Consider the following 56,504-nt stretch of genomic DNA (forward strand, 5'->3'; position numbering starts at 1 on the left):
AGAATTCGGCGAAGATCGCGTATTCGATACACCGCTTGCTGAATCAGGCATTGGCGGATTATCTATTGGCCTTGCACTTCAAGGCTTCCGGCCGGTACCGGAAATCCAATTCTTTGGTTTTGTTTTTGAAGTAATGGATTCCATCGTCGGCCAAATGGCACGTTTGCGCTATCGTTCAGGCGGACGTTACAATGCTCCAATTACCGTACGTTCTCCATTCGGAGGAGGAGTACATACACCGGAACTTCACTCAGACAGTTTGGAAGGCCTTATGGCTCAATCACCTGGTCTTAAAGTTGTCGTTCCGTCAACTCCTTATGATGCAAAAGGATTGCTGATTTCTGCCATTCGCGATAACGATCCGGTCATTTTCCTTGAGCACTTGAAACTGTATCGTGCCTTCCGTGAAGAAGTTCCTGAAGAAGAATACACGATTGAAATCGGTAAGGCTGATGTGAAGCGGGAAGGAACAAATTTATCGATCATTACTTACGGAGCAATGGTACATGAATCTTTAAAAGCTGCTGAAGAACTTGAAAAAGAAGGACATTCAGTCGAAGTGGTAGATCTTCGGACAATCCAGCCGCTGGACATTGATACAATTATTGCATCTGTTGAAAAGACCGGCCGTGCAATTGTTGTACAAGAAGCTCAAAAGCAGGCAGGAGTAGCCGCACAAGTGGTGGCTGAAATCAATGAACGTGCAATTTTAAGTCTGGAAGCTCCTGTATTGCGTGTTACTGCCGCCGATACGATTTATCCATTCTCACAAGCAGAAGGAATTTGGCTGCCAAATTTTAAGGATATAATCGAAACGGCGAAAAAAGTATTGAACTTCTAATCTTGTATAAACTATCTGCTTGAAGGTCGCTAATGTTCCTTTAAGCAGATCGCTTGTATGGATATAGAAACTCATGACATGATTGAATAATAGGAGGTTGAATCCAGTGGCATTCCAATTTAGACTCCCTGATATCGGTGAAGGTATTCACGAGGGCGAAATAGTAAAATGGTTTATAAAACCAGGCGATAAAGTTCAAGAGGATGATGTGCTTTGTGAGGTTCAAAACGACAAAGCCGTTGTCGAAATTCCGTCACCTGTTGAAGGAACTGTTGAAGAAATTCTAGTTGAAGAAGGCACTGTGGCAACAGTCGGAGATGTTCTGGTCACTTTTGACGCTCCTGGATATGAAAACTTACAGTTCAAAGGCGACCATGAAGAGGAAGCCAAAGATGAAAGCAAGACAGAAGGACAAGTCCAGTCTACTGCTGAAGCAGGCCAGGATGTAAAGAAAGAAGAAGCCCCCGAACAAGAGGCAGACGGTGAAACCGGAGCAGGTGCACAGCCGCAAGCTGAAGTGGATCCGAACCGCCGCATCATTGCAATGCCTTCCGTCCGTAAATACGCGCGCGAAAAAGGCGTCGAAATCAGCCAGGTATCCGGTTCAGGTGACAACGGCCGCATTATGAAAGATGATATCGATGCGTTCCAAAATGGAGGGGCTAAAGGAGCTAAGCCTGAGGAAGCCCAGACTTCCCAAGCTGAAGAAAAAGCAGCAGAGAAAACGGCTGCTGTGGTTCCTGAAGGACAATATCCAGAAACCCGTGAGAAGATGAGCGGCATTAGAAAAGCGATTGCAAAAGCAATGGTTAATTCTAAGCACACAGCACCTCACGTTACATTAATGGATGAAATCGACGTGACAAAATTGGTTGCCCACCGCAAGAAATTCAAAGAAATTGCGGCCCAAAAAGAAATCAAGCTTACCTTCCTTCCGTATGTTGTTAAAGCATTGACAAGTGCATTGCGTGAATTCCCGGCATTGAACACTTCTGTTGATGATGAGGCTGGCGAGATCATCCATAAACATTATTACAACATCGGTATCGCTGCAGATACTGATCGAGGGCTTCTTGTTCCTGTAGTAAAGGATGCTGATCGTAAATCAACCTTTGCTATCTCAAACGAAATCAATGAACTTGCCGGCAAGGCACGAGATGGAAAGTTGGCTCCGGATGAAATGAAAGGTGCTTCTTGCACTATCACAAATATCGGTTCCGCAGGCGGACAATGGTTCACACCAGTCATCAATCATCCTGAAGTGGCCATCCTTGGAATTGGCCGCATCGCTGAGAAGCCAATCGTCCGTGACGGTGAAATAGTTGCAGCGCAAGTATTGGCTTTGTCACTAAGCTTTGACCACCGTATCATTGATGGTGCCACAGCCCAAAATGCATTAAACCACATCAAGAGATTGCTTAATGATCCAGAACTATTGTTAATGGAGGCGTAATAAAAATGGTAGTAGGAGATTTCCCAATTGAAACAGATACTATAGTCATCGGTGCAGGTCCTGGCGGTTATGTAGCCGCTATCCGGGCCGCACAGCTTGGACAAAAAGTAACAATCATAGAAAAAGGCACAATTGGCGGGGTTTGCTTAAACGTTGGCTGCATTCCTTCCAAAGCATTGATTTCTGCTGGACATCGCTTCCATGAAGCGCAGCATTCAGAAGATTTGGGGATCACAGCTGAGAATGTCAAAGTGGACTTTTCTAAGGTACAAGCATGGAAAGGCTCTGTCGTTGACAAACTAACCGGCGGTGTAGCTGGTCTGTTAAAAGGAAACAAGGTTGAAAGCGTCAGCGGAGAAGCGTATTTTGTCGATGCGAACAATATCCGTGTCATGACAGAATCTTCTGCACAAACGTATACTTTCAAAAATGCTATCATTGCAACAGGTTCATCTCCAATTGAGCTGCCTGCATTTAAATATTCTAAGCGCGTCATCAATTCTACCGGTGCCCTGGCTCTTGAAGAAATTCCAGCTTCTTTAGTCGTAATCGGCGGCGGGTATATCGGAACGGAACTCAGCGGTGCTTTCGCTAACTTCGGAACCAAGGTTACGATTTTGGAAGGCATGGATGATATCCTCATGGGCTTTGAAAAGCAAATGTCTTCACTTGTTAAGCGCAACCTTAAGAAAAAGGGTGCTGAAATCGTTACAAAAGCTACTGCAAAAGGCGTGGAAGAAACAGAAAACGGCGTTGTTGTAACATATGAAGCAAAAGGCGAAGAGCAAAAAGTCGAAGCGGATTATGTATTAGTCACAGTCGGACGCCGTCCAAACACAGAAGAATTAGGACTTGAGCAGGTTGGCATCAAAAAGACAGAAAAAGGCTTAATTGAAATTGACAAGCAATGCCGTACAAATGTCAGCAATATTTTCGCAATTGGTGATATTGTTCAGGGACCGCCGCTCGCTCACAAAGCTTCGTATGAAGGCAAAATTGCTGCAGAAGCGATTGCGGGAGAAGCTTCCGAAATCGATTATCTGGCCATTCCAGCTGTCGTATTCTCTGAGCCTGAACTTGCTTCAGTAGGTTATACGGAGAAGCAGGCAAAGGAAGAAGGCATTGAAGCAAATGGGGCTAAATTCCCATTCGCTGCCAATGGCCGCGCTCTTTCCTTAAACAATAGCGATGGATTCATGAAACTCGTAACACGCAAGGAAGACGGACTGGTAATCGGTGCTCAAATCGCGGGCCCGGGAGCAAGCGACATGATCGCTGAACTGGGACTGGCTATTGAAGCAGGCATGACTGCGGAAGATATCGCCATGACCATCCATGCTCACCCGACATTGGGAGAAATCACTATGGAAGCTGCTGAAGTAGCACTAGGCAGCCCAATTCATATCATGAAATAATTAAATAAAAAAAAGGCCCACTTACCCTGTTTGGGAAGTGGGCTTTTCTTATTAATCATACTATTCATAATCGGACATATAATTGGATTTAATAAACAAGTTTACAACCTGCAAATGTTGTAGCAAGTTAATAATCACGCAGGTTGATTACACAAAAAGGATCATTATAAAGTGAGGCTGAATACTTTGAAAAACTACATTGTATTCCTCTTTCAAATTATCGTCTGGAGCGGTTATACCGTAGTTGAATGGTTGTCGGCTCATGACCGTTTATTATTCAAGGTTTTGATGTTTTTGATTTTTTGTTATCTTGCCGTGTTTATTGGAAAATCGATCCTGAAGTCAAATAAAAGAACCGTTCTTGTCACTTGCACAAGTTTGATGAGCTATGCAGTCATAGAGCTTTTTCTAAATACGTTTTTACCACATTGACTAAAATTTAGCTTTTTTGTACCTCCAATTCCCATCATTAAGTTATAATGGAAGATGGAAAGCTGGTTTTTCAACTTCGGTATCTATAATAATTGTTATATTCCATTCTTTCAAATCAGAAAAATTCATTGTAGCAGCGGGAGGACCATCATTGAAAAAACTACTAATGGTTACAGCTTTATTTAGCTTATTTTTGGCGGGGTGCGGTGGGGAGCTGGTCACGCCGAAAGACGAAAGCAAGGGTGAACAGGAGGAAGCAACCGAAACAAAGACTGAAACGAAGAAAACTGAGGAAAAGATAAAAGAACGATCTGAGGTTCATAACCAAGCAGAAAGCAAGACGGAAGCCAGCGAGACGGAGCCGGCAGTTAAAAATAGTACACCACAATATCGTCTAAATCCGGCCAATTGGTCTTTTAAACCGATTTCCAATGCTAATCCAAAAGTCGTCCTGTTGACTTTCGATGATGCACCTGATAAACATGCCTTGCAAATTGCAAAAACGTTAAAAGAGCATGGAGTCAAGGCGATTTTCTTCGTAAATGGACATTTTCTCGAAAGTGAAGCTGAAAAGGCGGTTCTGAAACAGATCTATGATATGGGCTTTCCGATTGGAAATCATACCTATAGCCATGCTGCATTAAAGGATCTTACTGAAAAGGAACAATATAACGAAATAGTAAAACTAAATGATATGGTTGAATCGATAACGGGAGAGCGGCCCAAGTTTTTCCGGGCGCCGTTCGGAATGAATACCGAGTTTTCAAAAAAGCTGGTTGCCCAGGAAAAGATGCTGCTAATGAATTGGACATACGGCTATGACTGGGAAAACGAATATCAAAACAAAGAGGCGCTAACGAAAATTATGCTCAACTCGCCTTACCTCTCAAACGGAGCCAATTTACTCATGCATGACCGGGCGTGGACGAGCGCAGCTCTATCTGACATTATAACGGGGCTTCAGGACAAAGGTTTTAAAATGTTGGATCCTTTCTTAATCGAAACCCCTTAAAAAAAGACATCCGGACATTATAGTCCGGATGTCTTTTTTACTAAGTAAGTCTGACTTCCCCCACATATATAAGTTTCAAGATAAAAGGTATACGAAGTACCTGTGACAGTAAATACATAATGATGTAGCTGTCTTGGTTTTAGTTGTCCAATGGCTGGCACATTTCATTTTCTGGGATAATAATACATAACTCGTTTATTAAATAAGTGCAGCTCGGCTTTCAACTTTTTGGCGAGGAACTTGCAAAATTCATTCGCCTTTCCCTTATCGCCGTATGTCGATGACTCGGGAAGGGTAATCTGTACGTACGATTGGATTCTTTCATTCTCGGAATCATCAACAACTTTTTCCTGGCCAATACCCAATAGAATAACTCGATAACGGTCGAAAACAGATTGCAGATACATCCATTCCCCATTTGAATCAGCGGCTTCTTTCATTTCATACGGAAACGCCTGGCTTTCATAACCCCAATCAACCTGTGTGCCGGTCTTTGTTGTAATTTCCTGATAGTACTTAAATAATTCCTTAACCTCATCAAGTGAAATCGTTTCTTTCCCCGAACCAGGAACCAGTTTAATATAAGCGTTTTCTGCCATGGATTCGCCTCCTTGCAAATTCCTGTGTATCCGTTTTCATTTTAGCATTGATTTGCAGAAACTAACAATATGGGTGTTAGATGCAATTCTTAATCTCAACTTATATAGTTTTAAAGAAACAATGCCGGAAGGTCCCGAAACTAAGCGATTCCGGACTTCATAAGCATTCCATCCAAAGGACGGTCCATATGTTGTTCCATCCATTTGGCAATTTCCAGGAGCTGGTTTAGGTCTGTTTCTGTTTCAAGTCCCATTTCGTGAAACATATTCACCATGTCCTCTGTACAAACGTTCCCGACAGCCTTAGGGGCGAATGGACACCCTCCGAGACCAGCAATCGAGGAATCGAATCTTCTGACACCGGTTTGATAACCTGCTAGTGTATTGGCAAGCCCTAGTCCACGGGTATTATGGAAATGCAGGCCTAATGATAATTGATTCCCAAAAGTATCTTTGAATGTTTTAATGACATTTTGTACTTGGACTGGATTAGCCATTCCTGTTGTATCGGCAAGAATAATTTCGGTACAACCTGCAGTTAAAAATTCTTCAGCGACTATTAAAACTCGAGATAATGCGACTTCTCCTTCAAACGGACACCCAAAAGCAGTACCAAGTACTCCTGCTACTCCTTTTTTTGCCTCTACTCCTTCCCGAATGACCTTTGTTAGTTCATCAACGGCTTGATCCACTGTCCTTTTAGCATTTCTCAAGTTAAATTGATCGCTCGTTGCGGTTACAACATGCAAGAAATCCACATCTGTTTTCAATGCACGCTCCAGACCCGAGCGGCTTAACACAAGTCCGCCATAACGGACATCTTGTCTTTTCGGAAGAAGTCGCAGTACTTCCTCGGCATCCGCCATTTGAGGTACGACTTTCGGATTGACGAAGGAAACAGCTTCAATATGTCGAATTCCCGCGTCGATTAGCCGCTTAATCAATTCGACCTTTGTCTCTACAGAAATGATTTTGCTTTCATTTTGCAATCCATCACGGGGACCTACTTCACAAATTTCTATCATCAAACTTCCTCCTTTAATAGATGGCTGTTTTTTATTTGTCCAAGATGCCTTAAAACGTGGTCGCGCCCCTGATAAATATGTTCATGCATTGCAATTCGTGCACGCTCAGGCTCCTTATTTCTGACAGCGTTATGAATAATTTTATGAACCTCGAGAGATTGTTTAAGTTGATAAGGGTTATACCAATTGAAAGAGCGAAACACGAGCGGTACAACGACAACTTTTGAGATATGAAATTGTATATGTGAGTTTTTTGAAGCATTGACAATCGCATCGTGGAATTCCTGGTTCATGTCTACAATTTCTTTAATACTATTCATATCTGATTCTAAATATTTATCAATGGCTTTCTCGTATAAGGCGTTGGCCGCCTCCATTCTTTTTAAATCTTCCCCTGTCCTATGAATGGCAGCCTGACTAGCTCCATAACCTTCTAGCAGGGTTCTTAAATCGTATATTTGTCTAATGTCTTCTTTTGAAAAGTGTCTTACACTTACTCCCCGCTTTAATGGAACAACCAGTCCTTCCGCTTCAAGCTGTTTAATTGCTTCCCTTACTGGTGTTCGGCTCAAGTTCAATTCCTTGGCAAGTGATTCCTCACCAAGCCTCATTCCGGGCTCGAATTTTCCTTGAATTATCGAGTCTTTTATAAATTCGTATGCATACATAAAAACACCTCACGATCATTGTATACAAAGTGCGAAACAATATCAATAATATTCTGAAAACGGTTAATAAAGCCGGCTAAAAAGACTTATTTTTGTCTAAATAAATATTTTTTTAAATTTTTGTTGACTAATTGTATACAAACATTTAAATTTGTATAGAAGATTAGCAAAATTCAGAATCTGTATATGGAATCGAATACATACAATATGCGTGGACAGGAGGAAAATCATAATGACTAAAAACCGACTGCCTTTAGAAGATTTGCGAGTCATCGAACTTGGGACACTCTTGGCTGGACCCTTTTCAGGAAGACTGCTGGCAGACTTTGGTGCAGAAGTGATCAAGGTAGAACCACCAGGTAAATCAGACCCGATGAGAAATTGGGGGAAGTCCAAAGATGGAGTAGGTCTTTGGTGGCCGATTCAATCGAGAAATAAAAAATCGATCACACTTAATCTACGTGGAGAAGAAGGGCAAAGCATATTAAGAGAACTGGTGAAGGAAACGGATATTTTAGTGGAAAATTTTCGGCCGGGAACGATGGAAAAATGGAATCTTTCATATGAAGAGTTATCAGAAATCAACCCGAAATTGATCATGGTTCGAACGTCAGGCTATGGGCAAACCGGTCCTTATAAACATCGTGCCGGATTTGGCAGTGTTGGAGAAGCAATGGGAGGTCTTCGTTATGTGACTGGTTTCCCGGATCGTCCGCCTTCAAGGATTGGTATCTCGGTCGGAGATACTTTGTCAGCTTTATTTGCGACAATAGGGTGCCTGGTAGCGGTCCATGAAAGAGAGCATTCCGGGATAGGACAGGTGGTGGATACCGCCCTGTATGAATCGGTATTTTCCATTATGGAAAGCATCATTCCAGATTACTTACTCGCAGGTTATGTAAGGGAACGGATGGGAAATATCCTTCCCGGTGTTGCACCATCGAACATTTATTTTACAAAAGACAAAACTTACATCGTCATTGGTGCTAATGCAGACGGTGTTTTCCGGAGACTCTGTGAAGCAATGGAGAAGCGAGAATTAGCAGATGACCCCAGGTTCGCTACCCACAATGCCAGGGGAGAAAATATGAAACTTCTTGATTCATTGATAGAAGAATGGACAAAATCCTTGCCTGCTAAAGAAGCTCTCCAAGTTCTTGAGGAAAAAGGAGTACCATCCGGACTTATCTATTCAGCAAAAGAAATCTTAGAAGATCCACATTATAAAGAACGAGAAATGATCATTAATGTTGAACATCCTCAATTAGGAGAATTTTCAATGCCAGGCGTTGTGCCGAAATTAAGTCGGACTCCTGGGAAGGTAAAGTTTGCCGGTTCGGAAACGATGGGAAAAGACAACCATGAAGTATACGGAAAAATACTCGGCTACACTGAAAATAAAATAGAAGAATTAAACAAGGCAAAAATCATATAAAAAGGGGGGATGTAAAGAAAAAATGAAAGCGGTGACACTTTGCTTTTTCTGTTTTTAATTCTGGTAAAAACGAGGGGGATTTTTATGGTTGGGAAAGAAATATGGATGTTTAAAACGTCTACGGTGATGATTCTGTTACTCATGTTAATCCTTGCAGGCTGCGGAGGAAAAGATTCAGCAAGCAGTACAGTTGAAAGTGAAAAGAAGGGCAAGGGAAAAATGGATGAGATTGAAATATCAGTGACCCATTATCCGACTGGGTTGTATGGTGTTCCTTATAATGTAGGGATAGATAAAGGTTTTTTTGAAGAAGAGGGAATCAAAATTAAAAAGATTGTCGGCAGTTCCGGTGGAGGAACAACGGTCCGCAATGTACTGTCTGGGGATCTTCCATTTGGTGATGTGTCCACTTCAGCCGTGCTACAATCGTACCTTGCTGGTGCTCCATTAAAAATTGTTGGCGGGGGAGTACAAAGTGTTAGTGATCTGGTTTATGTGACAAGGAAGGACGACAAAATTGAAAAAGTCGAAGATCTTAAAGGGAAAACATGGGCGTTTACAAACCCTGGTTCTGTTTCAGAAACCACTTCTCAATTAGTTTTGGACGCTGCCGGCATTGATCCGAAATCGTTAAAGCTTGTGGCTTCTGGAGGAGTCAGCGAAGGGTTGACGTTATTAAAAGAAGGGGAAGTAGACGCTACACTAATGCTGGAACCTGCATATTCGGTTCAGAAAAATGATTGGAAAGCTTTATTCCGTGTTTCTGATCACGTCAGTGCCTACCAGCAAAGCGTAATCATAACTAGTCCACAGGTGATTAAGCAAAATCCTGGTCTTGTGAAACGCTTTCTTGCTGCTTATCAAAAGTCGGTAGAATGGACTTATGCAAACCCTGACGAGGCAGGAAAAATTTTTGCGAAGTATGCGGAAATCGATGAGGCTGCCTCGGTAGCTGCACTTAAGGACTTGGAGGAACATTGGAACAGCAAAATAGAAGTTGATTCTATGAACAATGTAACTAAAGGAATGCAGCTAGCAAATACATTGAAGAAGGGAGAGGAAATAGTCTGGGAAGAGGTTCTGGATATGAGCTTTTTGCCTGAAGAACAAAGGCTAGACCCTTCTAAACTCGACAGTAATAAATAAGAGTGATAAAAAATGCCATTGCCGGGGATGAATTTCTTTTTCCAACTTCTCCGGCAGCGGTTTTTCCAATAAATCGATAGCAAAGGGGCAAACACAAATGGCTGAACCACTAATGAAAGTGGAAAATTTGACAAAAGTCTATAATAGCGATGCCAAAGAAGTTGTTGCTTTAAAAAATATTGAGTTCACCGTCCAGAAAGGGGAATTCATCTCAATTGTTGGCCCCAGCGGGTGTGGTAAAACAACATTGTTGGAGATTTTATCCGGGCTAAGGCTGCCCACAACAGGTTCGGTTAAAATTAAAGGGAAAGCCGTTACAGGACCGCAACGTTCGATTGGCATTGTATTTCAAGAAGAATCTACTTTTCCTTGGAGGACTGTGTTGGAAAATGTTGAGTTTGGGCTTCAGATGCAGGGTATGCCAAAGGCGGAGTATAGAGATAAAGCACACAAGATGGTTGAGCTCGTAGGGTTAAAAGGATTTGAAAACTCTTACCCTTTTGAACTATCAGGAGGGATGCGACAGAGAGTAGCTATTGCACGGACTTTAGTTACCCAGCCGGAAATTGTCGTAATGGATGAACCGTTTGGGGCATTGGATGAGCAAACCCGACTGATTTTAGGGGGAGAGCTTCTAAAAATTGTTGAACAAACGAAAGCAACAGTGGTTCTCGTAACACACAGCATACAGGAGGCTGCCCTGCTATCCGATAAAATTGTCGTGTTATCAGCCAGACCGGGAAAAGTCAAATATCTTATTAAAAGTACGCTGCCTAAACCCCGGGATGCAACTGCACTGACGACGCCGGAATTTGCTGAAATTACACAAAAGCTCTGGTCTAGCCTTGAAGAAGAATCTTTAACGAAGAGACATGATGTGGATAATGATAGCAGCCGGGTAGTAGGACAATGAAAATGCATCGGCTTATCCAAACCCTCATCGTTGTCTGCTTGTTAGTTTTATATGAGTTAGCGACCCGTATGAATTGGCTTGATTCGTTTACGTTTATTCCCTTTTCTACTATGTTCGTGAATATGATTGAAAACTTAACCGATCCTGAATATGTCACCAATCATTTTGGTGTAACTGCCCTGGAAATTCTCGCTAGTTTTATGGGTGCTATAATATTTGGGATCATTTTTGGGATTATCTTATGGCGTTCCGATTTTGCCCATCACGTCCTTCAACCTTACCTTATGCTTTTTTATGCCATTCCCTTTTTTGCTTTATACCCTATTTTTATCAGCATATTTGGCATCGGGCCCCTGCCTGTGATCATGATCGGGTTGTTCTTTGCCCTACCTGCTGTAATAACTAACACAGCCATTGGCTTTCGAGAAATTAGAAAAGTACTTGTAAAAGTTGGGCAATCCTGTAATCTTTCATTTCGTCAAATGATTGTACACATTTATTTTCCAGCAGCCTGGCCGTTTATTTTTACAGGTATCAAACTGGCAGCTGCCTATTCGATCATTGGGGTAATAGCGACAGAGTTTATCTTATCAGCACGTGGATTGGGCTATACCATTTCGTACGCATACAATAATTTTGACATAAACGGCATGTACGGTTCGGTTCTCCTTGTCATAATGATTGCGCTGACAGTTAATATAGTTCTCGGTTTTATTGAAGCCAGGGCTTATAGGAAAAATTCATAAGTTCAGGTTGCAGTTAGGTCGAAATACGTTACATTGAAATGGGGGAGCACATTGTGAAAATAAAGACTTCGCAACAAAAGTGGTATGCGTTTGGTAGATATATGGTTCCCGTGGCGATAATCATCCTGTGGGAGATCATTTATTTAATGTTGGGAGAACCTGCTATGGCATCTCCTTGGCAAAGTGTAGTTGAACTGAAAGAAAATGCAAATAGGTGGCTGGGTGACATGGGGAACACAGTGTTTACTTTGCTCATATCATTCATTATCGCATCAATATCGGGCGTTATACTTGGCTTTTTCATTGGATTGAGTGCTTTTTGGACGAAAACGTTATCGCCTTTATTACTTGGACTTTATTCCATTCCGAAAGTAACTCTATATCCGATTTTTCTTTTAATATTTGGGTTAACCCTTCAGGGAAGAGTTGCTTTTTCTGTTTTTCACGGGATTTTTCCCATCATGATCATCTGTATGGAAGCAACCCGGACGGTACCTGACATTTATCTTAAACTGGCAAAATCGTATCGAATGTCCTTTATGCAAAAAGCAAGGCAGATATTAATTCCAGCAATCATGCCCCAATTAGTGGTCGGTCTTCGGATGAGTTTCAGCCTTTGTTTCCTGGGACTGATTTTGGCAGAAATGTTTGCTTCTTATGAAGGATTAGGTCATCGCTTAGTTCATTATATGTCACTTAACCAACCCTCATCTATTCTTGCTATTATAATCTTTATTGTGTTTATTGCGTTTTTCTTCACCTTTTTATTCCTCATCTGGCAGGAGAAGAACGAGCAAAAGATCGGCAAGCGGCAGATTAACTTGTCATAAAGTGATCATGGAATAATTGGAAAAATAAAATCATATTGTGGTTAATCCTCACTAGCTGCAAAAAAATATTTAATGTGACATACAATTTAAGCTTGAAAAATTAATTGTGTTATATTATTATAGATATATAGAAGTTAAAGCGTTTTCAATTTGCGTTTCTAATAATTATAAATCATTAGGAAGGAGATTAGAAAATGGGAACCATTGTATGTCAACACTGCAACAACACTATTGAACACTTTGAGGATGAAAAAGTAAGCGTACTTTATTCACAATGCGGAAGCTGTCCGGAAGATGTCACAGAGGAATAAAGGGTAATCAATATATGTAAAAGGCCGGCTTATGAAAAGGCGGCCTTTTACTTAAAGAAAAAAAGTATACCTTTTCAATGTCCACAGGACGTGTGTCGGATCTTGGTCGACGACGTTCCTTATTTAAGTGCAAGGCGCTTCCGTTTTTCGATGCTATTTAATCGCTTTAAATTCTTTGATGACCCTCAGGAATTTAAGTTCGCTGTCCTCTGGACCCTGAACGGGCAATCCGACTTCGATATTTTTGTTAATGTAGTCGATATTTTCCTGTGTGATGATCTCACCGGGAATAAAAATCGGGATTCCCGGGGGATAGACCATGATAAATTCGGCGATGATGCGTCCCACTGATTCTTCGATAGGCACGATTTCTGTATCGGCGTAAAAAGCATCCCTCGGTGTTATCGCAAGCGAAGGAATGCTTGGCAGCAGCACTTCTATTTCAGTTCTTTCTTCTTCGCCGATATATTTATGGAACCCCTCGGATAAATTCTCTAAGGCTTCGATTAATAAATCGGCCTCCTTCTTTGTATCCCCTGGGGTCACAATGCAAAGGATGTTATATAAATCGGACAGTTCCACTTCAATATTATACTTTTCACGAAGCCACTTCTCTACATCATATCCGGTAATGCCCAAACCCTTCACTGAAATGGTCAGCTTGGTAGGGTCCAGATCAAAGGTTGCCTTGCTGCCGAGAATTTCCTTGCCCACACAATGCAAATAGTGAATATTGTTGATTTCCTTTCGCATATAGTCTGCAAGGGATAGGGTTTGTGAAGCCAATTCTCTGCCCTCTGTAGCGAGCCGCTTTCTGGCTACATCAAGAGAAGCCAATAACAGATATGAAGTTGATGTAGTGGTTAGCATGCTCAATATGGATTGTACGCGATTAGCGGAAACAAGTCCTTCGCGGACATTCAGGATCGAGCTTTGCGTCATAGAGCCACCGAGCTTATGAACACTTGTCGCTGCCATATCGGCGCCGGCCTGCATCGCTGACAATGGCAGTTCTTCGTGAAAATGGATATGAACACCATGGGCTTCATCCACCAGCACAGGTACGTCGTAAGAGTGTGCTATTTCCACGATTCTTTTTAAATCAGCTGAAATGCCGAAGTACGTTGGGTTAATAACAAGCAGGCCTTTCGCGTCAGGATGCTGCTCAAGAGCATGTTCTACCGATTCAGTCGTAATTCCGTGTGAAATCCCGAGGTTTTTATCAACTTCTGGATGGATGAAAATGGGTACAGCCCCGGAAAAGACAATTGCAGACATTACCGATTTATGAACGTTCCGAGGAACGATAATTTTATCCCCGGGTCCGCAAACAGCCATCACCATGGTCATGATCGCCCCGCTTGTACCTTGTACGGAAAAAAAGGTATGATCAGCCCCAAAGGCTTCCGCTGCAAGATCCTGTGCTTGCTTTATGATGCCTCTTGGTTGATGGAGGTCATCGAGTGGAGCAATATTGATCAAGTCGATTGATAAAGCATTATCTCCTATGAATTCACGAAATTCAGGATCGATGCCGTTCCCTTTTTTATGGCCAGGTATATGGAATTGGACCGGATTTTTTTTAGCATGCTGTAATAAACCTGTGAATAAGGGTGTATCATATTGTGACAATTCTTCGTAACACCTCTTCTGTAAAATGTTTTTTTCGCTTCTTGGAATATAAGAAATGCTTCTTTAACAAATATGAATGTATAGCTTCAATGCGCTTTTCTAAAAGATTAGAAAGTATAGCTTTTTCAATGTGTACTGGTGTCTAGCTTCAGCGCCCAGCCCCTCGAGGTCATAAGCTAGATCCCTACAGAAGGCAAAAAGCGCCTTCCTTCGGGATCTAGCTTATGCTTGTCAGGGCTGAACAGGGCGCTTACGCTTTTCCGATACAAAACAAATGAATTATAGCATCTATGCTAGTGTTTGCAAAGGAAATAATTTATACAATGGAAAGGTATTTTAAGGGATTGTTTTTCTTAGGTGTTCTGAAAAATAATTCTAGTTTTCTCAACAAGATTTCTTTACACTATATAGAAAGGAATGGGAAAACAAGGGGGAAGTATAATGATTTGGAATACTAGAGTAACCGAATTGCTTGGTGTTGAATTTCCGATTATCCAGGGAGGGCTGGCGCATCTTGCGTATGCAGATCTCGCCGCTGCTGTTTCGAATGCAGGAGGCCTTGGCCAAGTGACTGCGATGAGCCTTCAGACACCTGAACAGCTTCGCGCGGAAATCCGCAAAACGAAGAGCATGACCGATAAACCGTTTGGTGTCAATTTCGCGATCGGCCAGCATGGCAGGACATTCGAGCATTTCCTGAAAGCGGCACTGGAAGAGGATGTTTCGATAGTCTCTGTTACAGGCGGGAACCCTGCCCCTTTTTTTGATTTATTGAAAGGGACAGATGTTAAGAAACTTGTTCTCGTTGCAGCGAGAAGGCAGGCTGTCAAAGCGGAGGAACTAGGGGCAGATGCGGTCATGGTGGTCGGGCAAGAAGGCGGCGGTCATTTAGGCAGAGATGATATTGGCACGACTGTGCTGATTCCGCAGGTTGTTGATTCAGTGTCGATACCAGTTATTGCGTCTGGTGGATTCGGCGACGGCCGTGGACTGATGGCAGGCCTTGCCCTGGGAGCGGAAGGGATTGAGATGGGAACGAGGTTTATCGCTACTAAAGAATGCGTTCACGCACATGAAGTTTATAAAACAGCTCTTGTAAACGGGAATGAAAATGATACGGATGTTATCAAACGGTCAATAGGTGCGCCTGCCAGGGTCATTTCCAATAGCTGGACCGATAAGATTCTTGAGATTGAAAAAGAAAACGGAGTCTATGAAGCGTTAAAGGATTACATAAGCGGAGAAGCGAATAAACGGTACATCCATAATGGAAAAACTGATGATGGATTCGCATGGGCAGGGCAGGTAATGGGATTGATCCATGATGTACCGGCTGTAGCTGAACTTTTTGACAGAGTGATAAATGAGGCGGAAGCAATCCGGCAAAAATGGACAAAGTAAGGATAAACGGTAAGCAGGTGATCATTGATGGATTATCAATATCCGATGGATATGGACTGGACAACTGAAGAAATCGTCGATGTTATTCATTTTTTTGAAGCGGTGGAAAAAGCATACGAGAACAAAATTCAAAAAGAGGAATTAATGTCAACATATCGAAGATTCAAGGAAATAATTCCTGGCAAAGCTGATGAAAAAAAATATACGGACGAATTCCAAGAAAGCAGCGGCTACTCCTCATATTTGGTCATGAAGAAGGCGAAAGAGACGGAAAGCGCTGCATGGATCTCGATGAAATAAACGAAAATGTTGTCGCTTCTGCTTTTCTTTTAAAGCTAAGAAAGTATAACTTTTTGAACGTAGACCTGGTGTCTAACCTTACACCTGCCACCCTCGGGTCATAAGCCAATCAGCTGATGGGGAGAAAACCGCTCCCCATACATCTGTTCGTCTTATGCCTGTCGGGCGTCTCCTTGGCTAATCAATGCTCTAACTGAAGAACAATGTTCGTAAGCCAAGGACCGGTGACGGTTTTTCTTATAAAATTCAAAATCTTTGGAGATAACTCTTGACTTCATATGCGTAAACGATTTAATATGTTAAATAAGATTTAGTAATAAAAGGTGCTGACGAAGAAGAGTAGCTTTACGGATACATTAAAGAGAGCCGGTGGTTGGTGAAAATCGGTATGTATCGTTTAGTGAATGGCCTTCCGAGCCCCAAACCGAAACCATTATGGCAGTAGGCTTTGGCGAACCAGTCTCCTCGTTACAAGAGACAGGCATTTTTCAAATAGATGCCGTAAAGTGAGCTTTTTTAGCTAATAAAGGTGGTACCACGGGTTCCTCGTCCTTTTGGATGGGGGCCCTTTTTGTATTTTTTTAAAACTTTATATTGTAAATTGTTAAAGTAAGGGTAAGTAGCCGTTTTAGATTCGCTACAGAGAGCCGGGGAAGCTGGAAACCGGTACGATATAAAAAGGTGAATGGACTTACGAGAGGCCTCCTGAATGAACAGTAGGGAAGCCCGGATTCCCCCGTTAAAAAGGATAGGGTATTGACAACACAAGACATTTTTAACTAATGTTCCAGTGTGTGATTCCGGTACCTGAAAAAAGTGGGAAGGCGAAAGATGCTTTCCAACCTGAGGTGGCACCGCGGTGAATGAATCGTCCTCTGCAAACAGACTTTTTCTGTTTGCAGGGGACTTTTTTATTAGAAAAGCGCAAGCGCCTTGTATAAAGGAACACGGCTAACATCCGCCACGTCCTTATGTTTTCGTCGGCACTAGTACGTCCTGTGCGTCGGGGCTAGGCTGCTTGCGCTAGACACCGGTTCAAGTTGAAAAAATAATCCTTTCAAATTCAAGAATAAGGACGTGATAATGTGAGTAAAAAGCTGAATTGCAGAGTGGAGACACTGGAAGGGGATACGCATACTCCTGTGTCCGTGTTTCAAAAGCTAACCGGAAAAAAGAAGTTTTTGCTTGAAAGTTCGAATAAGCACGAAGGAGATGGCCGCTACTCCTATTTGGGAAGCAATCCCGCCTTTGAAATCCGCTCTTTGGCTAATGATATAACACTGATTGATTTGCGGAATAACGAAACAAAAAATCATCGGGGCCGAATCCTTGATTTTTTAAAAACAGAAATTTTGACGGAAACAAGTCCTGAATTGCCATTTCCGTTTTATGGCGGGGCTATCGGTTTTCTTGGGTACGACGTCATCCGCCAATATGAAGAAATTGGCGAGGTCCCGCCTGATCAATTGAAAATGCCGGAAGCTCATTTCATGGTTTACAGGGAGGTGATCGTTTTCGATCATGCCTTGCAAAAAATCCACCTTGTCGTCCTGGATGAATCTGAGTCAGAGTTACAAAAGCGGATCGGCAAACTGAAAAAGCTGCTTTCAGAAGAAACTCGTGTGATTGAACATGAAAAGAGCGTTCTTGAATTCAGCCCTTCGATGCCCCGGGAAAGATTTGAGGCGTTAGTGAAGGAAGCGAAAGAATCGATCATTGCCGGAAAGATTTTTCAAATCGTGCTTTCTCAACGCTTTACTTCCAAGTTTGACGGGAGTCCTTTTGAAATATACCGCAAGCTCCGCGTCAAAAACCCTTCTCCTTATATGTTCTTTCTGGATTTTGAAGACTATGCCGTGCTCGGCTCTTCGCCGGAAAGCATGATGAAGGTAAGAGGAAGGAAAGTGACTTTAAATCCAATCGCCGGTACTAGGCCGCGGGGAAAGAGTGACGAGGAAGATCATCTTTTTGAAAAAACCCTGCGTTCTGATGAAAAGGAAATTGCTGAACATATGATGCTTGTCGATCTAGGAAGGAATGATCTTGGAAGGGTTTCGAAGGTAGGATCGATTGACATTACCGCTTCGATGCTGATTGAACGCTATCAATATGTCATGCATCTTGTCTCTGAAGTGTCCGGGGAGCTGAATGACGGGATTTCTGGCTTGGATGCCTTAGCTGTATGCCTGCCTGCTGGAACTGTTTCGGGGGCCCCGAAAATCGAGGCAATGAAAATTATTAACAAACTCGAAAATTCTAAGCGGGGCCTTTATTCCGGGGCAATCGGCTATATATCGTACAACGGCAGTCTTGATATGGCACTTGCGATCAGAACGATGATCATTAACGATAAAACCGCCTATGTCCAGGCGGGAGCCGGGATTGTTTACGATTCAATTCCTGAAAAGGAATATGAGGAAACGATTAATAAAGCGAAAGCACTAATGGAGGAAGCTGAACATGATTTTGTTAATTGATAATTATGATTCGTTTACCTACAACCTGTATCAGTATATTGCAGAACTCGGTCAGGACATATTGGTTAGAAGGAACGATGCGATCACACTCGCGGAAATTGAAGCTCTTGGGCCGGAAGCGATCGTTATATCACCGGGACCAGGCCGTCCAGAGGAAGCAGGCATCTGCATCCCTTTGATCCGGCATTTTTATGAATCGGTCCCGATACTTGGTGTTTGCCTCGGACACCAGGCCATTGCAGCTGCCTTTGGGGCGGAGATCATTGCAGCTAAACGGATTTGCCACGGAAAAACATCACCGATTACTCATAACGGGAAGGGGATTTTTGAATATCAGCCACAGCCCCTTGAGGTAATGAGATACCACTCTCTGGTTGTCGACAGGGAAACGGTGCCGATTGAATTTGAAGTAATGGCAAACGATATGAATGATGGTGAAATAATGGCTATCAGGCATCTGTCATTACCGGTATATGGAGTTCAGTTTCATCCGGAGTCGATCGGAACAAAGACAGGTAAAAAATTATTGCATGAATTTATTATTCAGGCTGGGAGGGGAAGAAAACATGAAATTGTTTCTGGAAAAACTATCTGAGAGAAAAACACTTTCACAGGAGGAAATGATGCTTGCGGCGGAGGCTTTATTTTCTGAAGAGATTTCAGATAGTGAAATTGCTGCATTTCTGGTCGCCCTTAAGGCAAAGGGAGAGTCAGCGGCTGAAATCGCGAGCCTTGTTCAGGTTTTACGGGAAAAAGCAATGCCGATCAACCATGATTTCGAAAATGTCATGGATAATTGCGGTACAGGAGGAGACGGTTCACAAAGTTTTAATATCAGTACCGCTTCCGCTTTCGTGATAGCAGGAGCAGGGGTTAAAATCGCCAAACACGGAAACAGGAGTGTTTCCAGCAAAACAGGTAGTGCAGATGTGCTAGAGAAGCTCGGTGTTGACTTGCAAGCTGGACCGTTACAGATAGAAGAGATGTTAAAAGAAAATGGGATTGCATTTTTATTTGCTCCGCACATTCATCCGAAAATGGCAAGAATTATGAAGATACGAAGGGAATTGAAGATTTCGACAGTGTTCAATTTAATCGGACCGTTAACGAACCCGGTGGAATTGACCACACAGCTGCTTGGCGTATACCGGAAAGAGATGCTGGAGCCTTTCTCAAGGGTGCTTGATTCGCTGGGCAGAAAAAGGGCGATTATCGTAAACGGAGCAGGTAATATGGATGAGGCAAGTCTCCAGGGAACGAACAGCCTTGTCCTGCTTGAAAAGGGAGAAATTACAAGCTTTACTTTGCATCCTGAGGAAGTAGGCCTGCCCGTTTATCAAAATGAAACGATAAAAGGCGGAGATGCCAAAGAAAACAGCGAGATCCTCCTGAATGTTTTAAGAGGGGGAAAAGGTGCTTATCGGGATACAGTCCTGCTTAATGCGGGACTCGGCATATATGCATACGGCAAGGCGTCAACCATCAAGGAAGGAATTGCACTAGCAAATGAAAGCATTGATAGCGGTAAAGCCCTTGGGAAATTAGAGACGCTCATTTCAAATAACAGATCAAAAAGCGGGGTGATTTAAGTGGAGAATATTTTGACGAAAATAATCGCGCGCAAAGCAGAAGAGGTAGCTGAACTGAAGGAGCGAGGCTATCGAATGAGCAAGGAATTCATAAGGCCATGCCGTTCGCTTTATTCAGAAATAAAGCATAAGGATTCCCTCGGCATCATAGCCGAGATTAAGCGTGCCTCTCCTTCCAAGGGTGATATTTCCCCCGACGTTATTCCTGCTTCCCAGGCGGGGATATATGAAGCCCATGGCGCTGTGGGGATATCTGTTTTAACCGATACTGATTTCTTTAAAGGCTCCTTTTTAGATTTAGAATCGGTCCGCTCGGCAGTAGAGCTTCCGCTGCTATGCAAAGACTTCATCATTGATGAAATCCAGATTGACCGTGCCCGGAAGGCCGGAGCCGACGTTATTTTATTGATTGTTGCGGCTCTTTCAGCCGAAAGGCACCAGGAGTTATATCGTTATGCGCATAACATCGGGCTTGAAGTGATTACCGAAGTGCATAATGAATACGAACTGGAACGTGCCGTAAATACTGGTGCTGAAATGATTGGAATCAACAATCGCGATTTAAAGACATTCCAGGTTGATCTGGCCGTCACCGAAAAGCTTGCAAATCAACTTGGAAAGTCCACAAGTGCATTGATTAGCGAGAGCGGAATCAAAACGAAGGAAGATGTGCTGCGGGTGAGAGCAGCTGGTGCTGATGCTATTTTGGTAGGCGAAACCTTTATGAAAAGTGATGACCTGCCCAATAAATTAGCTGAATTTCAAATATAACGTTAGGAGTTTCTCAAATGTTAGTGAAAATTTGCGGGATTATGAATATGGAAGCAGCGAAGGCAGCAGTGGACGCCGGAGCAGACTTAATCGGCTTTGTCTTTGCCGAAAGTAGGCGGCGTGTCAGCCCGGAACAGGCTGCAGAGATCATCGAAAGTGTCAGGGGCAGAGTTAGAACTGTCGGGGTTTTTGTGAACGAGGAAATTAAAGAGATAAAAAGGGCTCAATCCATTGCCGGGCTCGATTACATTCAGTTGCATGGCAATGAAAGCGGGGAATTCATAAAGGAGCTTTCGTTTCCGGTAATCAAAGCGCTCGGAATCGGTGCTCCAGAGGACATTCAGCAGCTTGCTTCCCTCGAGACGGATTATTACTTGCTCGACAGCCCGAAAGGAAAATATCAGGGTGGTAACGGGGTAGCTATCGACTCAAGCTTATTGAAGAATAACCGCCTCCCTGCAGGTACGTTTATCCTTGCGGGAGGGCTAACACCTGAAAATGTTGGCTGGGCAATCAAATCTGTAAAGCCGGACGGCGTCGATGTATCCAGCGGTGTGGAAACCAACGGCTCAAAGGATATTGATAAGATTTATAGATTCGTACAAAATGCCAAAAATATAAGCTTTTAAAAGGAGATGGAGTGAAATGAGCACCTATATTCAGCCCGATCAAAATGGACATTTCGGCCCATATGGCGGAAGGTTCGTTCCCGAGACATTAATGACTGCAGTAATTGAGCTTGAAAACGCCTATGAAGAAGCGATCAAAGATGCAGGCTTTCAAAAGGAACTGAAGCATTATTTAACTCACTATATCGGACGCGAAAATCCGCTTTATTATGCTGAAAATCTAACGAAATATGCAGGAGGCGCCAAAGTTTATCTAAAGCGGGAGGATCTGAACCATACAGGTGCCCATAAGATTAATAATACGATCGGCCAGGGGCTCTTGACAGTGAGGATGGGCAAGAGAAAGGTCGTTGCCGAGACAGGAGCCGGACAGCACGGTGTTGCCACAGCGACCGTCTGTGCGCTGCTGAATCTTGAATGTATCATCTTTATGGGAAAGGAGGATATCGCCCGCCAAAAGCTTAATGTATTCCGAATGGAGCTTCTCGGTGCCAAGGTAGTCTCTGTCGACCAGGGAAGCGGCACTCTAAAGGATGCTGTCAATGAAGCTTTGAGGTACTGGGTGGCCAATGTAGGTGATACCCATTACATTATGGGTTCTGTGCTTGGGCCGCATCCTTTCCCAAAAATTGTCCGTAATTTCCAAAGTGTCATCGGCAATGAAACAAAACGGCAATTTGCAAGTATCGAAGGCGGCCTGCCGGATGCGATCGTAGCTTGTGTCGGCGGCGGCAGCAATGCGATGGGCATGTTCTATCCGTTTATTGAGGATAAGGATGTTTCTCTCATTGGTGTCGAGGCAGCAGGCAGCGGTATTGACACGGCAAAGCATGCAGCCACTTTGACAAAGGGAAAACAAGGGATTCTTCACGGTTCTCTGATGTATGTATTGCAGGATGATGATGGCCAAATACAGGAAGCCCATTCAATATCAGCTGGACTCGACTATCCGGGAGTTGGCCCGGAGCATAGCCTCTTAAAGGATACAAGCAGGGTTCAATATACTTCAGTGACCGATCAAGAGGCAATGGATGCTTTCATACTGCTTTCGCGGACAGAAGGAATCATTCCGGCGCTGGAGAGTTCGCATGCTGTTGCACATGCAGTGAAGCTTGCAAAAGAGATGAAACATGAAGAGAACCTTGTCATTTGCCTGTCAGGCAGAGGCGATAAAGATGTGGAAACGATACAAAAGCGGATGGGAGGACATTCAAATGGGGAAACAGCGGATTGATGAAGCACTGAAAACATGCATACAAAAAGGCGAGAAAGTATTCATTCCTTATATAATGGCCGGTGACGGAGGGCTTGATAAACTAAAGCAGCATCTGAAATTTTTTGAGAAGGCGGGGGCTGCTGCCGTCGAATTGGGCATACCGTTTTCCGATCCTGTAGCGGACGGACCGGTCATTCAGAAGGCAGGGAAGCGGGCGCTCGATGCCGGCGTTACCCTGAAAAGCATAATCGATAAATTAATCGAAATTCGCGAAGAAGTAAAGATTCCGATCATTTTAATGACTTATCTCAATCCGGTCTTTGCTTATGGGGTTGACCGTTTTGCACAAGATTGTCTCAAGGCGGGGGTGGATGGCTGCATCATTCCGGATATGCCGTTTGAAGAAGAAGCGATTGTTTCCGGACCTTTCAAACAGTCAGAAATCGCCCTCGTAAGGCTAGTGACCTTAACAAGCCCCGAAGCAAGACTTAGGAAAATCGCCTCGGAAGCGGAAGGTTTCCTGTATGCCGTTACCATTAAAGGGACTACGGGAGCAAGAGATCATTTCGGAGAAGAGACAGGCCGGTTTTTACAGAAGGTAAAATCATTAAGCGAAGTGCCGGTCCTGGCAGGGTTTGGGATCTCCACCCCGGAACACGTGAAGGAAGCGGGCCGGTATTGTGATGGTGCTGTCGTGGGAAGCAAGGTTGTCCAATGCCTGCACACGGAAGATTACGAGGAGATTACCCGGTTAATTGAGGCAGCAAAAGGCAAAGTGATGGCCTGAAACACCTTTAGGACACAGAGAACTTATGCGATGAAGAAAGGGTTGGATAAACGTATATCCAACCCTTTTATTGTATGGATGAAACCTACGCCCATTTAAAGCAAGTTATGTTTAACTGAATTTGTAGAGGGGTATTAAATGGTCAAAAGCATTACTAATTAATGTTACAAATCCGTCATTGGATATCTTGATGGCATCTTCGCGGGGAACCTGGATTCCACAAAGAATTTCAGCTTTTTTTACAGTTTGCAGCCGCTGGAACATGGTTTTCAATTCCTGGACAGAGAGCCCTTCATGAGGAATTATATCTGGCTTCGTATGATCGATGGACCATACAAAATGATTGGGGATGATCTCTTTCACCTTTTCGGCATTCTGTTCAAGAACTTTTCCAAAGTCGGTTTTGCCCTGAGCTTCATAGATAACTGCAAACCAGACGAATATATGAGTTTCCCAGAGCCCGATCTGGAAATGAGGCATCATTTTATATCCTCTGCTGTTCCTGGCAAAAGCAACCCAGGTATCGTTTGGAGGATTAATCGTTCTTCTCGCGTGTTTTGCGACATGCATGAACATCTCATCTCCGGTTTTGCTTGAGAGTTCTTGCGAAAAGTGTTTACCGAGCCTTTGCAATTTCGGCTGTATCCGGTCTTTTAAAGCATCCATACGCTGGTCGAGGCCATCTATTTTAAAAACATTGAAATCACTGGCAACAAAGTTCATGTGTTCCATTTCTTTCCTCCCGCAACTTTATCTAATGATATTGTAGCACAGCGAAACTAAAAACAAAAAATTACTATGTTGGTGCTGCCACTAACTTCCGCATGGGTTTTTACACAAATTTGTTGCGATTCGGCAGTGGGCGTCATAACATATAGTAAAAATAAATCTGAAAATTTGGTTAACTAATTAAAAAGGAGAAGATTACTATGAAACAAGTAATGAATCAAGCTTTGAAAGCGAAAGAAGTAGAAAAACATAGAGCTGCGGTATTGAGAATGGAAATGGATTATGAGCTGGCCACTTTGTTCGAGGCAATCGGCGAAAAAAATGAAAAGAAAAAATTACAATGCAAGCAGAAGCTGGAGCGAATCCGCCTGGAATTAGTAAGACTTAAAGCGCTATAATAAGATGTGGATCTTAAAGAGAAAAAAAGGAGAAAAATAGCTGTAAAATGATATTATCTAATTGTAAGGACATGTGGAAAGCTTGAGACGGACACTTTCTGTGAAAGAAAAAAGGTGTCCGTCTTTTATATCATCTTTTTCAGCATCTGTGCTTACCTTTTCTTACATCATGCTTGAAGGAAATGGCAGCTTAAAGTAATCTTTAATAAAAGCGATGGATTCTTGTGAAACTATCAGATGTGTTCATCAAAAAAGCGGAGGATTCAAGTATGACAAATTGGATGGAAATCGATACATACGCAAAAAAATGGATCGAAGAAGCGGGCGAAAGATTGAAGGTTTCTTTTGACGAAAAGCTGAACATTGACACAAAAACGAATCCAAATGATTTAGTAACGAATATGGATCGGGAAACAGAACAGTTTTTTATGGATAAGATAACGGAAACTTTCCCGAATCACAGGATTTTTGGCGAAGAAGGGATGGGACATGACGTCAAGGACTTACAAGGGATAGTCTGGATTATTGACCCGATAGACGGAACGATGAATTTTATTCATCAACAGCGGAATTTTGCCATCTCAATCGGAATAATGGAGGATGGCAAAGGGAAGATCGGGCTCGTGTATGATGTCGTTCATGATGAACTATATCATACAGTCAGAGGACAGGGAGCTTTTATGAATGAAAAGAAATTGCCGCCGCTGAAACAAGGCCGGGTCAGCGAAACAATCCTGTCATTAAATGCGACATGGGTCACCGAAAATCGGAAAATTGACCCTTCAATCCTGGGTCCGCTCGTACGTGATGTCCGGGGAACCCGATCCTACGGTTCAGCAGCTCTGGAACTTGCCTTTGTGGCAGCAGGAAGGCTGGATGCATATATTACCATGAGGCTTTCACCATGGGATTTTGCAGGAGGGGCAATTTTGATTGAAGAGGTGGGCGGGGAAGTAAGCGACTTGCAAGGAAACCCGCTGGATTACTTGAAGGGGGGCCCTTTATTTGTTTCAAAACCGGGGCTTCATAAAGAGATTGGGGAAAATTACCTGAAGGACTTGTAAAAAATCGCCGCGGTTCAAGCGGCGATTTTTTACTGGTTTAACTTTTGCTCTTTTCCCGCATTTTTTTCTTTGTAGCAAAGCCGAAGCCCATAATTACAAAGAGAGCGAGTATACTAAGAAAGATGCCAATTAGGCTTCTTTCGCCGATGGCAATGCCAGTCCAGGCCAGGCTTGCTGTCGCCAATAAAGCAAGAATTAAAAAGTTCCATTGTATATTTTTCATCATTTCACCCCGTATAATCTTATTGTACAGAATTTCTTTATTTGTTTCTACTATGTTTGTGATATAATATGTAAGTTAATGGCACAGAAGACATCATACACTAGGAGTGAATTTTTTGAAATCTCGTAATGATATTCGCAATATAGCGATCATTGCCCACGTTGACCATGGGAAAACGACGCTGGTAGATGAACTATTGAAACAATCAGGTACTTATCGTGCAAATGAGCACGTTGAAGAACGGGCTATGGATTCCAACGACCTAGAAAGAGAGCGTGGAATCACGATTTTAGCGAAAAATACAGCTGTTCAATATAAAGAAACAAAAATCAATATCCTTGATACACCAGGACACGCTGATTTCGGCGGCGAAGTAGAGCGCATCATGAGGATGGTTGATGGCGTGCTGCTTGTAGTCGACGCCTATGAAGGCACGATGCCACAAACACGCTTTGTATTGAAAAAAGCATTAGAACAAAAAATTACACCAATCGTAGTCGTCAATAAAATCGACAAGGACTCGGCACGTCCAGAAGAAGTCATTGATGAAGTTCTAGACTTATTCATCGAACTAGGTGCCAATGAAGAACAATTAGACTTTCCAGTCATTTATGCTTCAGCCATTCAAGGTACTGCAAGTCCGGATCCAGATCCAGCTAAACAACAAGAAAACATGGAGTCTTTGTTTGAAGCGATTATTGAAAATATACCTGCACCAATTGATAATAGGGAAGATCCGCTTCAATTCCAGGTCGCTTTGCTTGATTATAATGATTATGTTGGGCGTATTGGAATTGGAAGAGTATTCCGCGGAACAATGAAAGTAGGCCAGCAGGTAGCTCTTATGAAGCTGGACGGGTCAGTGAAGCAGTTCAGGGTTACAAAGATCTTTGGCTTTATTGGCTTGAAACGAGTAGAAATTGAAGAAGCGGTTGCTGGTGATCTTGTCGCTGTTTCCGGTATGGAAGACATTAACGTAGGAGAAACGGTAACGCCGGTAGAGCATCAGGAAGCACTTCCTGTATTGCGTATTGATGAACCAACCCTGCAAATGACTTTCCTTGTAAATAACAGCCCTTTTGCCGGCCGTGAAGGCAAATTCGTCACATCAAGAAAGATCGAAGAAAGATTGAAAAGCCAGCTGGAAACAGATGTTAGCCTGCGTGTTGAAGATACGGATTCCCCGGATGTGTGGGTTGTTTCGGGCCGCGGCGAGCTTCACTTATCCATTTTAATTGAAAACATGCGGCGTGAAGGCTTTGAACTTCAGGTTTCCAAGCCGGAAGTAATCGTTAAAGTAATTGACGGGGTCCGCTGCGAGCCTGTGGAACGTGTGCAAATTGATGTACCTGAAGAGCATACAGGATCAATCATGGAATCGATCGGTGCCCGCAAAGGTGAAATGCTCGACATGATTAATAATGGAGGCGGTCAAGTCCGTTTGATTTTCAACGTGCCAGCACGGGGATTAATTGGTTACTCTACAGAATTTCTGACGATTACACGCGGATACGGCATCATGAACCATACTTTTGACAGCTACCAGCCAATGCAGCAAGGACAGGTTGGCGGAAGAAGGCAAGGTGTGCTTGTTTCCATGGAAACAGGAAAATCAACTCAATACGGAACTATGGGAGTAGAAGACCGCGGTGTCATTTTTGTTGAGCCGGGTACTGATATTTATGAAGGCATGATTGTCGGCGAACATAACCGTGAAAGTGATCTAACCGTAAATATCGTGAAAGCCAAGCAGATGACTAACATGCGTTCTGCGAATAAAGACCAGACTACTTCCATGAAAAAACCAAAAATCATGTCTCTTGAAGAGTCTCTGGAGTATTTGAACGACGATGAGTATTGTGAAGTGACACCTGAATCAATTCGTCTTCGCAAAAAGATACTTGATAAAAACGAACGTGAAAAATCAGCTAAAAAGAAAAAATACGCTGAAGCAAACTAAGCTTGACCCAGGGGAGGAATAGGAATGATCCAGGAGCGATTGTCATTTTTTGCGGCACTATTTAATGTGGATAAAAATCCTCAAGCAGGAATGTGGTATTTGTATATCACTGTGTTTGTCCTCTGTGTTATCGTATATAGGCTGGGGTTTGCAAAAAAACTGCCTGTATTGAAAAATGTGGTTATCTATGCAGTAATGGCACTTGGGTGCACATTCCTTTCATTCCTTGCTGTTTTCCTGCCTGTAGGGGAAGGGCTGGTTATCGCGGTGTTTGTTCTTGGGATTTATAAGTACCGGCTTCACAACCATAAAAAAGAAGAGCAGGCATAGGCATGCAGTCTTTACAGGATACGCTATATAACTGGCTTACGATTAAAGTTGTGTGCGATGCACGGCCTGAAGACTCTTCTGCAAATGATACACGGGTATTATTTGAAAACCTGCTTAATGAAGAGCATCAAATAGAAATCATCGGCGTAAAAAGAGAAGAGCCCTTTTATTTCGTCCAGTATTGCATCAATCAGGAAGAAAAGACACAGCGATTTCCGATTGAACTGATTGAGGTCATGCTTGACCAAATCAATGCCGAGCCGGAAAAATATCTAAATTATGATTAAAAAACCGTGCGTTCACTGAAGCGCACGGTTTTTTTATGTTCTTGTAAGGAATGGCAGCAACAAAACATAAACAACATGCAAACCAATCCCATTTGTATTTCTATATACCTCGATTCTAAAAAAGCCGAATCCTAATCCAGCTGAAATACATGACAGAATCCATCTTACCATTCATCATCCTTTGACACACTTCGATATAATCGGAAGTTTCCGGTTTCAGCCCGGTTTTTTGTTTTTTCTTCGATTCTCAGGTGGCAAGTCTGGCACATATAGGTATGAATCGGCCGGTTCCGGAGCTTCTTGGCCTCAGGAGAATAATCGGGAATCGATTCAATATTATCGCATATTACACATTTGACCCTCATTTACATGGACCTCTTTCCTGTAATTGAATTTCAGTTACCTTAGTATATCATGTTTGCTTTTTGAAGAATATTTGAATCCAGGAAACGATGTCATATTTGCAGCAAATCGAAGTACTATGTATGAAACAAAAAAACCCGGTCGAGTTACACCGGGAATGGTCTGTGGTTTTTCCTTTATTCCTGATCGTTTTGGTCACTTGATTGCCTGTCCTGTTCTCTTTCGAGGGTCTTTTTGTCCTTTTCGCTGTCGATTCCCTGTTTTTTTTCTTCTGTGGCTCGTGTTGGGGTCGGCTTCAGTGCGTCTCCAGGAACATCGGGAATAATCCTGCCGGTGATATCAGACAGTTCATTCAAGATGCCGCGCACTGGCTGTCCATTTTGGATATCCTGTGAAACTTCCCTTATCCTTGCATTCATATCAGGGTCAGCCACTATGGCAGCATCAGCACCATATGGATCGTTTTTTAACGCCTCACCGACGGCATATTTGATCGTTCCTACCTCGGATCGTTCCACATTTGCATCTACATCAATCCCCACTACGGCATAATCGCCGAGGACTGCCGCTGTGGCATCATTTACATGAGGAACCTGGACAGCAAGATCTACCAGCCTTCTCGCAATTTGCTGGCTGCTTTGTTTGTTATTTTCCTCGATTGTTGAATTTTTTACTTGCGCCACATTTTTATTATTGTTTTGTTTTTCACTGGCATTGTCATTCGTATTACAGCCGGCAATAAACAGAAATACTATTGCAATACTCGATAGTTTCTTCATTGTACCGCCTCCCATTTTTTCATGACATTTTGTTTATAGTCTGTAAATGTTCGTCTATCTTTATGCAAAAGTACATATATTTTAGCAACAGTCTTGTCCACGACATAAGCTATAAGCAGCAAAGTTGATATTTTCCACAATGAACAGGCAGGGGGCGTCATGTTGAGCAAAATCTATGTGTTAGATACCAATGTCTTGCTGCAGGACCCTTATTCCATTTTTTCTTTCGAAGAAAATGAAGTTGTGATTCCAGCTGTTGTGCTGGAGGAAGTGGATTCGAAAAAAAGATATATGGACGAAATAGGGAGAAATGCAAGGCACGTATCAAAATTGATTGATGGCTTCCGTGAAATAGGAAAACTTCATGAAAAAATCCCGCTCCACAACGGCGGTGTTCTGAGAGTAGAACTAAATCACAGATCATTTCATGAGCTTCAAGAAATATTTGTTGAAAAAACAAACGATAATAGAATATTGGCTGTAGCTAAAAACCTCGCCATTGAAGAACAGACGAAAGAAAATGGCAAGACGGTGATTTTGGTAAGCAAGGATACCTTGGTAAGGGTAAAGGCAGATGCAATCGGTTTGAATGCCCAGGACTTCCTGAGTGACCGGGTCGTGGACACGGATCACATATACAGCGGTTTTCAGGAATTATTTGTCCCGAAGGAAGTCCTGGGCAGCTTCTATGAAAAAGGAATGCTTCCACTTTCCGGGGTTTCCGCCAATAAGTTCTTTCCCAACCAGTTTGTTTTGATGAAGGATGTGTTGGGAGGATCTTCGTCAGCGATCGGAATTGTCGATAAGTCGGCAACGATAGTAAAAAAACTAATTTTTGACCAGGATCATATCTGGGGCATTAAGCCAAGAAATGTCCAACAAACGATGGCAATGGAAATTCTGCTTCGTTCTGACCTGCCCCTGATAACTTTAATCGGAAAAGCGGGAACAGGCAAAACATTGCTTGCACTGGCTTCGGGCCTGATGCAGACAGAGGATTTAGGCCAGTATAAAAAGCTTCTTGTCGCGAGGCCGATTGTACCGGTAGGAAAAGATATCGGATACTTGCCAGGTGAAAAGCAAGAAAAGTTACGGCCCTGGATGCAACCAATTTATGATAACCTTGAGTATTTGTTTAACACAAAAAAGCCGGGAGAATTGGATGCTATTTTGGCAGGAATGGGCTCAATAGAGGTAGAAGCGTTGACGTATATCCGGGGAAGAAGCATACCTGATCAATTCATCATCATCGATGAGGCGCAAAATCTGACCAAACACGAAGTAAAAACGATACTGACCCGTGTGGGGGATCGAAGTAAAATCGTGTTGATGGGTGACCCTGAACAAATCGATCATCCATATCTGGATGAGTATAACAATGGACTAACCTATGTGGTCGAGAAATTTAAGGATCAAACGATTGCGGGCCATGTAAAACTAATCAAAGGGGAACGCTCAGGGCTGGCGCAATTGGCTGCAAATATTTTATGACAGCCACATATGAAGAAGCCGCCTTCATGTACTGCCTTTGCATAAAACACCGAAAGCAATGTTCGGCTAAATGCGGAAGCCCCATGATGAACGGCCTCTTTTTCTTTAAAAGAATTCTTATTCTAAGCGAAATGCCTTCACTTTCTTAATCGGAGCTTCTATGTTGGAGCCGTCCCCGAAATAAACAAAAACTGGGCCGTCCTCCCCGAGTGGCTTTCCTTTAATCGAAAAACCAAGGATAAACGTTTTTGCATCCATTAAAGGAAAAGCAGTTTCCCCCGTTTCCGTTTCAATAATGACGGTGGTAGCATCTTCAGCAGGCACCGCATTTTGAAGAAAAGGTTCGAGGGGAATTCCGAATGTGCCAGTCATAATCTTTTCCTTCTCATATTTCTTCTCTGTTTTAAGCGTAGGCGGTAAAACGGCTCCTTCGCGGATTTCCCGTTCCCAGTTTTTTGAAGTAGCTTTGGTGTACTCCTCCAGTTCGTCTACAGCTTTCTTTTCCAACTGAAAATATGTATCCATGTCCACTTTACGGTCATCAAAAATCCATACACCCGGGTCAAGGGTGATCGTATATTTTACCTTGCCTTTAATGAATAGTATTGATTCCAAGACTTTCATCCTTTCCTGTATCTAATGCATCTTTAGTATAGCTGTATTTACAGGGCTGAACAAGGCGCTTTGCTTTTCTTATCTTCCTCTTGCTTTTTTATATAAGTAAGGGTAAAATTTATAGATAAGATTTAATCGCTCTAAGCGGGGGGATTTAATATGGCATCCGAAATCCTTGTTAATCATCGAGAAAAAGCCTTTGCTTTATTAGAAGCTGATGCTGACAAGATATTAAAACTCATTAAAGTACAAATGGATAACCTTACTATGCCTCAATGTCCTCTGTATGAAGAGGTTCTTGATACACAAATGTTCGGCTTATCTCGTGAAATAGATTTTGCTGTCCGTTTAGGTTTAGTGGTGGAAGCGGAAGGGAAATCCCTTCTAGAAACACTTGAAAGGGAGTTATCAGCTTTGCATGAAGCATCCCTTCGCAAATGATTCGCATGATAACTAACTAACTCAAACTAATCGATAGATTGTTTGAGTTTTTTTTATAAATCTCCTGATATTTTGAATAGTATAACACTTTGTTAAGTAGTATGGCTTATTTTACGAGCTGTGTTATTATATAATTAAGAGAATACATAAAAGTAGGTGTAGGTTAATGGGACAACGTATTAAAAAAGTGCTTGCCGCAAACCGCGGGGAAATTGCCATCCGTATTTTCCGTGCTTGTACGGAACTAGGAATCCGCACAGTAGCCGTATATTCGAAAGAGGATTACGGTTCCTATCATCGTTATAAAGCGGATGAGGCTTACCTGGTAGGGGAAGGCAAAAAACCAATCGATGCTTATTTGGACATCGAAGGAATCATTGAAATTGCGAAAACAAGCGGTGTAGATGCGATTCACCCTGGATATGGCTTCCTTTCCGAGAACATTGAGTTTGCCCGCAGATGTGAAGAAGAAGGGATCATATTTATTGGACCTGAAACTAAACATCTCGATATGTTTGGTGACAAAGTAAAAGCGCGTCAGCAGGCACAGCTTGCGGATATTCCGGTTATTCCGGGAAGCGATGGTCCGATTCAGGAACTAGATGAAATTATCTCATTCGGTAAAACACACGGCTTCCCTATCATTATTAAAGCATCTCTTGGCGGTGGCGGACGAGGCATGCGTATTGTAAACAAGCTTGAAGAAGTGCGTGAAGCCTATGACCGGGCTAGATCAGAGGCTAAAGCCGCATTTGGAAACGATGAAGTTTACGTTGAACGATTCATCCAAAATCCAAAGCATATTGAAGTTCAAATTCTTGGGGACAAGCAAGGCAATATTGTCCATTTGTATGAACGCGATTGTTCCGTCCAAAGAAGACATCAAAAGGTCGTGGAGGTGGCTCCATGTGTCTCCTTATCCCCAGAATTAAGGGATAGGATCTGTGAAGCAGCTGTAAAACTGGCGAAAAACGTAGACTATGTCAACGCGGGTACAGTGGAATTTCTTGTGGCAAACGACGAATTTTATTTCATTGAAGTGAATCCGCGTGTCCAGGTTGAACACACGATTACTGAAATGATCACCGGGATCGATATCGTTCAATCACAAATATTTATCGCCGAAGGAAATAATCTGCACCAGGCGCCGATGGAGATTCCTGTTCAGGAAGAAATCCATACAATCGGCTTTGCGATTCAATCGCGGGTGACTACAGAAGATCCTTTAAATAACTTCATGCCTGATACCGGAAAAATCATGGCTTACCGCTCAGGAGGAGGATTCGGAGTCCGCCTCGACGCAGGAAATGGGTTCCAGGGAGCAATCATTACGCCTTACTACGATTCTTTGCTGGTGAAACTTTCTACACAAGCCCATACCTTTGAACAGGCTGCCTCAAAAATGGTCAGGAACTTAAAAGAATTCAGGATCCGCGGGATAAAGACGAATATCCCATTCCTTGAAAATGTCGTAAAACATGAAAAGTTCATAACGGGCCAATACAATACTTCCTTTATCGATACTACGCCTGAGCTCTTCGCTTTCCCTGTACGTAAGGACCGCGGAACGAAAATGCTTAGCTATATCGGGAACGTATCAGTAAATGGCTTCCCGGGCATTGAAAAAAAGAAAAAACCAATTTTCGAGAATCTGATCACACCGAAAATTGATAGTGATGTAAGAGTAAAGTACGGTACAAAGCAGATTCTCGATAGTAAAGGCGCTCAGGGGCTTGTCGAATGGGTTAAGGATCAAAAAGAGGTGCTGTTAACCGATACTACATTCCGCGATGCCCATCAATCCCTGCTGGCCACCCGTATCCGGACAAGGGATTTGCTGCATATTGCCGAACCGACAGCACAACTGCTGCCAGACCTGTTTTCGCTTGAAATGTGGGGTGGTGCAACCTTTGATGTGGCGTACCGCTTCCTGAAAGAAGATCCATGGGACAGGCTGTTGTCCTTGCGCGAAAAAGTGCCAAATGTATTATTCCAGATGCTCCTGCGTGCATCCAATGCGGTAGGTTATAAAAACTATCCAGATAATGTTATACAAGAGTTCGTCGACAAATCTGCCCATGCCGGCATCGATGTATTCCGGATTTTTGACAGCTTAAACTGGGTAAAAGGCATGGAAGTGGCGATAGATGCGGTTCGTGGTTCTGGAAAAATCGCGGAAGCTGCGATTTGCTATACGGGGGATATCAATGATCCCGCAAGAGGTAAATATGATATTCAGTATTACAAGGATCTGGCCAGGGAATTGGAAAACCAAGGGGCCCACATTCTTGGGATAAAGGATATGGCTGGTTTGTTAAAACCGGAAGCTGCGTACCGCTTAATTTCAGAATTAAAAGAAACGATTGATATACCCATTCATTTGCATACGCACGATACAAGCGGCAATGGGATTTATATGTATGCCAAAGCGATTGAAGCTGGCGTCGATATTGTAGATACGGCATTAGGCTCAATGGCAGGATTAACTTCCCAGCCAAGCTCGGAAACGCTGCACTATGCACTCGAAGGTACATCAAGGCAGCCTAAAGCGGACGTCCATTCCCTTGTGGAGCTCTCCCATTACTGGGAAGGTGTCCGTAAATATTACAGCGATTTCGAAAGCGGGATGAATTCACCGCATACAGAAGTATACGAGCATGAAATGCCGGGAGGACAATACAGCAATCTTCAGCAACAAGCAAAGGCCGTGGGATTGGGCGAACGCTGGGGAGAGGTCAAAGAAATGTATCAGAGGGTAAATGCAATGTTCGGTGATATTGTAAAAGTTACCCCTTCATCGAAAGTCGTCGGTGACATGGCGCTGTTCATGGTCCAAAATGAATTAAATGAAGAATCTGTCCTGTCCAAAGGCAAGTCAATAGATTTCCCTGACTCTGTCATTGAACTGTTTGAAGGGTATCTGGGTCAGCCATATGGCGGCTTCCCTAAGGAACTTCAGGATGTCATTTTAAAAGGAAGGACTCCGATTACAGTAAGGCCTGGAGAATTGCTGGACGAAGTCGACTTCCAGAGTCTGAAAGAGGAATTGTATAAAGAAATCGGCCGGCCGGTGACAAGCTTTGATGCATTGGCATACGCCCTTTACCCGAAAGTATTCCTCGATTATGTGAAAACAGTTGAGCAATTTGAGGATATTTCCACTCTCGATACTCCTACATTTCTTTATGGGATGAGATTGGGCGAGGAAATTGAAGTCGAAATTGAGACTGGAAAAACGCTGATCGTAAAAATGGTTTCAATCGGACAGCCTCAGGTTGATGGAACAAGGGTGGTTTATTTTGAATTAAACGGCCAGCCGCGTGAGGTTGTAATCAAGGACGAAAGCATCAAGTCCAGTGTACAGGCTAAAGTGAAAACAGATGCTAAAAATGAATCCCACATCGGTGCCACAATGCCCGGAACCGTAATCAAAGTAGTTGTGGAAAAAGGGGAAAAGGTCAATCAGGGAGACCATTTAATCATTACGGAAGCGATGAAAATGGAAACCACTGTACAGGCTCCGTACTCCGGTATGATTAAAGAGATACATGTTTCTAACGGAGAAGCGATCAGCACTGGCGATCTGCTTATTGAGATCTCCAAATCATAAGAAATGCGTCAACGCCTTGTAATAAGGGACATCGTTAACTCTGGGGGAGATATGGTTATCTAAAGAGATGATAACGAGCCAGGCTGCACGTGCTAGACACAAAAAAGAGCCATCTTTCAGATGAAAGATGGCTCTTTTGGTTTCTATTCAATCCCTGAGCATAAGAACGGCGTTCTCTATCGAATGGTTGCCCCCGGTGGCGTTAGAGCTGTTCTTCGGCTTCGTTGTATCCAGCCTGTGTTTTTTCAAGGGCAATCGAGTTTTTCTTGCTTCTTGATGAGAGGAGGAGCAAATAACTCATGACCCCGAAAAAACAGGAAATGAACAATGCGTGCCCCAGGGCAATATAGAGATTCAGCCTAGAGAAAATGATCAAAGCACCGAAACATACTTGAAGAAATACGAGTACAAGGGAGGCAACCCAGCCCCAATACAAAACCTTTTGATGCTTATAATGCCTGATAGCGATAATAGCCGCATAGGCTACCCATATAAAAATGATCCCCGCAGCAGCCCTGTGGCCCATTTGTACCCACTGAAAAATATTTCCTGGAAGGCCTGGACTAGAATTGACACATAGCGGCCAATCTTTGCAGATAAGGCTGGACTTTGTGTGCCTCACCAGGGCTCCGGAATAAACAACAATAAAAGAGTAGACCATAATTCCTGTAATATGGAACTTCATTCGTTTATCAATGATCAGTTTTTCAGATTCAAATTTTTTGTCTACTTCAAAAATGAGCAGCGTTAAGAGGAATACTGAGGCAAAAGAAATTAAAGAAATTCCAAAATGGAGCGCAAGTACAAAATCAGATTGTCCCCAGATCACGGCTGCCGCACCAATTAAAGCCTGGGCAAGCAAAAAGATGCAAGATAAGAGGGAAAGAAACTTTGTTTCTCTCTTGTGTCCGATTTTGCGCCAGGCCCAAACGGAAAGGATCAAGACCATAAAACCGACACTGCCCGATACAAGGCGGTGGGCGAGTTCGATAACCAGTTCCGGTGTGATATCGCTAGGAACAAACTTTCCGTCGCATAAAGGCCAGGATCTGCCGCAGCCCATACCGGAATCAGTTTTTGTCACAAGAGCTCCGCCAAGCAGGATTAAAAGCATGCCGATCGTTGTCAAAACTGCAAACCATTTCAATGCCCGATGCACTGTTTTTTCACCTTCTTTATGAATTTAATCCAATCAATCATATACGTCTATCCCCGAAAATAAAACGCTCTTTTTTCTCCCTCGATAGTACACAACTTGTTGTTAATTTACAAGGAGTTAATGGTTTTATTAGAATAGTTTTGATGGGAAAGTGGTTGAATATTTACGTAGAGTTTGATAGAAATGAAAAGAAATGTTTAATGGCGCTGGATCAAGAGAGAGAGGGCTGGAAATCTCGTTTCACAAATAAGACATAAATTGTACAAAAAAAGTTCACAAAACGACATGAAAATGTGATTTAATATACGAAGAAGATATTCATTATTTTGCACTATTAAAAAAAGTGATGTAAAACATGTAAATAAAATTATGATTAGGGTAAAATAGGCAAAAATGCTATTTCAGGATTTCGTTAACAGGTGAAATGAGTAACTTTCGTTGGCGCTTTACTTGATCGCAAATATAGAAAAGATCAAAAAAGTGATATATAGTATAGGTCGACGTTCATTTTCACAAGGCGCTTGCGCTTTTCTTAGAAGGAGGAATATATATGTCTAATCCAAGGGCTTTGACTGAACCTGCCATTACGGACAGTGAGGCGACCCTTCATGCTGCCATACCAAAAACAACAGCCTGGAAAGATTTTATGGCTCTAGTGAAAATTGGTATCGTCAATTCAAATTTGATTACGACCTTTACCGGTTTATGGCTGGCCCTTCATTTTTCAGGCGAGCACTTTTTAACTAACCTGGATACAATGTTTTTTGTGCTTGCAGGTTCTTCCTTGATTGTCGCGGGATCCTGCAGCTTAAATAATTACATCGATCGCGACATAGACCATTTGATGGAAAGAACAAAAACAAGGCCGACAGTTACTGGGAAAATGAGTCCTGCCAGAGTGCTTGCTCTGAGCTTGGCGCTGATTGCCATTGGCACTGTTCTTCTTGCTTTTACAAACATCACAACAGCGGTCATTGGATTGATCGGGGTTTTTTCTTATGTTGTTTTGTACACTCTAATCTCAAAAAGAAGATTTGTTTCTAATACCATCGTGGGAAGTATTTCCGGGGCTATACCGCCGCTAATTGGCTGGGCGGCTGTAGATCCTGACTTAAGTGTAATGGCCTGGATGCTTTTTTTAATCATGTTTATCTGGCAGCCGCCTCATTTTTATGCGATTGCCATGAAACGCTGCGAGGAATACAGGGCAGCCGGGATTCCGATGCTGCCGGTTGTCAAAGGATTTAAAACCACTAAAAGGTCCATGACACTATGGGTGGCATGTCTGCTCCCTATCCCGCTTTTCTTAACACAACTTGGAATGCCGCTGGTTATCCTGGCAACTACTTTGAATGTTGGCTGGCTTATTCTGGCAATCAGCGGGTATAAAATGAAGAAAAATGAATTGAAGTGGGCGAGGTTCATGTTTGTATATTCTTTAAATTATATGACTATTTTATATGTAGCGATGGTAATCGTAACATTGATATAGTCTAGCTTCACTCTCATCTTTAAATAGCCGACGCCTGGGTTCTGTTTCCATAAGGGCTCCAGGCGCCATCATATGTATATAGCCGGATTCAAGATGGTGGAAGCAACAATTTGGTTTGCCGATACATATCAAGGTGCCCCAACTTACAAGAGGGCATCTGGAAAAGTTCCGCCTAATTAAGGAATTCTTTCTTATGATAGAAATTTACTATAGAGAGAACTTTCACAACCAGCCAAAATCTTTTTGACTTGTGAGAAATTTTTTACGAAAGAGGGGTTTCTAAAGCTATGAAAAAAAGGCTGCACAAATGGCGTCTGGTGTCATTATTTTCAATCTTGGCGCTCGTACTGGCGGGCTGTGGAGAACCATATCTGTCTGCATTAAGGCCAGCTGGAGAAGTTGCACAAAAGCAGTATGACTTAATGATTTTAAGTACCTTGATCATGGTCTTGGTTATTATTGTTGTTGTTGTAATCTTCGTATATGTACTCATCCGTTTTCGCCGCAAAAAAGGGGACGAAAACAAAATCCCAAAACAAATTGAAGGAAATCACAAACTTGAACTTATCTGGACCGTTATTCCTATCCTTCTTTTATTGGTTTTGGCAGTGCCGACTATCGCCGCAACTTTTGATTTAGCTGATACTAAGGCTATGGAAAAGAAAGACAAGGACGGAAAAACGAAAGATGCACTTGTAATCAATGTCCGGGCGAACCTTTACTGGTGGGAATTTGAATATCCAGATCTAGGCGTCGTAACAAGCCAGGATCTAGTGGTGCCAACAGATGAAAAGGTTTACTTCAACTTGACAGCTTCTGATGTTAAGCACTCATTCTGGATTCCGTCTGCAGGTGGTAAGATGGACACGAATACTGATGGTGAAAACCAATTCTGGCTGGAATTCGACAGCAAAAAAGCTGCAGAAGTTAAAGATGTTTTTTATGGTAAATGTGCCGAGCTTTGCGGACCTTCCCATGCTCTGATGGACTTTAAGGTCAATACAAAATCACGTGCTGATTTTGATCAATGGGCAGCAGATATGAAAGCTGTGAAAAAGCCCGCTGCTGAAGGCGAGGTGGCACGGCAAGGAGAAGAAGTGTTCAATAAGAGCTGTATTGGATGCCATGCTGTAACACCAAATGACAGCAGACCTGAACAGGCTCGCCAGGCTCCTAACCTTGCGACATTCGGAGAACGTGAACGTATTGCCGGAGTATTGGACCACAATGAAGAAAACTTAAAAAATTGGATCAAGAACCCTGAAGAATATAAGCCGGGCAACACAATGACAGGAACGTATAACGTGACTGATGAACAAGTTGACGCGCTTGCTGCTTATTTAATGGGGTTGAAAGTTGAAGAAAAATAGGGAATACATTGATTGATTGACATAGGGAGGTTAAATCTTGAGTACCTACGCTAAGAAAAAAGGTTTTGGCGCTACGGTTTGGGACTATCTTACAACGGTGGACCATAAGAAAATCGCCATTCTATACCTTATCGCAGGCGGACTATTCTTTATTGTCGGGGGACTTGAAGCGATGTTCATCAGAATTCAGCTTGCAGTACCTGACAATGATTTTGTCAGTGCCGGATTGTTTAACGAATTAATAACGATGCACGGTACGACCATGATCTTCTTGGCGGCAATGCCTTTGATATTTGCTTTCATGAACGCGGTTGTTCCACTTCAAATAGGAGCGCGTGACGTAGCGTTCCCATTTCTTAACGCAGTAGGATTTTGGTTGTTTTTCTTTGGCGGAGTTTTCTTGAACCTTTCTTGGTTTATGGGGGGGGCTCCTGACTCTGGATGGACCAACTATGCATCCCTGGCGATGAAATCAGCCGGGCACGGTGTTGATTTCTATATTCTGGGGCTGCAAATTTCCGGATTAGGTACATTAATCGCCGGGATTAACTTTCTTACCACCATTATTAACATGCGTGCACCAGGGATGACATATATGCGTATGCCGTTGTTCACTTGGTCCACATTTGTTGCTTCAGCACTCATTTTGTTTGCTTTCCCTCCTTTAACGGTTGGACTCGTGCTGGCAATGTTTGACCGTATGTTTGGATCAAACTTTTTTGATGTGGCAGCAGGAGGAAATACGATTATCTGGGAGCATATGTTCTGGATATTCGGGCATCCGGAAGTCTATATTCTAATCCTGCCTGCCTTTGGTGTTTTCTCAGAAGTATTTGCGACTTTCTCGAGAAAAAGGCTTTTCGGTTATTCTTCAATGGTATTCGCAACAGTACTTATCGGCTTCTTAGGGTTTATGGTGTGGGCCCATCATATGTTTACGGTTGGATTAGGGCCGATTGCCAATGCGATTTTCGCAGTAGCAACAATGGCAATTGCCGTACCTACCGGGATTAAGATCTTCAACTGGCTGTTTACGATGTGGGGAGGAAGCGTCCGTTTTACAACACCAATGCTGTGGGCGGTTGCCTTCATACCATCGTTCGTCGCAGGCGGTGTTACCGGTATTATGTTAGCCGCAGCACCTGCAGATTATCAGTACCATGACACCTATTTCGTTGTGGCCCATTTCCACTATGTTATTGTCGGTGGGGTAATCTTTGGTTTATTGGCTGCCACACATTTTTACTGGCCAAAAATGTTTGGTACCTTGTTGAATGAAACATTGGGCAAAATCACATTTTGGTTATTCTTAACTGGCTTCCATTTAACATTCTTTATTCAGCATTTCCTTGGATTAATGGGTATGCCGCGTCGTGTATTCACGTTCCTGCCGGGGCAGGGTTTCGAAACAGGCAATCTGATCAGTTCGATAGGTGCATTGTTTATGGCAGTAGGCATACTAATTATGCTTTACAATATCATCGTAACATCGGTTAGGAATGTTAGAGTTGGTAATGATCCTTGGGAAGATGGGCGTACTCTTGAATGGGCAATTCCGTCCCCGCCGCCATTTTATAATTTCAAGCAGCTACCGCTTGTCCGCGGATTGGATCCTTACTGGGTTGAAAAAATGGAAGGCAAAGACGAAATGACTCCGGCAGAGCCGATTGGCGATATCCATATGCCGAATTCAACCATTCTTCCTTTCGTGATTTCACTCGGTCTGTTCGTTTCGGCATTCGGTGCCTTGTACAATGTTGACAATAAAGACTGGACGCTTCCTGTCATGATCATCGGCTTGCTGATCACTTTTGGAGCAATGTTTATCCGTTCTGTTAAAGATGACCATGGCTTCCACATTCATAAGGAAGATCTTGTAAATGACGATGATAAGGAGGTTAAGGCATAATGCAAGCAGAAGAAAAATTCACAGATGCAACTTGGCCTGCCGCTCCTGAGAAAGCTACACTCGAAGGCAAGAATAAATATCTGGGCTTCTGGTTATTCCTGGGGGGAGAGACAGTCTTATTCGCGTCTCTCTTTGCTACCTACCTTGCTTTAAAAGATAAAGTTCCAAACGCAGATCATGCCCTTGCAAAGGACATATTCGAACTCCCTTTGACATTTATAACAACTGTTATTCTTTTAACGAGTTCTTTAACAAGTGTGTATGCAATGTACCATATGAAAAACAATGATTTCAAAAAAATGCAGGCGTGGCTATTGATCACTGTATTACTCGGTGCAGCGTTCCTCGGGCTGGAAGTGTATGAGTTCAATCATTATGTCCATGAATTCCATCATACCTTTACAAGCAGTGCTTTTGGATCTGCATTCTATACATTAGTAGGCTTCCACGGAGGGCACGTTGCTTTTGGTTTAGTGTGGATCATTTCACTTATGGTACGCAATGCAAAACGCGGCTTGAACCTGTATAATGCTCCCAAGTTCTACATTGCCAGTCTTTATTGGCACTTTATTGACGTAGTGTGGGTATTTATCTTTACCGTAGTATACTTAATGGGAATGGTGGGATAAACTGATGGCGAATAATCAATCAAATTCAGCTAACCCAAATGTGGATCTCAAATATCGACGCAAAAAAAATGCAGAGGAAATGAAGCATCAGGTTGTTACATTTACCATGATGATCTTCTTTACCCTAATCGCTTTTTTGGCTGTTGCGTATGATGGGTTCTCACACTGGTTTATTAGACCTTTCATCTTGTTGCTCGCTGTCGTACAGGTTGCTTTCCAGCTATATTACTTTATGCATATGAAGCATAAAGGACATAATACAATTGCTTTGTTCCTTTTCTCAGGATTGGCGGTTGGACTGGCAACGGTTCTAGTATTTATGACAATTGTTTGGCTTTAATTGCTACTCAAGAAAATCGGCTATTATTAGCCGATTTTCTGTTTTATAGGCATATACTATCCAAATGCTTTCGATTGTCCCTTTAAACTGCGATAATGTATAATAATCGTGTGTCTACGAAAACTTTCAGAGGTGATATCATGTCGATAGATATTTTTGGCTTCCGGGCTTTGTGGAGCCCATACTTCTTTGTCGCCCTGGTTTTAATAACTTTTGCCTATTTTATGCTGGTAACCAAGTATAGAAACAAGTTCGCAGGAAGTGAATCGATTTCGAGAAAACAAAGTCTGCTCTTTGTGACTTTTATGATCTTGTTATATGTAATCAAGGGCTCGCCGATTGACTTACTGGGCCACATCATGTTCAGCGTCCATATGGTTCAGATGGCTATCTTATATTTGATTATGCCTCCTTTACTCATCTTAAGTATACCGAACTGGTTATGGAGCCAGTTATTTTCAGTATCTCTTATCGACAGGGTATTCAAGGCTTTTACAAAGCCGCTGATTGCCTTGGTCGTTTTCAATTTAATGTTCTCTTTTTATCATTTACCACTTATTTTTGATTTTATTAAAACCGACATGTGGATGCATGCCCTCTATACAGTTGTTCTCTTTTTAACGGCGATATTCATGTGGTTTCCTCTCGTTAACCAGCTCCCTGAAAAGGAGAGCCTTAGCGGTTTGCAAAAAGTTGGCTATATTTTCGGTAACGGAATTTTGCTTACGCCAGCTTGTGCCTTGATCATTTTTGCAAGTAACCCATTGTATGATACCTTCACTGACGCAACAGCATGGGCCCAGGCAATGGAACTGTGTGTGCCTGCATCGGCTCTTTCCGGATTAGAGATAAGCGGGCCTGAATTATTTAATGGAATGCCGCCCCTGGAGGATCAGCGTACCGGTGGAGTACTGATGAAAATTATTCAGGAAATCGTATACGGCATTGTGTTAGGATATGTATTCTTTGCGTGGTACAGAAAGGAAGGCGGTGGACCGGATAAAATCGATCCGCTGCCTGCTGACATCAAACAATAGAATAGAGAATATGTGAGAGTTTTGTCATTTTTTTGGCTGGTTGCTTCAGTTAATAAGGGAAAAGTCGGGCCGGACAAGTGCAAATAAGTGAGCATTTTGTTACGAATCGAGGATTTTATTGTATTTTCTCTCTTCCTTTTATAAAATAAGTGAGATGATATATATGGAATAGAGAGGACGTTTTAATCAACCATGTCTTTACCAATACTGCCGACTATAAGTACAGTCTTTATTGTGTTAAGTGCAATCACCATAGCCATCGGCTGGTATCAAATTAAGCAGCGAAAAATAGAAACACATAAAAAAACGATGATTACAGCTGCTATTTTTGCCTTGATTTTCTTTATAATCTACGCTTCCAGAACGATTTTTATCGGCAACACCGCTTTTGGAGGACCAGAGAATTTGAAAGTTTATTATACAATTTTTTTAGTATTCCATATTTTTTTAGCTACGACAGGGGCTGTCTTTGGAATCGTTTCTCTTATAACCGGTTTCACCAATAAATTGGCACGACATAAAAAGCTGGGGCCGATTACAAGTATCATCTGGTTTTTCACCGCAATAACTGGTGTTGCCGTCTACCTTTTGCTTTATGTGCTTTACCATGGCGGTGGGACCACTTCTGTCATCAGAGCAATCCTTGGTTTTTGATCAGAAAGCAGGAGGGCGCCTTGTAAAAAGGAACGCCGCCTAACATCTCTTTCAAAGTTCAAAAGTTATCTTTTTTCTTTTGAAAAAGCAGCGAACTTTTTTCAATAGAGTTCTGCTGTTTTTTTTCGCATATAACTAACCACCAGTGGGGATAAAGAAAATCCCCACTGGTGGAAATTTCACTTTTCGGTTCATTTTCACTTGTATGGAATGATCGCGATAAATTTTTTGAAATAAAAAACGCATGAGTCATCATGCGCCTTCCATCAGTTTCATTAGAGTCCGGAAAAATGTTCGATCTCTTCTTTCACTTGAGCAAGTATCTTTTCACATTGTTTAACAAGGGAAGCTGGGAAGCTTTCGCCTTCACCATACTCCATGCCATGCGGATAATAATACTTGCCAAGGAGCGGGGTAAGCAGTTTAACGGCTGCTTTGTGTGCTCCAACGTCGCCTTCAGCAGCATAGCCCTGGACACGGAGATAGAAGGTCCCGTCTTTCAATTCAAATTTACGATCATAGCTGACTCTTTCATAATCCCATTGTTCAGCGCGAATCAAACCGTGTTCCGGCATCACTTCGTCAAGACGGTTTAAGTCAGCGGTTACATTTTCAAAACCAAAGCTTTCAAATTTCACGAATAATCCTCCTCTTTTTGCGTTAAAACGGAAACGTGAACATAAATAATGGAGAAGCTTATGTATAAAAAACCTTTCTTTCTCCAAGTATGTTTACATATAGATAAATTTCCTTCATGTTTTATAATAGTACGAAATTATCTAAGTTGCAACGAATGTTTGATTTGCCGCGCATTAACGGACAGTAAGACCCCCACTTCATGACTTAGAAGAAACCACGAAGTCTTCGTGGGGGACAACTGTCTGTAAATTCCCGAATTGTTCAACTAACCATCAGTGGAATGAAAAAACCTCCACTGAGGGAAGTTTCACTTTATATAAATGCTTCAGGAAATGCTATAATCGACGTATACATGGTCACTTAAATCATTCATATATTTCTATATAGGTTTAGAGAGGGGGAATCTTCCTCTGCGGACATTGGTAAAGGTTATCGTACTTTCTGCTGTTTTTTTTATGATTGGCATATATTTCAACGTTGGGCAGGATAATGAAGAAAAATTCATGCTTTTTGGTGAAAAGGGGATCAAGCCAAAAAACCACGAAGATGTTACGAAAAATAATCAAGCAATAGATGAACAGAGCGCAATGAAGAAGCCAAGCGGAGGACTGGCTGTCTCGATCGGAAAAAGTACCGCTGAAGTTGAAAAACGATATGGAAAACCGGTTAGAATCGACCCGTCTTCGTACGGTTACGAATGGTGGATTTATAATCGCAGTAAGAGTAAATATTTTCAGTTGGCGGTTGATAATGGCAGAGTTGTTTCGGCTTATGGAATCGGTAAAGAAATAAATGTCGCTCCATTTAAAATCGGGCAGACGATTGATGAAATCTACTCAAGTGTATTTGCTGAGACACTAGTTGACATTGACAGGAAGGGAGGCTCTTACCGTTTCGAATTGTCGGAAGAGGACATGAATATGAGGCCTTTGATAAAACTGGGAAAGACATATGCCCAACTTTATATAGATAAGTTTACAGGCGAGGTATCAAGTGTGCGCTTCCTCGATGAAGAAACACTTCTCAAGCAAAGACCTTATGAATTAACATACCGAGGTGAGCTTTTAAAAGAATTGCCTCTCGGCAAAGAAGAGCGGGAAAAGGTCGCGGCGGGCAGCCGGCAGCAAATTTTTGATATTACCAATATCATGCGAGACCGGTTTGACGTACCAGAATTAAAATGGGATGAGCCAACTGCTGAGGTTGCTTATCTGCACAGCTCTGATATGTCGGCAGGCAGCTATTTTTCGCACACTTCTCCGACAAAGGGTGATTTGAAAGACAGGCTTGCGGAGGGGGACGTTTCTTATATACTTGCAGGTGAAAACATCGCAGCAAAATATACAGACGCGATAGCAGTCATGGAAGGCTGGCTCAATAGCAAAGGGCACCGGGAAGCGTTGCTGAATAAAGAATTCACTCATTTAGGTGTAGGAGTACACAAGAATTTCTACACGCAAAACTTTATTGCTAAATAAGAGAGGGCAAGTGTGCGGATAATTGTCCGCGGCTTGCCCTTTCTTTGAACGGTGAAGAAGTGTATAGAGCCGTCACACTTTTTATGGAAAGACATATGCTGGGAATAGGCGCATGTCATGGTGTGAGGTGAACAATTGTGGCTCAAAAAAAAGCCCGGCCATCTGTTGAAAAATTTAAGGAGTTCGTAAAGAAGCATCCAAAGCTCAGGCAGGAAGTTAAGAATGGGAACCATACTTGGCAGGATTTATTTGAGGAATGGTATATGTTCGGTGGAGATCATGAACAATGGGAAGCTTACAGAGGAGAAACAGCGGAGGAAGCTTCAGGGAATGAGAAGGAAAAGTCGGATCAATCGAGCAAATCTGAATTGATGACGCTCCTGTTACATTCCGTTAAGAATATGGATATAAACCAGATTCAGCAGTATATCGCAAACGCAAATCAGGCACTTGGGGCCATTCAGGGTGTCATTTCATCTTTTCAGGGTGAACAACCAAAAGTGGAAGAGCAAGTGGTGCAGGAGCAGCAGCAACGGCCAAATCCATTTGTTTTCAGGAAGGACTAAACTAGTTTCAAACAAAGAATTAGTACACTTCAGATCGGGGAGGGAATATGAGACAGGATGTATTTGAGTTAATAAATGGGAATCAGGATTTAAAAATGTATATCCGGCTCCAGCCTTTCTGGTACAGAGCATTAATGAGAAATCCCCATCAACTGGATAAGATGGAAACAGAAGCAGCTTACTTTTTTAAGAAATCAATCCCGCACAGGGTAACCAAGTTCTCTGATGGTGTGCAAATGACTTCTATGTTACTTCATATGTTTGAGGCAATGAATACCCAAAGTTAAATGAAAGGCTGATCCTTCTTGGAGCAGCCTTTTCTTTTTATAGAGGGAGTAAACTGCTGATTTTTGCAAACAATAGTGGCAAAGGGGGCAGGAATTATGAGATTACTGATCAGCTTATTTACATTGTTGTTGATTGTTTCAGCCTGCGGTAGAAATATACCTGAACCGGAAAACAAAGAAAAAAAAATTGGGCTTCTTGAGCATTCCACTGCCTCGGCTGCATCAATCCAGTCACCAGCTGCTGAAGATTTTGATGTTAAGTATTTCGTCAAAGGAAATTTTCTATATGTGGATTGCTTTTTAAAAGATTTTTCTTTTTCGCCGTCGACAAAAAAGCAGCAAGCAATAGTCCGATTATACATGGATGGGAGAAAGGTTAATGATTACAACACGGCTGCATTTATTGTCCGGACAATACCTGAGGGCAAGCATCAAATAAATCTGGAGATCCTAGACAAAAACGGGAAACCGGCAGGCCTGGAAAAAAAGTTCATTATTGAGATCAACTCTGACATCTAAGAAAAAGGATTAGCATCTATTTTATAACAATGGTAAAATGGTTGTGGAGGTGAGCTATTTCATGCTTGCTACTATGGAAAGGATAAATATTTTGCAATCTGCCGAGTCACTGGGGCAAATGGTATTACAATCTGAGGCAGGGGAAAATTACCTGCTAAGCTTATATAAAATGCGGAATGATCGGGAAGCGCAGCAAAAAATCCGCTCATTTTCTTCCCTGAAGGAACTATATGAGGAGGTCCAGCGCTTCGGAAAGTACCATCCTGATTATAAACGGGTAAACCTTGAAATCAGGGAGGTTAAACGGGCAATGGACCTTCATCCCACCATCGCTGAGTTTAAGAAGGCGGAAACAGAGATACAGAGTATACTTGATGAAATCAGCATGAAAATTGGCCATGCTGTGTCTCCTCAGATAAAAGTTCCCTCTGGAAATCCGTTTTTCGAATCGCTTTCGAGCTGCAGCGGGGGATGCGGTTCAGGCGGAAGCTGCAGCTGTTCTGCATAACGGAAAAGTTTTTTATGTATCTTTTCGCGGTCCTTTTCAGATAACGAACGCTTGGGTATAATAAACCCAAGCGTTTTGTGCTTTTTGACTAAGACAAGATTTCATTTTCAGCCATCGGCCTCAAATCTGATGCAATCTGCACATAAGTTTCCACAGCAAAACATTTTTCGCTGGGGTACGTAAAAACGGTGCCGGAAAACGATGATATTCTTTTCGCTTCTGACGAATACGGTCTCGCAATGCAGCTGCTTTCCCCGCATCGATTTTGCCGCGGCTTTTTTTATCAACGCTATGACATCAGCCAAGTCCATTTGAGCGGCATACTGGACATAAAGAAAAGGAATACCCGCGGCCTTTTTATAGGAGACCGTTTCGATTTCATCATAGGTGGACATGTTATTTATAAATGAAGACCATATCATATCCAGATCCATATTCGTTGCACCGCCTAAACTCTTATTTGATGTTCCCGGCCAATTAATTAAAAAGCATCAGCTTTCATCTTGAAAGGAAAGTTTAAGCTGTGCTACACTTAATGAAAATGAATACTTTCCTTGAATCCCCCTAAGACAAGGGAATCGAGCGGAGTTTCACTTTAGAAAAGGGAGTTACCTACTATGTTTGGAGCGAGACAGGGAATCATTGTTTATTTACATACATTGAAACAGGCGAAGATGCTTAGGAAGTTCGGCAATATCCATTATGTATCGAAAAAGCTGAAATATGTCGTCATCTATACGAATATGGAAGAGGTGGAAGCTCTTTCCGAGAAGTTGAGAAGCTATTCATTTGTTAAAAAGGTCGAACTTTCCTATAAACCATTTTTAAAAATGGAATATGAAAATTCCAAGCCTGACAAAGCGAAGGAATACGATTATAAGATGGGTATTTGATTTTTCCTTCTTAAAAATATCTACTCCTACTTTATCATTTTCTATAATGAAACTATACGAAAAAGCGCAAAAAAAAAAGCCCTGCAGGTCATCTTCTGCAGGGTCCTTCTATTTCCTTCACGAGAAGGCTAGAAGGCAAAGGGAGAGGAGAAACCGGAGGAAGAACTTATGGGGAAACGTAAGTCTTCTCCGCGGTTGGCAACAACACCTATACTAGTGATGTTGTTACAAACAGTATGGCCCAAAAATATCCTTATTATTCAAAGCTTCCGCTTTTCTAAATGTGTTGGCTGTACATTTGTAATATGTTAGGATTATGTGGTAGTAGAAATTTGTCGAAAACGTGGTGAGAACATGCGGGTCGTTTCCGGAACATGCAAAGGAAGGCCTTTAAAAGCAGTGCCTGGTACTGGAACCAGGCCAACAACTGATAAAGTAAAGGAATCCTTGTTTAATATCATCGGTCCTTATTTCGATGGCGGAACGGTACTCGACCTTTTCGCGGGCAGCGGGGGATTGGGGATTGAGGCTTTAAGCCGCGGCTTGGACAAGGCAATCTTTATAGACCGGGAGTATAAGGCAATCCAGACGGTAAGAGCTAACCTCGAGGCCTGTCATTTTATAGATCAGTCTGAGGTCTTTAAGAATGACTCTGAAAGAGCGCTCAAGGCAATCATAAAAAGGGAACTGGTTTTTCGGTTAATCTTGCTTGATCCGCCGTATAAGAAACAAAAGCTTGTTACTTTACTGGAACAGATACATAATGCAAGGCTTCTTGACCAGGAGGGGCATATTGTTTGTGAACATAGCAGTACTATCGTCCTTCCGGAAAACGTCGAGGGTTTCATTAAAACTCGTTATGAAGTCTATGGGATGATTGCCATTTCGATTTATCATTGGAATCATGGGGATTTTGAATAGAGGGGGATTTTTATGGCAAGAATCGCTGTATGTCCGGGAAGCTTTGACCCGGTTACCTATGGACACCTGGATATTATCCAAAGAGGGGCAAAGGTTTTTGATGAAGTATATGTAACCGTTTTAAATAACTCTTCTAAAGATTCATTGTTTACCGTAGAGGAACGCCTTGAGTTAATTAAGGAAGTAACTACCCATATCCCTAATGTAAAAGTGGATACTTTTCAGGGATTGCTTGCAGATTATGCCAGAAATATTAATGCTGATGCGATTATTCGCGGCCTGCGCGCCGTTTCGGATTTTGAGTATGAAATGCAAATTACCTCAATGAATAGATTATTGAATGAAAAGGTAGAAACCTTTTTCATAATGACCAACAATCAATATTCCTTCCTGAGTTCGAGCATTGTCAAGGAAGTTGCCAAATATAACGGCGATATTTCTGAACTTGTACCAGAAAGGGTCAGAACAGCCCTGTTGGCAAAGTTTCAAAAGCCCGAAAAAACGAAATGAAAAGAAGGAGCCCGTTATACGCCTGGGCTCCTTTACTTTCTTTTTGCGTAGGACCTTGAAGCAAATATGAAAATGTAAATCGATAATGAGGCAATCGTAGCAATCGGTCCAACAGACATTATGAATTCGTAAATTTTAGTATTCCAGCCTTCATCCATTAAAGCAAAAACAGGATAAGAGTTTGAGTTGCGTTCCAAATAGTCCATTTTCTCATATACCGGTTTCCACAGCAGTATGGTAATTCCCGCAGAAAAAAAACCTTGCATAATCCTTGCGATAAAATAGGGAAAGAAGCGGATATCTGCTTCTGCCAAAATGCTTGCAACCTGTGCCTGTACACTCAATCCGCTGAAGGCAAGAATGAAGGAAGTCATTACGGCCTGCTGCAAAAGCGATGCATCCTGGACCAGGCTTGTCGCTTGGGAACCCATCGTAATTTCAAATACCCCCGAAATAAAAGGGATGCTTAAAGATTCGGGAAAGTCTATGCTTACGAGCACATATTTAATTCCTTCAGCCAGAACAGCAGTAATATTTAGATGAAATAACATTTTATTTATGACTGAAAAAAGGATAATAAATCCGCCTATCATTAACAAGGTATGAACAGAAGAGATCACAGCATCGCCAAGCTGCTGGCCAAATGGTCTTTTTTCTTTTAGTCTTGTTCGATGCATCTCTCCAAGCGCTGTTTTTATCGAAATAGCTTCGGACTTTTCATTTTTGCTGCCTTCCTCTGATCTTCCGTGAAATCTCATGATCAGGCCGACACAAACATTCCCCAAATAGTGTGCCAACGCTAAAATAATCCCTAAATTCTTATTATGGAAAAAACCCACTGTAACAGCCCCGAAAATAAATAGAGGGTTGGAAGAGCTGGTAAAGGAGACGAGCCGCTCGGCTTCAATTTTTGTAAGTTGCTTCTCTTGCCTCATCCTCGCTGTATATTTTGCTCCTGCGGGATTGCCCGAAGCCATGCCCATTGCCCATACAAATCCTCCAACTCCAGGGACTTTAAATAAAGGTCTCATTAAAGGCTCAAGTAAGACACCAATAAATCTGACGACCCCGAAACCGATAAGCAATTCAGAGATGATGAAAAAAGGAAGTAAAGAAGGAAAAACGATTTCCCACCACATATTTAATCCCCTGATAGAAGCCTCAAAGGATTCCTCAGGAAAAGAAATGAGTGCTCCTGCCATCACTGTAATTGAAACAGCAAGCACAATTGATTTGACTTTAGATTTAAACAAAGACTTAATCCTCCTCATCAAAAGGAATCTGCTGGGCATCTATCTTTTCTGGTGATAAAATTACAGTATGGTACAACTTACCTTGTCCTGTTATACACAATATGCTCATACAAAACCATTTTAGACCATAAGTTTGTAGGAGAGTTTTTCTTGAGAGGTGATACTTTTGCAGGAGCCAAAAATTGGGCTAGCACTCGGCTCAGGAGGGGCAAGGGGCTTTGCCCATCTGGGTGTTATCAAGATTTTAAGAGAGGAAGGAATCCCGGTAAATATGATTGCCGGCAGCAGCATGGGTGCGCTCGTTGGTGCTTTTTATGCTGCAGGATCCGATATTGAAAGGCTTTATATGTTATCCCGGGTATTTAAAAGGAAGTATTATTTGGATTTTACCGTACCCAAGATGGGTTTTGTCTCCGGAAAAAGAGTAAAAGAGCTTATCAGGGTACTTACATATGGAAAGAAGCTGGAGGAGCTTGATTTTCCCGTTGCTGTTGTAGCCACCGATATTCAGACCGGTGAGAAAGTCGTTTTCCAGGATGGGCCGATATCAGATGCGGTAAGGGCGAGCATTTCCATTCCGGGAATATTTGTTCCGGAAAGAGTCGGGGGACGTTTATTGGTAGACGGCGGTGTCGTTGACCGGATACCGGTTTCCGTCGCCAGGGGAATGGGGGCTGATATCATTATCGCCGTGGATGTCGCGCATGTGAAACAAAATCAAGAAATTACCTCTATTTATGATGTGATCATGCAAAGCCTCGATATTATGCAAATGGAACTGCTGGAAAGCAGGAAGGTTGCTTCTGATGTAATGATCCGCCCGCGTGTCGAACAGTATAATTCTAAATCATTTACAAATATCTCTGAAATAATTAATATTGGAGAAGAAGCAGCAAGACAGAATGTTATGTTAATTAAACAATCCATTCAAAACTGGAAGGAGTCTCACCGAGATGAGCCGTAAGATATACATCCGCTCTCTCCTGATCGCCGTTGTGCTTATAACAGTATCATCCTTTTACTATTTGCCATACTATGTATCCAAACCGGGGATGGCAAAAGAATTGGAACCAATTGTAAACGTTGACGGGGGAGACGATGCCTCCGGAAGCTTTATGCTGACAACCGTCAGAATGGGAAGGGCCAATATATATTCATATTTGATCGCAAAGGGGAGCAAATATCAGGAATTGTATCCGGAGGCAGCAATCCGGAATGAAGATGAAACGGATGAAGAATACAATGTCAGGCAGCTTCATATGATGGACGGTTCAAAAAACAGCTCGATAAAGGTTGCCTACGAAAAAGCGGGAAAACCGGTATCATTTGAATATCGAGGCGTTTATGTGCTTGATGTGCTGGAAGGAATGCCGGCATATGGGAAATTGAAGCCAGGAGACGAGATCATAAAGGTGGATGACCTGCAATTTCAATCCTCCAAACAGTTTATCGATCATGTCGGGAAGAAACAAGCAGGAGATAAAATTACCCTGTTATACAAAAGGGGACCAAAAAACAAAACGGCCACACTGAAGCTCAAGCATTTCAACGATGATAAAACTAAGGTGGGAATTGGTATTTCCCTTGATGATGACAAGAGGCCGATTACGAATCCTGAGGTTTCGATGGACACCGATCAGATCGGCGGTCCTTCGGCTGGATTGATGTTCACGCTTGAAATTTATAATCAGCTGACAGAAGGAGACATCACGAAAGGGTACCAGATTGCCGGTACAGGAACGATGTCCGAAGACGGAACAGTCGGTCCGATTGGCGGCATCCAGCAAAAGATTGTCGCAGCCGATAATACTGGTGCTGATGTTTTCTTTGCCCCGAATGAAAAGGGAATCGCGGAATCAAACTACCGCGAGGCATTAATCGCTGCAAAGGATATTAAGACCAATATGAAAATTGTTCCCATCGATACAGTTGATGATGCCCTGAAGTACCTGGATAAAATAACGATAAAAAAGTAAAGGCTAAATACAGCCGTTCATCTGGGAAGATGCTGCTTCCAGGGGAACGGCTTTTTATATTTCCAGCACGAATGGCGCCTCAAACTCCCGTTTCATCAATCGGCTTTGATATGGTTCAGGAAGCCCGAGTGCGTAAACACGGGAAGCACGTATATCAGGCTTGATTGCCTTGGAATGAAAAGCAGAAAGCCTTGAAACTATCGGTAACGGCAATTTCCTTTTCACGGTTCGCAAGTATTCCCTTCCCGACCGTGACATGCCTAAAAGCCGTATGTAAGAGGGATGTTTTTGTAAGGGAATCATTTCAGCTTTTGTCGTGTTTACCAGGATATGGGCACACATTCTTTGTAGCCTTGTCCATGTATAACGTTTTGTCTTTATGGCCGTCATGAACTCATGAAAGTTTTGTGATTGCCCAGCAGCGTCCTGTAGACGGTGCTCGATTCCTTCTTCAATTTCATAGATTTGTCTTAATTCAGGAGCGGATGCAGAGATAATGCGGAATTTCAGGAGCGGCCAATATAATTCCCAGTTGTGTAAATGTTTATATTGCAGAACGTATTCCTTCATGATGGAAATCGTTGATTCGGGAACGTATCCCTGGATGCCTCCCGCACTTTCTCCGTTTTCAAAAATGGATTTCCGGATCGCTGTTGCGCTGGCAATAGGGGTAGCTGTGAGCTGTGTATCATGATAATCAGCTTTAATGCGCCCGATCGTCAGCGGCTTGATCGCAAAATGATTCGATAAAGCAGCTTGAACGTATTCTATGCCAAGAATATTATTCGGTTTTGACAAATCAAGGGTGTCATTCCCGGCTGATAACGCAGAAAAAGCAAGGGAAGCCGCCTTTGGGTAGCTGTATCCCTTTTTCATATGCTCCTTGATTAATTCATTATAGTGGTCCCTATGTTCCTCTAGCAGCAGATATGTACGGAGGAATGGTTCGATTTGTCCATTTTCACTGCCGAAGCAGAATGAATCGCACTGTAACGCCTCAAGAGTCATGATGGCACCACGGGCAAAAATTTCTGCTTTTTGCGCAGCAAATGAATAGGGAAGCTCGAAGACAAGATCAACACCTGCTTTAAGGGCCATTTCCGCCCTTGCCCATTTACTTATAAGTGAAGGCTCACCGCGCTGGAGAAACGGTCCGCTCATTACAGCAATAACTATTTCTGCATCGGCAGCTATCTTGCTTTTCTTTAAGTGAAATCCATGTCCGTTATGAAAAGGATTATATTCAACAACTAAGCCTACAGCTTTCACAAGCACACCTCTATCTTTCAGTTTGTTTTTTAAATACTTCATGGTAAAATGGGGTATAATGACTAATTATAGTGTAAAGAAAAAATATTGACAAACGGTAAATCGACAGCTATAATTACCTTTGTTGTGCTCTCCGAGGTGAGTCATTTGGAATGGACAATTAGTCAACTACAAAAAATACGGGAAAAAGAATTACAGATTAATGAAACGGTAGATGTTTCAGATATAATGGAACGGGACAAACAAATACGTGATGTCTCTCCGATTAAAGTAACCGGCAAGGCTGATATCAGTTCTTCTAAGGTTACCTTCCATCTGCATTTATCGGGACAATTGATTTTGCCTTGTTCCCGGACGCTGGTAGATGTAAAATATCCGATTGATATTGAAACGACGGAAATCTTTCTATTAAAGACAGGCGATTATGATCTTGATGATGGTGAAGTAACTGTTGTGAAAGGCGACGTTGTAGATCTTATACCGGTAATTAAAGAAAATGTATTGCTAGAGATCCCAATACAAGTCTTTTGCGAGGATGATGACAGCGAAGATGCTGCCCCTCGATCAGGGAATGATTGGGCTGTTGTCACGGAAGAAGAAAGTAAACAAAAGGTCGATCCCAGGTTGGCTGATCTTGCGAACTTTTTTGACAACAATAAGGAATCTTGATTGGAAACTTGGAGGACTTGAATGCTGGTCTTCACGGCTTCTTTATCTATTTTTTAAGGAGGTGGGAATAATGGCTGTACCCGCTAGAAGAACGTCTAAAACTGTAAAAAGAAAACGTCGTACACATTTTAAGCTTCAAGTTCCTGGTATGGTAGAATGCCCAAACTGCGGTGAAATGAAACTTTCACACCGTGTATGTAAGGAATGTGGAACCTACAAAGGAAAAGATGTTGTCAATAACTAATTTCCTTTGGTATTAAAGCACAGAGACAAAGTCTCTGTGCTTTTTTTCGTTCGAAAACTTCTTGAATAGGAAAAAATAATCAGAATTCTTGAAAAAGACATCTTCCTTTCCCTTCTATCTATTCTAGTAAGTGCATATGTTTGAAATAAAACTTGCTTTGGAGGTATAGAGATGTCAATAGCCAGACAGGATGCATGGACACAAGACGAGGATCTGCTGCTAGCAGAATTAGTATTAAGGTATATTAGAGAAGGAAGTACCCAG

General features: G+C 42.5%; 61 protein-coding genes and 2 other annotated features (2 of these 63 cut by a window edge). Of the genes, 47 read left to right on the forward strand and 14 right to left on the reverse strand.

Annotated features, from left to right (window positions below):
- The 4 genes from ELQ35_RS08055 to ELQ35_RS08075 form a co-directional block, all read left to right on the forward strand.
- Positions 1-841 carry the 3' portion of an alpha-ketoacid dehydrogenase subunit beta gene (locus ELQ35_RS08055; RefSeq protein WP_126864304.1) on the forward strand. It extends 137 nt beyond the left edge of the window, so only the last 841 of its 978 coding nucleotides appear in the window; its start codon lies off the left edge, out of view; the stop codon is at positions 839-841.
- 106 nt (positions 842-947) lie between these two features.
- Positions 948-2,294 carry a dihydrolipoamide acetyltransferase family protein gene (locus ELQ35_RS08060; RefSeq protein ID WP_126864305.1) on the forward strand — a complete coding sequence of 449 codons (1,347 nt, stop codon included), beginning with the start codon at positions 948-950 and terminating at the stop codon, positions 2,292-2,294.
- A 5-nt stretch (positions 2,295-2,299) separates the two neighbouring features.
- A complete protein-coding gene (gene lpdA, locus ELQ35_RS08065) occupies positions 2,300-3,709 on the forward strand; it encodes a dihydrolipoyl dehydrogenase (RefSeq protein WP_126864306.1) in 1,410 nt (469 codons plus the stop codon).
- 583 nt (positions 3,710-4,292) lie between these two features.
- Positions 4,293-5,153 (forward strand): polysaccharide deacetylase family protein, encoded by an 861-nt coding sequence (locus ELQ35_RS08075; protein ID WP_246026016.1) that lies wholly within the window; start codon positions 4,293-4,295, stop codon positions 5,151-5,153.
- Between the two features lie 164 nt (positions 5,154-5,317).
- Here ELQ35_RS08075 and ELQ35_RS08080 read toward each other — a convergent pair whose 3' ends face one another.
- The 3 genes from ELQ35_RS08080 to ELQ35_RS08090 all read right to left on the reverse strand — a co-directional run bounded on the left by ELQ35_RS08080 (position 5,318) and on the right by ELQ35_RS08090 (position 7,445).
- Complete coding sequence (locus ELQ35_RS08080; protein WP_126864308.1) at positions 5,318-5,752, reverse strand: DUF1885 family protein; 435 nt, start codon at positions 5,750-5,752, stop codon at positions 5,318-5,320.
- Positions 5,753-5,892: 140 nt separating this feature from the next.
- Positions 5,893-6,777 carry a hydroxymethylglutaryl-CoA lyase gene (locus ELQ35_RS08085; protein WP_126864309.1) on the reverse strand — a complete coding sequence of 295 codons (885 nt, stop codon included), beginning with the start codon at positions 6,775-6,777 and terminating at the stop codon, positions 5,893-5,895.
- Positions 6,777-7,445 carry a GntR family transcriptional regulator gene (locus tag ELQ35_RS08090; protein ID WP_126864310.1) on the reverse strand — a complete coding sequence of 223 codons (669 nt, stop codon included), beginning with the start codon at positions 7,443-7,445 and terminating at the stop codon, positions 6,777-6,779. The genes ELQ35_RS08085 and ELQ35_RS08090 overlap by 1 nt, the downstream gene beginning before the upstream one ends.
- Positions 7,446-7,677: 232 nt before the next feature.
- Between ELQ35_RS08090 and ELQ35_RS08095 the strand changes: the two genes are divergently transcribed.
- The 6 genes from ELQ35_RS08095 (at position 7,678) to ELQ35_RS08120 (ending at position 12,826) form a co-directional block, all read left to right on the forward strand.
- Positions 7,678-8,880 carry a CaiB/BaiF CoA transferase family protein gene (locus tag ELQ35_RS08095; RefSeq protein ID WP_126864311.1) on the forward strand — a complete coding sequence of 401 codons (1,203 nt, stop codon included), beginning with the start codon at positions 7,678-7,680 and terminating at the stop codon, positions 8,878-8,880.
- An 84-nt stretch (positions 8,881-8,964) separates the two neighbouring features.
- Positions 8,965-10,026, forward strand: a complete 1,062-nt coding sequence (locus ELQ35_RS08100) for an ABC transporter substrate-binding protein (RefSeq protein ID WP_126864312.1) — start codon at positions 8,965-8,967, stop codon at positions 10,024-10,026.
- Positions 10,027-10,123: 97 nt separating this feature from the next.
- Positions 10,124-10,939 carry an ABC transporter ATP-binding protein gene (locus tag ELQ35_RS08105; protein ID WP_126864313.1) on the forward strand — a complete coding sequence of 272 codons (816 nt, stop codon included), beginning with the start codon at positions 10,124-10,126 and terminating at the stop codon, positions 10,937-10,939.
- Positions 10,936-11,685, forward strand: coding sequence for an ABC transporter permease (locus tag ELQ35_RS08110; protein ID WP_126864314.1), 750 nt, complete (start codon positions 10,936-10,938; stop codon positions 11,683-11,685). Before ELQ35_RS08105 ends, ELQ35_RS08110 begins: the two co-directional genes overlap by 4 nt.
- Before the next feature lie 53 nt (positions 11,686-11,738).
- Positions 11,739-12,515, forward strand: a complete 777-nt coding sequence (locus tag ELQ35_RS08115; protein ID WP_185861701.1) for an ABC transporter permease — start codon at positions 11,739-11,741, stop codon at positions 12,513-12,515.
- Between the two features lie 194 nt (positions 12,516-12,709).
- Positions 12,710-12,826 (forward strand): GapA-binding peptide SR1P, encoded by a 117-nt coding sequence (locus tag ELQ35_RS08120; protein WP_126864316.1) that lies wholly within the window; start codon positions 12,710-12,712, stop codon positions 12,824-12,826.
- Positions 12,827-12,979: 153 nt separating this feature from the next.
- On the opposite strand, the gene ELQ35_RS08125 is transcribed toward ELQ35_RS08120, so the two are convergent.
- Positions 12,980-14,458: an aminotransferase class I/II-fold pyridoxal phosphate-dependent enzyme gene (locus ELQ35_RS08125; RefSeq protein ID WP_126864317.1), complete on the reverse strand. Its 1,479-nt coding sequence runs from the start codon at positions 14,456-14,458 to the stop codon at positions 12,980-12,982.
- A 441-nt stretch (positions 14,459-14,899) separates the two neighbouring features.
- On the opposite strand from ELQ35_RS08125, the gene ELQ35_RS08130 reads away from it, so the two are divergent.
- From ELQ35_RS08130 to trpA, 9 genes are all read left to right on the forward strand, one after another.
- Positions 14,900-15,859 (forward strand): NAD(P)H-dependent flavin oxidoreductase, encoded by a 960-nt coding sequence (locus ELQ35_RS08130; RefSeq protein WP_126864318.1) that lies wholly within the window; start codon positions 14,900-14,902, stop codon positions 15,857-15,859.
- A 27-nt stretch (positions 15,860-15,886) separates the two neighbouring features.
- Entirely contained in the window at positions 15,887-16,159 is a 273-nt protein-coding gene (locus tag ELQ35_RS08135) for a UPF0223 family protein (protein ID WP_126864319.1), read from the forward strand.
- Between the two features lie 317 nt (positions 16,160-16,476).
- Positions 16,477-16,716: a binding site (T-box leader), on the forward strand.
- Positions 16,717-16,754: 38 nt separating this feature from the next.
- Positions 16,755-17,038 (forward strand) — a binding site (T-box leader).
- A gap of 206 nt (positions 17,039-17,244) precedes the next feature.
- Entirely contained in the window at positions 17,245-18,636 is a 1,392-nt protein-coding gene (trpE, locus tag ELQ35_RS08140) for an anthranilate synthase component I (RefSeq protein WP_126864320.1), read from the forward strand.
- Positions 18,620-19,231 (forward strand): anthranilate synthase component II, encoded by a 612-nt coding sequence (locus tag ELQ35_RS08145; RefSeq protein WP_126864321.1) that lies wholly within the window; start codon positions 18,620-18,622, stop codon positions 19,229-19,231. Before trpE ends, ELQ35_RS08145 begins: the two co-directional genes overlap by 17 nt.
- On the forward strand, positions 19,203-20,225 hold the full coding sequence (trpD, locus tag ELQ35_RS08150) for an anthranilate phosphoribosyltransferase (RefSeq protein WP_126864322.1): 1,023 nt from the start codon (positions 19,203-19,205) through the stop codon (positions 20,223-20,225). Before ELQ35_RS08145 ends, trpD begins: the two co-directional genes overlap by 29 nt.
- Positions 20,226-20,996 (forward strand): indole-3-glycerol phosphate synthase TrpC, encoded by a 771-nt coding sequence (gene trpC, locus ELQ35_RS08155; RefSeq protein WP_126864323.1) that lies wholly within the window; start codon positions 20,226-20,228, stop codon positions 20,994-20,996.
- Positions 20,997-21,013: 17 nt separating this feature from the next.
- Positions 21,014-21,625, forward strand: a complete 612-nt coding sequence (locus ELQ35_RS08160) for a phosphoribosylanthranilate isomerase (protein WP_126864324.1) — start codon at positions 21,014-21,016, stop codon at positions 21,623-21,625.
- Between the two features lie 16 nt (positions 21,626-21,641).
- On the forward strand, positions 21,642-22,859 hold the full coding sequence (trpB, locus tag ELQ35_RS08165) for a tryptophan synthase subunit beta (RefSeq protein WP_126864325.1): 1,218 nt from the start codon (positions 21,642-21,644) through the stop codon (positions 22,857-22,859).
- Positions 22,840-23,628: a tryptophan synthase subunit alpha gene (gene trpA, locus ELQ35_RS08170; RefSeq protein ID WP_126864326.1), complete on the forward strand. Its 789-nt coding sequence runs from the start codon at positions 22,840-22,842 to the stop codon at positions 23,626-23,628. The genes trpB and trpA overlap by 20 nt, the downstream gene beginning before the upstream one ends.
- A 111-nt stretch (positions 23,629-23,739) precedes the next feature.
- Here trpA and ELQ35_RS08175 read toward each other — a convergent pair whose 3' ends face one another.
- Complete coding sequence (locus ELQ35_RS08175; RefSeq protein WP_126864327.1) at positions 23,740-24,360, reverse strand: YktB family protein; 621 nt, start codon at positions 24,358-24,360, stop codon at positions 23,740-23,742.
- A 197-nt stretch (positions 24,361-24,557) separates the two neighbouring features.
- Between ELQ35_RS08175 and ELQ35_RS08180 the strand changes: the two genes are divergently transcribed.
- A complete protein-coding gene (locus tag ELQ35_RS08180) occupies positions 24,558-24,755 on the forward strand; it encodes a hypothetical protein (RefSeq protein WP_126864328.1) in 198 nt (65 codons plus the stop codon).
- 269 nt (positions 24,756-25,024) lie between these two features.
- Complete coding sequence (locus tag ELQ35_RS08185) at positions 25,025-25,819, forward strand: inositol monophosphatase family protein (protein ID WP_126864329.1); 795 nt, start codon at positions 25,025-25,027, stop codon at positions 25,817-25,819.
- Positions 25,820-25,856: 37 nt separating this feature from the next.
- On the opposite strand, the gene ELQ35_RS08190 is transcribed toward ELQ35_RS08185, so the two are convergent.
- Complete coding sequence (locus ELQ35_RS08190) at positions 25,857-26,042, reverse strand: YlaF family protein (RefSeq protein WP_126864330.1); 186 nt, start codon at positions 26,040-26,042, stop codon at positions 25,857-25,859.
- Between the two features lie 115 nt (positions 26,043-26,157).
- On the opposite strand from ELQ35_RS08190, the gene typA reads away from it, so the two are divergent.
- The 3 genes from typA to ELQ35_RS08205 are packed head-to-tail and all read left to right on the forward strand — an operon-like array spanning position 26,158 to position 28,619.
- Positions 26,158-28,002, forward strand: a complete 1,845-nt coding sequence (typA, locus tag ELQ35_RS08195) for a translational GTPase TypA (RefSeq protein ID WP_126864331.1) — start codon at positions 26,158-26,160, stop codon at positions 28,000-28,002.
- A gap of 24 nt (positions 28,003-28,026) precedes the next feature.
- On the forward strand, positions 28,027-28,332 hold the full coding sequence (locus ELQ35_RS08200; RefSeq protein ID WP_370873365.1) for a YlaH-like family protein: 306 nt from the start codon (positions 28,027-28,029) through the stop codon (positions 28,330-28,332).
- A gap of 2 nt (positions 28,333-28,334) precedes the next feature.
- Positions 28,335-28,619 (forward strand): hypothetical protein, encoded by a 285-nt coding sequence (locus ELQ35_RS08205; protein WP_126864333.1) that lies wholly within the window; start codon positions 28,335-28,337, stop codon positions 28,617-28,619.
- 164 nt (positions 28,620-28,783) lie between these two features.
- Here the strand turns inward: ELQ35_RS08205 and ELQ35_RS08210 are convergent, their stop codons facing one another.
- Both ELQ35_RS08210 and ELQ35_RS08215 read right to left on the reverse strand, forming a co-directional pair.
- Positions 28,784-28,984 (reverse strand): YlaI family protein, encoded by a 201-nt coding sequence (locus ELQ35_RS08210; RefSeq protein WP_126864334.1) that lies wholly within the window; start codon positions 28,982-28,984, stop codon positions 28,784-28,786.
- A 174-nt stretch (positions 28,985-29,158) separates the two neighbouring features.
- Positions 29,159-29,761, reverse strand: coding sequence for a YhcN/YlaJ family sporulation lipoprotein (locus ELQ35_RS08215; RefSeq protein ID WP_126864335.1), 603 nt, complete (start codon positions 29,759-29,761; stop codon positions 29,159-29,161).
- 162 nt (positions 29,762-29,923) lie between these two features.
- Here ELQ35_RS08215 and ELQ35_RS08220 point away from each other — a divergent pair, with 162 nt between their 5' ends.
- A complete protein-coding gene (locus ELQ35_RS08220; RefSeq protein WP_126864336.1) occupies positions 29,924-31,252 on the forward strand; it encodes a PhoH family protein in 1,329 nt (442 codons plus the stop codon).
- A 117-nt stretch (positions 31,253-31,369) separates the two neighbouring features.
- Here ELQ35_RS08220 and ELQ35_RS08225 read toward each other — a convergent pair whose 3' ends face one another.
- Positions 31,370-31,867, reverse strand: a complete 498-nt coding sequence (locus ELQ35_RS08225) for a peptidyl-prolyl cis-trans isomerase (RefSeq protein WP_126864337.1) — start codon at positions 31,865-31,867, stop codon at positions 31,370-31,372.
- Between the two features lie 159 nt (positions 31,868-32,026).
- Between ELQ35_RS08225 and ELQ35_RS08230 the strand changes: the two genes are divergently transcribed.
- A complete protein-coding gene (locus ELQ35_RS08230) occupies positions 32,027-32,308 on the forward strand; it encodes an Fpa/YlaN family protein (RefSeq protein WP_126864338.1) in 282 nt (93 codons plus the stop codon).
- 166 nt (positions 32,309-32,474) lie between these two features.
- A complete protein-coding gene (gene pyc, locus ELQ35_RS08235) occupies positions 32,475-35,918 on the forward strand; it encodes a pyruvate carboxylase (RefSeq protein WP_126864339.1) in 3,444 nt (1,147 codons plus the stop codon).
- A 202-nt stretch (positions 35,919-36,120) separates the two neighbouring features.
- On the opposite strand, the gene ELQ35_RS08240 is transcribed toward pyc, so the two are convergent.
- Positions 36,121-37,077 (reverse strand): COX15/CtaA family protein, encoded by a 957-nt coding sequence (locus tag ELQ35_RS08240; RefSeq protein ID WP_126864340.1) that lies wholly within the window; start codon positions 37,075-37,077, stop codon positions 36,121-36,123.
- A 550-nt stretch (positions 37,078-37,627) separates the two neighbouring features.
- Between ELQ35_RS08240 and cyoE the strand changes: the two genes are divergently transcribed.
- The 7 genes from cyoE (at position 37,628) to ELQ35_RS08275 (ending at position 44,508) form a co-directional block, all read left to right on the forward strand.
- Complete coding sequence (gene cyoE, locus ELQ35_RS08245; protein ID WP_126864341.1) at positions 37,628-38,569, forward strand: heme o synthase; 942 nt, start codon at positions 37,628-37,630, stop codon at positions 38,567-38,569.
- Positions 38,570-38,856: 287 nt separating this feature from the next.
- The gene (coxB, locus tag ELQ35_RS08250; RefSeq protein WP_126864342.1) at positions 38,857-39,939 is read left to right on the forward strand and encodes a cytochrome c oxidase subunit II; all 1,083 of its coding nucleotides are present in this window, start codon (positions 38,857-38,859) and stop codon (positions 39,937-39,939) included.
- A gap of 37 nt (positions 39,940-39,976) precedes the next feature.
- Positions 39,977-41,848 (forward strand): cytochrome c oxidase subunit I, encoded by a 1,872-nt coding sequence (gene ctaD, locus ELQ35_RS08255; protein WP_126864343.1) that lies wholly within the window; start codon positions 39,977-39,979, stop codon positions 41,846-41,848.
- Positions 41,848-42,477 carry a cytochrome (ubi)quinol oxidase subunit III gene (locus ELQ35_RS08260; protein WP_126864344.1) on the forward strand — a complete coding sequence of 210 codons (630 nt, stop codon included), beginning with the start codon at positions 41,848-41,850 and terminating at the stop codon, positions 42,475-42,477. Before ctaD ends, ELQ35_RS08260 begins: the two co-directional genes overlap by 1 nt.
- A gap of 4 nt (positions 42,478-42,481) precedes the next feature.
- Positions 42,482-42,817, forward strand: a complete 336-nt coding sequence (ctaF, locus tag ELQ35_RS08265) for a cytochrome c oxidase subunit IVB (RefSeq protein WP_126864345.1) — start codon at positions 42,482-42,484, stop codon at positions 42,815-42,817.
- A 140-nt stretch (positions 42,818-42,957) separates the two neighbouring features.
- The gene (gene ctaG, locus ELQ35_RS08270) at positions 42,958-43,854 is read left to right on the forward strand and encodes a cytochrome c oxidase assembly factor CtaG (RefSeq protein ID WP_126864346.1); all 897 of its coding nucleotides are present in this window, start codon (positions 42,958-42,960) and stop codon (positions 43,852-43,854) included.
- Between the two features lie 192 nt (positions 43,855-44,046).
- On the forward strand, positions 44,047-44,508 hold the full coding sequence (locus tag ELQ35_RS08275) for a DUF420 domain-containing protein (RefSeq protein ID WP_126864347.1): 462 nt from the start codon (positions 44,047-44,049) through the stop codon (positions 44,506-44,508).
- Between the two features lie 275 nt (positions 44,509-44,783).
- On the opposite strand, the gene ELQ35_RS08280 is transcribed toward ELQ35_RS08275, so the two are convergent.
- Entirely contained in the window at positions 44,784-45,146 is a 363-nt protein-coding gene (locus tag ELQ35_RS08280) for a YugN family protein (protein ID WP_126864348.1), read from the reverse strand.
- A 456-nt stretch (positions 45,147-45,602) separates the two neighbouring features.
- Here ELQ35_RS08280 and ELQ35_RS08285 point away from each other — a divergent pair, with 456 nt between their 5' ends.
- The 5 genes from ELQ35_RS08285 (at position 45,603) to ELQ35_RS08305 (ending at position 48,505) form a co-directional block, all read left to right on the forward strand.
- Positions 45,603-46,625: a CAP domain-containing protein gene (locus tag ELQ35_RS08285; RefSeq protein ID WP_126864349.1), complete on the forward strand. Its 1,023-nt coding sequence runs from the start codon at positions 45,603-45,605 to the stop codon at positions 46,623-46,625.
- 137 nt (positions 46,626-46,762) lie between these two features.
- The gene (locus tag ELQ35_RS08290; protein ID WP_126864350.1) at positions 46,763-47,191 is read left to right on the forward strand and encodes a YlbD family protein; all 429 of its coding nucleotides are present in this window, start codon (positions 46,763-46,765) and stop codon (positions 47,189-47,191) included.
- 47 nt (positions 47,192-47,238) lie between these two features.
- On the forward strand, positions 47,239-47,478 hold the full coding sequence (locus ELQ35_RS08295; RefSeq protein ID WP_126864351.1) for a YlbE-like family protein: 240 nt from the start codon (positions 47,239-47,241) through the stop codon (positions 47,476-47,478).
- A gap of 96 nt (positions 47,479-47,574) precedes the next feature.
- Positions 47,575-47,997 carry a hypothetical protein gene (locus tag ELQ35_RS08300; protein ID WP_126864352.1) on the forward strand — a complete coding sequence of 141 codons (423 nt, stop codon included), beginning with the start codon at positions 47,575-47,577 and terminating at the stop codon, positions 47,995-47,997.
- A gap of 61 nt (positions 47,998-48,058) precedes the next feature.
- On the forward strand, positions 48,059-48,505 hold the full coding sequence (locus ELQ35_RS08305; RefSeq protein WP_126864353.1) for a YlbF/YmcA family competence regulator: 447 nt from the start codon (positions 48,059-48,061) through the stop codon (positions 48,503-48,505).
- A gap of 107 nt (positions 48,506-48,612) precedes the next feature.
- Here the strand turns inward: ELQ35_RS08305 and ELQ35_RS08310 are convergent, their stop codons facing one another.
- Positions 48,613-48,939 (reverse strand): hypothetical protein, encoded by a 327-nt coding sequence (locus ELQ35_RS08310; RefSeq protein WP_126864354.1) that lies wholly within the window; start codon positions 48,937-48,939, stop codon positions 48,613-48,615.
- Positions 48,940-49,122: 183 nt separating this feature from the next.
- Between ELQ35_RS08310 and ELQ35_RS08315 the strand changes: the two genes are divergently transcribed.
- The 3 genes from ELQ35_RS08315 to coaD all read left to right on the forward strand — a co-directional run bounded on the left by ELQ35_RS08315 (position 49,123) and on the right by coaD (position 50,829).
- Positions 49,123-49,398 (forward strand): YlbG family protein, encoded by a 276-nt coding sequence (locus tag ELQ35_RS08315; RefSeq protein WP_126864355.1) that lies wholly within the window; start codon positions 49,123-49,125, stop codon positions 49,396-49,398.
- 354 nt (positions 49,399-49,752) lie between these two features.
- Positions 49,753-50,319 (forward strand): 16S rRNA (guanine(966)-N(2))-methyltransferase RsmD, encoded by a 567-nt coding sequence (rsmD, locus tag ELQ35_RS08320; protein WP_126864356.1) that lies wholly within the window; start codon positions 49,753-49,755, stop codon positions 50,317-50,319.
- Between the two features lie 12 nt (positions 50,320-50,331).
- Positions 50,332-50,829 carry a pantetheine-phosphate adenylyltransferase gene (coaD, locus tag ELQ35_RS08325; RefSeq protein WP_126864357.1) on the forward strand — a complete coding sequence of 166 codons (498 nt, stop codon included), beginning with the start codon at positions 50,332-50,334 and terminating at the stop codon, positions 50,827-50,829.
- A 32-nt stretch (positions 50,830-50,861) separates the two neighbouring features.
- Here the strand turns inward: coaD and ylbJ are convergent, their stop codons facing one another.
- On the reverse strand, positions 50,862-52,082 hold the full coding sequence (ylbJ, locus tag ELQ35_RS08330; protein WP_126864358.1) for a sporulation integral membrane protein YlbJ: 1,221 nt from the start codon (positions 52,080-52,082) through the stop codon (positions 50,862-50,864).
- Between the two features lie 166 nt (positions 52,083-52,248).
- Here ylbJ and ELQ35_RS08335 point away from each other — a divergent pair, with 166 nt between their 5' ends.
- On the forward strand, positions 52,249-53,046 hold the full coding sequence (locus tag ELQ35_RS08335) for a patatin-like phospholipase family protein (RefSeq protein ID WP_126864359.1): 798 nt from the start codon (positions 52,249-52,251) through the stop codon (positions 53,044-53,046).
- On the forward strand, positions 53,036-54,058 hold the full coding sequence (locus ELQ35_RS08340; RefSeq protein ID WP_126864360.1) for a SepM family pheromone-processing serine protease: 1,023 nt from the start codon (positions 53,036-53,038) through the stop codon (positions 54,056-54,058). Before ELQ35_RS08335 ends, ELQ35_RS08340 begins: the two co-directional genes overlap by 11 nt.
- 54 nt (positions 54,059-54,112) lie before the next feature.
- On the opposite strand, the gene ELQ35_RS08345 is transcribed toward ELQ35_RS08340, so the two are convergent.
- A complete protein-coding gene (locus ELQ35_RS08345) occupies positions 54,113-55,327 on the reverse strand; it encodes a nucleotidyltransferase (RefSeq protein ID WP_126864361.1) in 1,215 nt (404 codons plus the stop codon).
- A gap of 147 nt (positions 55,328-55,474) precedes the next feature.
- On the opposite strand from ELQ35_RS08345, the gene ELQ35_RS08350 reads away from it, so the two are divergent.
- The 3 genes from ELQ35_RS08350 to ELQ35_RS08360 all read left to right on the forward strand — a co-directional run.
- The gene (locus ELQ35_RS08350; protein WP_126864362.1) at positions 55,475-55,996 is read left to right on the forward strand and encodes a YceD family protein; all 522 of its coding nucleotides are present in this window, start codon (positions 55,475-55,477) and stop codon (positions 55,994-55,996) included.
- Positions 55,997-56,066: 70 nt separating this feature from the next.
- Positions 56,067-56,240 (forward strand): 50S ribosomal protein L32, encoded by a 174-nt coding sequence (gene rpmF / locus ELQ35_RS08355; protein WP_126864363.1) that lies wholly within the window; start codon positions 56,067-56,069, stop codon positions 56,238-56,240.
- Between the two features lie 171 nt (positions 56,241-56,411).
- Positions 56,412-56,504: the 5' portion of an RsfA family transcriptional regulator gene (locus ELQ35_RS08360; protein ID WP_126864364.1), read on the forward strand. 531 nt of this gene lie beyond the right edge of the window; the window shows 93 of its 624 coding nt (coding positions 1-93); its start codon is at positions 56,412-56,414; the stop codon falls past the right edge of the window.

The sequence above is a fragment of the Peribacillus cavernae genome (genome assembly GCF_003989135.1).
Taxonomy (GTDB): Bacteria; Bacillota; Bacilli; order Bacillales; family DSM-1321; genus Peribacillus; species Peribacillus cavernae.

Excerpts from the sequence above, each read along its gene's own strand:
- ELQ35_RS08135 (WP_126864319.1), top strand. The coding sequence starts at position 15,887 with ATGGATTATCAATATCCGATGGATATGGACTGGACAACTGAAGAAATC.
- trpA (WP_126864326.1), top strand. The coding sequence starts at position 22,840 with ATGGGGAAACAGCGGATTGATGAAGCACTGAAAACATGCATACAAAAA.
- ELQ35_RS08160 (WP_126864324.1), top strand. The coding sequence starts at position 21,014 with ATGTTAGTGAAAATTTGCGGGATTATGAATATGGAAGCAGCGAAGGCA.
- ELQ35_RS08090 (WP_126864310.1), bottom strand. The coding sequence starts at position 7,445 with ATGTATGCATACGAATTTATAAAAGACTCGATAATTCAAGGAAAATTC.
- ELQ35_RS08275 (WP_126864347.1), top strand. The coding sequence starts at position 44,047 with ATGTCTTTACCAATACTGCCGACTATAAGTACAGTCTTTATTGTGTTA.
- ELQ35_RS08260 (WP_126864344.1), top strand. The coding sequence starts at position 41,848 with ATGCAAGCAGAAGAAAAATTCACAGATGCAACTTGGCCTGCCGCTCCT.
- ELQ35_RS08085 (WP_126864309.1), bottom strand. The coding sequence starts at position 6,777 with ATGATAGAAATTTGTGAAGTAGGTCCCCGTGATGGATTGCAAAATGAA.
- rsmD (WP_126864356.1), top strand. The coding sequence starts at position 49,753 with ATGCGGGTCGTTTCCGGAACATGCAAAGGAAGGCCTTTAAAAGCAGTG.
- ELQ35_RS08120 (WP_126864316.1), top strand. The coding sequence starts at position 12,710 with ATGGGAACCATTGTATGTCAACACTGCAACAACACTATTGAACACTTT.
- ELQ35_RS08110 (WP_126864314.1), top strand. The coding sequence starts at position 10,936 with ATGAAAATGCATCGGCTTATCCAAACCCTCATCGTTGTCTGCTTGTTA.
- trpD (WP_126864322.1), top strand. The coding sequence starts at position 19,203 with ATGAAATTGTTTCTGGAAAAACTATCTGAGAGAAAAACACTTTCACAG.
- coxB (WP_126864342.1), top strand. The coding sequence starts at position 38,857 with ATGAAAAAAAGGCTGCACAAATGGCGTCTGGTGTCATTATTTTCAATC.
- ELQ35_RS08185 (WP_126864329.1), top strand. The coding sequence starts at position 25,025 with ATGACAAATTGGATGGAAATCGATACATACGCAAAAAAATGGATCGAA.
- ELQ35_RS08200 (WP_370873365.1), top strand. The coding sequence starts at position 28,027 with ATGATCCAGGAGCGATTGTCATTTTTTGCGGCACTATTTAATGTGGAT.
- ctaG (WP_126864346.1), top strand. The coding sequence starts at position 42,958 with ATGTCGATAGATATTTTTGGCTTCCGGGCTTTGTGGAGCCCATACTTC.
- ELQ35_RS08130 (WP_126864318.1), top strand. The coding sequence starts at position 14,900 with ATGATTTGGAATACTAGAGTAACCGAATTGCTTGGTGTTGAATTTCCG.
- coaD (WP_126864357.1), top strand. The coding sequence starts at position 50,332 with ATGGCAAGAATCGCTGTATGTCCGGGAAGCTTTGACCCGGTTACCTAT.
- ELQ35_RS08215 (WP_126864335.1), bottom strand. The coding sequence starts at position 29,761 with ATGAAGAAACTATCGAGTATTGCAATAGTATTTCTGTTTATTGCCGGC.
- ELQ35_RS08100 (WP_126864312.1), top strand. The coding sequence starts at position 8,965 with ATGGTTGGGAAAGAAATATGGATGTTTAAAACGTCTACGGTGATGATT.
- lpdA (WP_126864306.1), top strand. The coding sequence starts at position 2,300 with ATGGTAGTAGGAGATTTCCCAATTGAAACAGATACTATAGTCATCGGT.
- trpB (WP_126864325.1), top strand. The coding sequence starts at position 21,642 with ATGAGCACCTATATTCAGCCCGATCAAAATGGACATTTCGGCCCATAT.
- ELQ35_RS08285 (WP_126864349.1), top strand. The coding sequence starts at position 45,603 with ATGATTGGCATATATTTCAACGTTGGGCAGGATAATGAAGAAAAATTC.
- cyoE (WP_126864341.1), top strand. The coding sequence starts at position 37,628 with ATGTCTAATCCAAGGGCTTTGACTGAACCTGCCATTACGGACAGTGAG.
- rpmF (WP_126864363.1), top strand. The coding sequence starts at position 56,067 with ATGGCTGTACCCGCTAGAAGAACGTCTAAAACTGTAAAAAGAAAACGT.
- ELQ35_RS08095 (WP_126864311.1), top strand. The coding sequence starts at position 7,678 with ATGACTAAAAACCGACTGCCTTTAGAAGATTTGCGAGTCATCGAACTT.
- ELQ35_RS08210 (WP_126864334.1), bottom strand. The coding sequence starts at position 28,984 with ATGAGGGTCAAATGTGTAATATGCGATAATATTGAATCGATTCCCGAT.
- ELQ35_RS08340 (WP_126864360.1), top strand. The coding sequence starts at position 53,036 with ATGAGCCGTAAGATATACATCCGCTCTCTCCTGATCGCCGTTGTGCTT.
- ELQ35_RS08145 (WP_126864321.1), top strand. The coding sequence starts at position 18,620 with ATGATTTTGTTAATTGATAATTATGATTCGTTTACCTACAACCTGTAT.
- ELQ35_RS08305 (WP_126864353.1), top strand. The coding sequence starts at position 48,059 with ATGCTTGCTACTATGGAAAGGATAAATATTTTGCAATCTGCCGAGTCA.
- ELQ35_RS08180 (WP_126864328.1), top strand. The coding sequence starts at position 24,558 with ATGAAACAAGTAATGAATCAAGCTTTGAAAGCGAAAGAAGTAGAAAAA.
- ELQ35_RS08190 (WP_126864330.1), bottom strand. The coding sequence starts at position 26,042 with ATGAAAAATATACAATGGAACTTTTTAATTCTTGCTTTATTGGCGACA.
- ELQ35_RS08315 (WP_126864355.1), top strand. The coding sequence starts at position 49,123 with ATGTTTGGAGCGAGACAGGGAATCATTGTTTATTTACATACATTGAAA.
- ELQ35_RS08230 (WP_126864338.1), top strand. The coding sequence starts at position 32,027 with ATGGCATCCGAAATCCTTGTTAATCATCGAGAAAAAGCCTTTGCTTTA.
- pyc (WP_126864339.1), top strand. The coding sequence starts at position 32,475 with ATGGGACAACGTATTAAAAAAGTGCTTGCCGCAAACCGCGGGGAAATT.
- ELQ35_RS08105 (WP_126864313.1), top strand. The coding sequence starts at position 10,124 with ATGGCTGAACCACTAATGAAAGTGGAAAATTTGACAAAAGTCTATAAT.
- ELQ35_RS08310 (WP_126864354.1), bottom strand. The coding sequence starts at position 48,939 with ATGGATCTGGATATGATATGGTCTTCATTTATAAATAACATGTCCACC.
- ctaF (WP_126864345.1), top strand. The coding sequence starts at position 42,482 with ATGGCGAATAATCAATCAAATTCAGCTAACCCAAATGTGGATCTCAAA.
- ELQ35_RS08295 (WP_126864351.1), top strand. The coding sequence starts at position 47,239 with ATGAGACAGGATGTATTTGAGTTAATAAATGGGAATCAGGATTTAAAA.
- ELQ35_RS08205 (WP_126864333.1), top strand. The coding sequence starts at position 28,335 with ATGCAGTCTTTACAGGATACGCTATATAACTGGCTTACGATTAAAGTT.
- ELQ35_RS08300 (WP_126864352.1), top strand. The coding sequence starts at position 47,575 with ATGAGATTACTGATCAGCTTATTTACATTGTTGTTGATTGTTTCAGCC.
- ELQ35_RS08080 (WP_126864308.1), bottom strand. The coding sequence starts at position 5,752 with ATGGCAGAAAACGCTTATATTAAACTGGTTCCTGGTTCGGGGAAAGAA.
- ELQ35_RS08175 (WP_126864327.1), bottom strand. The coding sequence starts at position 24,360 with ATGGAACACATGAACTTTGTTGCCAGTGATTTCAATGTTTTTAAAATA.